We start from the raw sequence: 57671 nt of genomic DNA on the forward strand, positions 1-57671 counted from the left end.
GCCGGGGGTGCCCGGGGCGGCCTCGGCGGGACGGTTGCGCTCCTCCTCTGCGCGGCGCTCGGCCTCCTCGGCCTGCCGCTCGGCCTCCTCCTCGGCGCGCTTGCGGTCCTCCTCCGCGCGCCTGGCGGCCTCCTCGGCCTGGCGCTCGGCCTCTTCCTCGGCGCGTTTGGCGGCCTCGGCCTCGGCCTCGCGGCGCTGCTCCCTGCGCTCCTCGGAGAGGTCGCTCCAGCCCTCCTTGAGGCTGCCCAGCAGCTTGTTGAACCGCCCGCCCTTCCTGCCGCCCTCGTCCTCGTCCTCGTTGGAGGCGCCGCCGGAGAACATCGGGTCGTCGGGGTCGAAGACGGCCGTGCCGCCCACTTCGCCGCCGCCGGGGGTGAACACCTTGGTGCCGGGGGTCCCGCCGACGTCGCTCGGGTCGAAGACCCGGGTGCCCGGGGTGTCGCCGATCTCTCCGGGGTCGAAGACGCGGGTGCCGCCCGGGGCGCCGGCGACCGCGTCGGAACCGGTGAGGTCGGAGGTGGGCAGGTCGTCGCTGAGGTCGGCGGTGGGGGCCTCGCCGCCGTGGTCGGGCAGTTCACCGGGGGACACGCGGATGGTGGCGCCGTCGTTGACGTCGCCCTGGGGGCGGGGTGCGGGGGAGGTGGTGCCGGGGGTGACGCGCATGGTCGCCCCGTCGCCGAGGTCCGCGGTGGGCTCCTCGTCGGGGGCGGGGATCCGGCCGGGGTTGATGCGGACGGTGCCGGGTTCGTCGTCCACGGGGGTGTTCGGCGGGGGGCCGACGGGGGTGGAGGGGCCCAGGCGCACGGTGCCGGGCTCGTCGTCGACCGGGGGGTGTCCCGCGCCCTGTCCCCAGGAGGAGGGGTCGATGCGCATGGTGCCGAGGTCGTCGTCGGCGGCTCCGGGTGAGGGGCCCAGGCGCACGGTGCCGGGCTCGTCGTCGGACGGGGGGCCGCCGGGCCCGCCGAGGTAGGTGGTGGCGGCCTCTTCGTCGTCGCCGGCCCCGCCACCTTGGAGTTCGTCCAGGGAGCGGGTGTGCCGCGTCCACTCGTCGCCGTTCCACCATCTGAGCGTTCGCGCGTCGCCCTGCGGGTCCGCGTACCAACCCGGCTCGATAGATCCACCCATGGGGGCCAGACTAAGGGGTTTCGGAACTCTGCTCGACCAGTGGATCCCGGTTCCTCGGTTTCCCGGGGGCATCCCGCCGCGCACTACTTCCCTGGGTGTTCAACTGATCACCGCATGTGTCGTCTCCGGTCGTGACGAGGCCTCCCGCCCGTCCCCGGCGAGCAGGCGCGCGGTGTCCAGGCGGCCCGGTCCCGGGTCGGTCGAACCCGGCACCTGGTCGTGGCCGAAGTGTCCGCCCCGGGCCCAGGCCCGCTCCCGGTCCTGCTGCGGGGCGGCCTCGGTGCCGGGCGTCCCCGCGGGCCAGGTGCGCGGCACCCCCCAGGAGTCGAGCCAGGCCAGCAGCGCGGACCGGCCGTGCATCGGGCCGTGGGTGAAGGGCTCGGAGTCGTGGGCGACGACGGCGATGATCAGGCACACCCGTCCCTCGTCGCCGTGGTCCACGTGCTGCCCGTAGTGGTGGGTGGACCCGGGGGAGGGGGTGCCCCGCCGGGTCGCCGGCAGGATCTGCACGGTCTCGCCCGACAGCGGGTTCCACACCAGGTGCACGGTCCGCCTCGCGGAGATCAGCCGTTCGGCCTCCTCCCGTGCCGACCACACGGTCGGGTCCGCCCCGGTCACGGTCCACACGGCGCGCGGGGCACCGATCCCGGGGCGGGAGTGCGCCTCGCCGCCGTCGATCCGCTCGACCTCGGGCATCCACGCCTTCGGCATCGCACGCTCCCAGGGGTCCGTCGTTCCCGGCCCTCTCTGTGTACGCCGACCGGTCGGAGAAGTCCATGGGGTCCCGGAAGGGGGCGGCGGCCGCAACGGCCGCCGCCCCCTTCCGGTGCGTCCCCGGTCCCCGTCAGTTCCCGGGCTCGGAGATGCGCAGCGAGAACGCCCTGATGAAGATGTCGCCGATCTCCGTCGGGTCCTCGGTCATGTACGCGGCACCGCCGGTCGCCGCGGCGATCTCCTGGAGCGGCTCCAGGTTCTGCACGTCGGGGCCGAACGCGATGGTGATGATCGGGATCGGCCGCGACGGGCTGGCGATCGACTCGATCTGCGACATCAACTCGTCCAGCTCCATGCCGCCGGGGTTGTCGTTGTCCCCGTCGGTGAGCATCAGGATGACGTTGTTGCGGTCGGGCCGGTAGGTCCGCGACATCTCCTGGTACGCGGCCAGGTAGGTCTCGTACAGCGCCGTGTCGCCCCGGGGCAGCGGCTCCATCGAGCCCAGCGCCTGGGACAGGACGGCGCGGTGCTCGTTGCCGTCGTCCCCGGTCGCCTGGAGTTCGCGCACCGGCGCGACCTCCTGGTAGTGCAGGTTGTTGTTGACGTTGGTGGAGAACCGCCACAGGCCCAGTTCGGAGCTGGGGGTGAACATCTCCAGACCCTGGGTGGCGGCGGCGCCGGTCACCTGCATGCGGGTCATCCCGGTGCCGGGTACCTCGGCCAGCATCGAACCGGAGATGTCGACGATCGCGAGCACGCGCGAGTCCATCTTCATCTGGTTCCAGGTGCGGGTCAGGTCGGTGATCGAACCCTCGGAGGGGGTCGGCAGCTCCTCGGGGGCGATCTCCAGGAAGCCGTGGTCGCCGCTGAGGACGGAGGTGTCCACCTCGCCCTCGGGGCCGCGGAAGCCCTCGGCGAGGATGTGCTCGCGCGCCGAGTCCGAGCGGATCGCGGTGCGGAACTCCTCGGCCGCGCGGGTGAGGTCGCCGTCCTCGGTGCGGACGAGGTAGGGGTAGTCGAGGTAGTAGGTGCCGCCTTCGAGGTAGTCGACCTGGACGGTGCTCTCGTCGTAGGCGGAGTTGTAGCGCCAGGCGGCCTGCTCCGACATCACCATGAGGGGCGGGGCCTCCTCGCCGCCGCCGCTGAGCGCCAGGAAGGCGGCCTCCTCGTCGGCGGAGGCGCCGCGGTGCAGCGCTTGGAGGGCCGCCGTCATGGTCGCGTTGAAGGTGTCGGTGTCGGGGCTGGCCTCCTCCAGGGCGCCGTGCAGCAGGTAGAGGGTGCCCAGGCCGGTGGAGTTGCGGGCCGGGTCGACGACCCGGACGGTGCGCTCGGCCGGCTCGCCGGGCGCGGTGGTCGGCACGACGTCCATCCACGTGGTGGGTTCGTCGGTCTCCTCGGCGTACGCGGCGAGCCGGGTCACGACCAGCGGGCTGCGGGCCACGGAGGTCCCGGTGTCGGTGAGGACGGCGTCGCCGGACTGGCTCTGGACCATGCGCGGCCACACCGAGGAGTCCGGGATCCACACGTCGGAGTCGGTGTCGCCCATGGTGGCGCCGGAGCCGGTGATGCCGAAGGCGACGTTGGCCGAGTCGACCTGGCGGACCTCGACGTGCACGCACCGGCCGTCGACGGCGGTGTCGGTGAGGTTGAAGTCGCGGGCGACCGCGTCGACGGCGGGCGCCAGCTCGGGGCTGACGGCGACGTCGAGCCGGATGTCGGAGCCGCCGCACCCGCCGGAGTTGCCGAACATGTACACGCCCACCCCCGCCAGTCCGACGACGATCACGAGGGCCGCGGCCAGGGCGGCGAAGGCCCCGCCGCGTCCGCGGCGGCGCCTGGACCGGCCGGGGGGTTCTTCTGCGTATCTTCCGCGGTGACGTCCCACAGCTTTCCTCACGGGGTGGTGTGTTCGGACGAGGAGTCGTCCAGGGGGATGGTGCCGTTACTGGAGCGGTCCGCCGGTACCGGTACGGGTGCCGGTGCGGGGCGGATCGGTGGGCCGGGACCGGGAGGGCGTCGGCCCGACCGCAAGGGTGTTACTGGTGGGAAAGGTACTCAACCTTCTGGAGCAGGTGGAGACGGGGCGTACCGGTCCATTCCGGTCGGGTGGGGGAGTGATCCGCGCCGCGCCCCCGTGCAGCCCCCGTCACCTTGGGAGATCCGTTCGCGGCCGCGGTGGCCTTCCCCTGGGATGCGGTCCGACCGAAAACCGATTCCGATACAGAATCGAGACCGTTTTCGGTCGGACCGCATCCTCGGGGAGACATCGGGGTGCGCCCGGTCCAGACCCGAGAAAAAAGCGTCAGTTGTCGCAATTGGGTACACAGAGCCGCCGCGAGATCGAGCTGAGGAAGATGTCGCCGATCTCGTCGGGATCGTCGGTGACGAACAGCGATCCGCTGGTCGCCGTCGCGACGGCACGCAGCTCCTCGCGGTCGGCCTGGTCGCCGAAGGCGATGATGAACAGGCTCACCGGACGCCGCGGGTCGAACCGGTCCTGGAGGGCGGCCACCAGCTCGTCGTGCGACAGGTCGCTGGACCCCTCGTCCTGGCCCGCGGTCAGCAGGATGACGCTGTTGATCTTGTCCTCGTCGTAGACGGACTGGACCTCGTCGTAGGCGGCCAGGATGTTGTCGTAGAGCCGTGAGCCGCCGCCCCGCACGTCGATGGTCTGCGCGACCTCGATCAGCTCCTGGCGCCGGGTGACCTCCCGGCCCTCCTCTGCGTCGCCCAGGCCGTGCATCTCGGCGGACTCCTCGCGGCCGGACTCCCCGTACTCCTCCGACATCAGCCACAGGCCCATGTCGGTGGCGTCGGGGAACAGGCCCAGGCCCATCAGCGCGGCCTGCCGGGCGGCCTCCATCCGGGTCCCCCCGTCGGCGCCGTCGAGGTCCTCGGCCATGTTGCCCGAGACGTCGGCGAGCACCAGGGTGCGGGTGGGCATGGACAGCCGGTTCCAGTCGGTGACCGAGGCCAGCAGGGCGTCGCCGGTGAGGTCGCCGTGGACCGGGGGGGCCGTCGCGGTGATCCCGGGGCGGGCCGCCAGGGCGCTGGAGGCCTCCCCGTTCGGGTCGCGGAACCCCAGCTCGCGCAGGCGGTCGCGGTAGGCGTCACCGCGCAGCACCTCGTACAGGTCGGCGGCGGCCGAGCGCAGGGCGGGGGTGTCGGTGGTGGTGACGTAGGGGTAGTCCAGGGAGACCGTTCCCTCCTGCGGGTAGTGCGCCTGCAACTGCGGCGCCTCCCCGGTGCGGTTCGCGTTGTAGGACACCACGGCCTGCTCGGGGACCACGATCACCGGGGCGGGGCGCGTCCCGTCGCGGGCGGCCCCGGTGAAGAAGGTGGCCAGGTCGATCTCGCCGAACGCGCTGTCGGTCTGCACGTCGCGCACGAAGTCGGTCATCGCGGTGTCGGCGTCGTCCCCGCCGCCCAGGTGGCGCCGGACCGCGTGCATCACCGTCATGCCGTCGGCGCCGCGGTTGGGGTCCACCATGACCAGCGGCCGGTAGGGGTCGCGCTCACCGGGCAGTACGACGGTCCAGTCGGTCTCGTCGGGGGCGGGCATGCCCTCGGTCCCCTCCGGTGCGGCCAGCACCACGGGGGAGGAGGCCAGCGAGGGCGGGTCGGTCTCGATGCCGTGGGTGCCCCCCGCGGACATGCGGGTCAGCTCCACCCAGGCGGAGGACTCGGGCACCCACACGTGCGGGGTGATGGTGGAGCCCGCGCCGGGGCCGCCGGCCAGGGCGGTCATGATCCGGTGCGGGGCGATCTCGTCCACCTGGGCGTACACGCAGTCCCCGCCGTAGGAGGGGCGCTCGGCGTTGAACTCGGTGGCCGCCTCGCGCAGCATCGGGGCCAGGCTCTGGGTGGCCGACACCCGCAGGTAGCGGGTCTCCCCGCAGCCGAGCGCGCCGATCCCGAGGGGGACGGCGATCGCGGCCGCCGCGATGAGCGCGACGACGACGGCACTGATCCCCAGCGGCGACCGCACCAGGCGGCGGGTCGTCGCGAAGGTCGGTGAGGTGAGGCGGTGACGTCCACTGGACACGGGCACTCCGGGGCGTTGCCGCGGCCGGTCCCCGCGGGGCGCGGCGGGGTGTGGGGGAGTCGGCGCGGACGGGGACAGGGGCACGGGGACGGAGGGACTTCAGGGCACGGGGTGCGGCGCCGGGCACCTCGAACGCCGGGAGAGCGAACCGCCGGGAGAGCGAACCACCGCGCGCCCGACGGCGTCATACGGGACGAAAAGGGTTCACAACACCCTACGGCTTCTATGACCTGAGCCACTCTCCGCCATCGTCATCAGGACCTTACTCGTTGGTAACGCGGGAACGGAAGAGGCGGTGGGACCGGCCGGGAGGGCACCCGGACCGGCTCCGCCCCGAGGCCGGCGAGGTCCTCCCCCGACCAGAGTGGGGTGATCTCTTTGTTACCGTGCTCACCACGGAGCACACCGGTGTTCCCGTTAGGCTTAGGCCCCGCTCCAGGAGTCCGCCCCGGCACATACTCCCCATGGCCGCCGGCGCACACCGCGGAACCTCCCGTGACCGACGACCCCCGAGGGTTTTCGCATGTCCCTTGATCGTGATCACCGGAGCCGAGGAACACTCGGCACCGCTCTGCTCGCCGGCGCCTGCTGCGCCGGCGCGGTCGCCTACGGGGTGATCGTCGGCCCGTCGATGCTGCCGCCGCAGCAGGACGTGCAGGCCGCCACCGCCCTCAGCCCCGACCTGACCGGACTCGACACCGAGCCGGACGGCGACGAGGCGAGCGCGCCGCGCGGGCCGATCGGCACGCTGGAGATCCACGTCAGCGACCGCGACCGCGCCTGGGTGCAGACCCTGGAGTGCACCGGGAACGCCGAGGAGGACGCGCAGGCCTGCGCCGACCTGGCCGCCGTCGCCGCCGAGTTCCACGGCGAACCCGCGGGCAGCGCCGAACACCCCAGCTCCGGCGAGGAGGCCGAGCCGACCGAGGAGGAGGCCGACTCCGAGGCGGTCGACGGGGTCTCGACCGAGCCCACCACCGCCGCGCTGCCCGGCAGCGAGTCGCTGTTCACCGAGGTCAGCGAAGGCACCGTGTGCACCGACAAGCTGTACGGCCCGCAGGAGGCCACCGTCGTGGGCGTCTGGGAGGGCCACGAGGTCGAGACCACGCTCACCCGCAAGGGCTCCTGCGAGGAGGCCCGCTGGCAGCGGCTGCGCCCCCTCACCGACCAGATCATGTAGCGCGGCGCCGAGCCGTGTGACACCCCACCGGGCCGTGCGGCACCGCGCCGCGCCCGCCCCCGGGGACCGGGGATAATCGTCGTCCATGCACGTCATCGAGATCGACGACCCCGCCGACCCCCGGCTCGCCGACTACACCCGGCTGCGGGACGTGAACCTGCGCCGCCACCTGGAGGCCGAACACGGCCTGTTCATGGCCGAGGGGGAGAAGGTCATCCGCCGGGCCGCGGCCGCCGGGTACGCCCCGCGCAGCTTCCTGCTCACCCGGCGCCGCGCCGAGGCCCTGGCCGGCCTGGTCGCCGACGCCCCGCTGTACCTGGTGCCGGAGGAGACCGCCGAGCGGCTGGTCGGGTTCGACCTGCACCGCGGCGCCCTGGCCGCCTTCCACCGCAGGCCGCTGCCGTCCCTGGCGGAGGTCCTGGCCGGTGCGCGCGGCATCGTCGTGCTGGAGGACCTGGTGGACCACACCAACGTCGGCGCGATCTTCCGCAGCGCCGCGGGCCTGGGAGTGGACGCCGTCGTGCTGGCCCCGCGCTGCGCCGACCCGCTCTACCGGCGGGCGGTCAAGGTGTCGATGGGCGCCGTGTTCACCCTGCCCTACACCCGGCTCGACGACTGGTACGGCGGCCTGGACGAGCTGCGCGCCGCCGGGTTCCACCTCATGGCCCTCACCCCCGGTGAGGGCTCCCGGCCGCTGCGCGAGGCGCTGGCCGGGGCCGGGCCCGAACACGGAGTGGGCCTGCTGCTGGGCACCGAGGGCGACGGGCTGTCCGCGCGCTGGCTGGAGCGCGCCGACGCACGCGTCCACATCCCCATGTCCGGCCGCGACGTCGACTCCCTCAACGTCACCGCCGCGGCCGCGATCGCCTGCTACGAGCTGGCCCACCGCGACGGCGGCACCGCGCACCGCGGTGGGGGAGGGGCCTGACGGGCCCGGATAGGGTGGCGGCGGACACACGAGGACCAGCAGGGGGACCGATTCATGGCAGGCCGGGCACTGGTGCAGTGGGAGGAGAACCGCCGCAACGCGCCGGAGGCGCTCACGGTGGACGTCTACGCCGGGGGGCCCGCGCCGGACGGGCTCGACGACGTCGCCTTCTACCAGGTGCCCTACGCCCCCTCCACCCAGGGCGTCGACGAACGCTACGACGTCATCGGCCGGATGCCGAAGCTGGAGGTCCTCCAGCTGACCTCGGCCGGGTACGAGCACGTGCTGGACCTGATCCCCGACCACGTCACCCTGTGCAACGGGCGCGGCCTGCACGACGCCAGCACCGCCGAGCACACGCTGGCGCTCATCCTCGCCGCCCAGCGCGACCTGCCGCGGTGGGCGGTCGACCAGCGCGAGCACCGGTGGGGTGCGGTGCCGCTGCGCTCCCTGGCCGACCAACGGGTCGTGATCATCGGGTACGGCAGCATCGGGCAGGCCGTCGAACGCCGCCTGCTGCCCTTCGAGACCGAGGTCGTGCGGGTGGCGAGCCGGGCCCGGCCGGAGGAGGACGTGCACGGTGTCGACGAACTCCACGCCCTGCTGCCCGGCGCGAACGTCGTCGTGCTGATCACCCCGCTGAACGAACGCACCCGGGGGCTGTTCGGCGCCGCGGAGTTCGCGCTGCTGCGCGACGACGCCCTGGTGGTCAACGTCGGCCGCGGCCCGGTCCTGGACACCGGTGCGCTGCTGGCGCAGAACGGGCGGGTGCGCGCGGCGCTCGACGTGACCGACCCCGAGCCGCTGCCGGTCGACCACCCGCTGTGGGACGCGCCCGGCGTGTTCGTCACCCCGCACGTGGCGGGCGGGTCCGCGGCGTTCTACCCGCGCGCCCGCGCGTTCCTGGACGCCCAGCTCGCCCGCTGGGCGGCGGGCGAACCCCTGGAGAACGTGGTCCGGCCCGGCCGCCGGTAGAGACCCCGGGAGGGGCCGGTGCGGCCCCGGTTCCCGGGCGGCCGCCGATCGTCGGTACCGGGGACCACAATGGACGCATGAGGATCGCGGTGGTCGCCGACGGCGAGGGCGGCGGACGGTTGCGGCCGCTGGACGGGGACGGCCCGGAGCGGCGGGTCGACGACCTCGCCGCGGCCGTCCGCGCCGCCGAGGCCGACCGGCCCCGCTGGGTGTGGGCCGACACCCGCGACGTCTACCCCGACCTGGTGCGCGCCGGGGTGCGGGTGGAGCGCTGCCACGACGCGGCGCTCGTCGAGGCGCTGCTGCTCGGGTACGAGGGCCGCCACGGCGAACCCCGCTCCCTGGGCGCCGCCTGGTCCCGGCTGCACGGGCGACCGGTGCCCGCCGACCCCCACGAGCCCGCCGGGGAGGGCACGGCCGCCCAGCCCGCGCTCTTCGAGGCCGACCGCTCCACCCTGCCGCCGGACGCGGACCGGCTCGGCGCCCTGGCCGAGGTCCACGCCGACCAGCGGCGCCGCCTGTCCGCGCTGCCGCCCGGCATGGACCTGTTGGCCGCGCTGGAGTCGGCCGGGGCACTGGCCGCCGCCGAGATGTCCCACGAGGGCCTGCCCTGGCGGCCCGACCTGCACGACCGCATCCTCGCCGACCTGCTGGGCCCGCGGCCCCCGGCGGGGCGCCGCCCCCCGGTGCTGGCCGACCTGGCCGCCCGCATCGGCGAGGCGGTCGGCCGCGAGGTCAACCCCGACTCCCCGGCGCAGGTGCTCAGGGCCATGGCGTGGATCGGCCACCCCGTCGCCTCCACCCGGGCCCGGGAACTGGAGCGGATCGAGCACCCGGTGGTCCCGCTGCTGCTGCGCTACAAGGAGCTGTCGCGGCTGCACTCGGCCAACGGCTGGGCCTGGCGGGACGCCTGGGTGGACGAGCGGGAGGACCCCGCGGGGGTGCGCCTGGGCCGGTTCCGCCCCGACTACGTCGTGGGCGGGGTCGTCTCCGGGCGGTGGGCCACCCGGGGCGGCGGCGCCCTACAGATCCCCAAGGCGCTGCGCGGCGCCGTGCGGGCCGACCCCGGGTGGGTGCTGCTGCGCGCCGACGCCGGGCAGCTGGAGCCGCGCGTCCTGGCCGCGGTCTCGGGGGACACCGCCCTGGCCGAGGCGGCCGCCGAGGACGACCTGTACGCCCGCCTGGCCGTGCACACCGGCGACGACCGGGCCCGTGCCAAACTCGGCCTGATCTCCGCCATGTACGGCCAGACCGGCGGCGACGCCGCCCCGCTGCTGGCGCTGCTGCGCCGCCACTACCCACGGGCCCTGGAGTACGTGGACACCGCCGCCCGCACCGGGGAGCGGGGCGGGGTGGTGCGGTCCTGGCTGGGCCGGACCTCGCCCCGGCCCACCGGGTGGGAGCGGCGCACGGCCGGCCCCGACGGGGAGCGCCACCGGCGGGCGCACGGCCGGTTCACCCGCAACTTCGTGGTGCAGGCCGGGGCCGCCGAGTGGGCGCTGGTGCTGCTGGCGTCGCTGCGGCTGTCGATGCCCGGGGCGGTGGTCTTCTTCGTGCACGACGAGGTGCTGCTGCACGTGCCCCGGGAGCGGGCGCAGGAGGCCGTTCACGCGATCGACGCCGCTCGGGAGCGGGCGCGCACTGTCCTGTTCGGGGACACTCCGGTACGATTCCCCCTGGCCGTGACCGTCACAGAGGACTACGAAGCCACCCCCCGCCCCCGATGACCCTCTGACCAGGCCGTACCGAGTCGCCAGAAATCGGACGGCGTGGGCTTCTTGCAAAGGCGTCCGGGTGCACCCATTCTTGGACTCGGAACGTCATCGGAAAGGCGCGCGCCGTAGGGGTCCCCCACACCCCGGGTCGTTCAGAGAAAGGGCGAGACATCCCCGTGCGGAGCCGTAGATCTGCTTGCACCACTGCGGTCCTGGTGGCCGCCTTCACCGCGTTCGGGGCGGCCCCGGCCTGGGCCGACCCGGTCGTGGAGGACCGACCCCCCATCAGCGAACAGGTCGACCCCGACGCCCCCAGCGGGTCCGACCCCCGCCGGGAGCCGCAGGCCTCCGCCTCCCCGGAGGTCGCCGACCCCGACGACCTGCGCCACAACGCCTACGTGGCCCCCTTCCGCGAGGCGCGCAGCATCGAATACTTCGTGGTCGCCCAGGAGACCCTGCCCGCCCGGGCCGTGGACGCGGTCCGCGGGATCGACGGCGTCGAGCACGTGCTCACCGTGGACGCCGCCCGGGTCCTGATCGACGAGGAGGCCACGTCCGTGCTGGGCGTGAACCCCTCCACCTTCCGCAACCACGCCCCCGAGCCCTCCGCCGAGTCCGACGACATCTGGCAGGGCGTCGCCGAGGGGCGCATCGCGCTGTCCAAGACCGCCGGGACCGAGCGCGAGCTGGAGGTCGGCGGTGACGTCACCGTGACCGGCGGCCGTGGCGACGTGCCGCTCCAGGTGTGGACGCACGCCACCTCCGGCATCGCCGGGATCGACGCCCTGGTCTCCCGGGAGACCGCCGCCGAGCTGGGCATGCCCGAGGGCAACGCGCTGGTGGTCTCGGCCCCCGAGGCCGACCTGTGGGAGCTGTACGAGGACCTCGGCGAAGCGCTGGGCGAGGACGTGTCCGTCCAGCTGGTGGGCGACGCCCCCGAGCCGGCGGAGGACGGCGAGGCCGTGCCGTCGACGGTCATCGAGCGGGTCATCGCCAACGCCGAGTCCCAGCTGGGCGTCCCCTACGTCTGGGGCGGCACCACCCCGGGCGTCGGGTTCGACTGCTCGGGCCTGCTCCAGTGGGCCTTCCGCGAGGCGGGCGTGGACATCCCGCGCGTCACCCACGACCAGTGGAACGCGGGCGAGCGCATCGCCTTCGAGGACATGGAGCGCGGCGACCTCATCTTCTGGCGGTCGGACCCCACCGCGCCCGACTACATCTCGCACGTGGCGATCTACCTGGGCGACGGGATGATGCTGGAGGCGCCGCGGACCGGGCTGGACGTGCGCGTCACCCCGGTGCGCACTGCGAACTACGCCGGCTCCGTCCGCATCCGCACCTGACGTCCGGCGGGGCGCCGCCGGGGTTCCGCGGGCCCGGAACGGGCGCCTCCGAGGAGGGGTCCGCGGCCGTCGGCCGTCCGTGGGGGCAGGTGCCGCCGCCCGCCGGCCGTCTCTCGGCGGCGGTGGCGGGCGGCCCTGGAGACGCCACCGGTCGGTCGTGTCCCGTCGAGTGGTGTGAGAACACCGGCTGTTCGCACAAGGACGAGTCGCCGACCGGAGTGTCGTCGCCTCTGGTGCCCGGGGGCCGAACGAAGTCACACCGCTCGGCGGGACACCACCCACCGGTCTGGTCCGTCGGTCGCGGGAACCCGGTTCTGAGCGCTTCGCGGTCCTGTGCGAACGACACGGTGGTCGCGTCCCCCTGAAAGCCGGGGTGTCGCGACCACCGTCGGAACCCGGGTCCGCGGCCGGGTCATGTCCCGTGGAGTGGTGTGAGAACACCGGCTGTTCGCACAGGGACGAGTCGCCGACCGGAGTGTCGTCGCCTCTGGTGCCCGGGGGTCGAACGAAGTCACACCGCTCGGCGGGACACCATCCGCGGCCGGGGCCCGCGTGCGTTCGGCGGGCCGGAAAGGGACGGGTGCCCGGGAAAGGCGGTGGGCCGTGGTGCCGCCTCGTCGGCGGTACCACGGCCCACTGTCTCCTTGTCCGAAGGACCCGGCCGGGAGGGGAAGGCAGGCCTCGGTTCAGGAGGGGGTTGACAGGGGGCCGCTGAGGGAGGGGGAGACAGCGTGCCGACCCTGTCGGGATGGTCCTGGGGTGTGACGACGGCGTTCCGTCGCACAAGGACTACATAAGCAGCGAGCGGGCGATTTGGCAAGAGGCACGATCAAGGCAGGCAAGTGGTCCCAAACCCGGCTTAACGTGCAAAACGGCGAATCGGGTGTCCGTTTCGTTTCCGTTCGTCTCATCGCCCGGCCGCGTACCCCTGGGCCCCCCGCGCGTCGGCGGCCGCACGCAGCTCCCCGGTCTCCGGATCGCGGGCCACGGCCGCCAGCCGCCCCAGTGACCACGGCTCGGACACCCGCACCCGGTGCCCGCGCCGGCGCAGCTCGGCGATGACGTCCTCGCCCAGGCCCGGCTCCACGACCAGGTCGCCCGGGACGGTCTCCCGGGGGTGGAACGAGCTGGGGAAGGCGTTGGTGTGGAACATCGGGGCGTCCAGCGCCTCCTGGAGGTCCGTCACCCCGTTGAGGATGCGCAGCAGCGCCGTGAAGGCCCACTGGTCCTGCTGGTCGCCGCCCGGGGTGCCGATCGCCAGCACCGCCTGCCCGTCCTCCCGGGTGACCAGGGTCGGGGACAGCGTGGTGCGCGGCCGCCGGCCCGGGGCCAGGGCGTTGGGGGACTCCGGGTCGAGCCAGAACATCTGGGTCCGGGTGCCCAACGGGAAGCCGAGGGCCGGGATCACCGGGGAGCCGGTGAGCCAGCCGCCGCTGGGGGTCGCCGACACCATGTTGCCGCGGGAGTCCACCACGTCCACGTGGCAGGTGTCGCCGCGCTGCACGGTGGGCTCACCGAGGGTGCGGTCCGTCGGGGCCTCCTGCGCCAGGTGCACCGGCGGGGTGAAGGGCGTGCGCCCGGCCACGCTCCCGGGGCGCTGCTCCAGGGACGCGCGGCCGTCGTCCACCAGCGCCGCGCGCGCCGCGGCGTACTCGGCGGACAGCAGCTCCTGGAGCGGGACGTCGGTGAAGTCGGGGTCGCCGTACCACGCCTCGCGGTCGGCGAAGGCGAGCTTGGCCGCCTCGGTCACCCGGTGCACGAAGTCGGCGCCCTCTCCGCGGGTGCCCAGCGCCTCGGCCAGCCGCAGCTGCTGGAGCATGACGGGGCCCTGGCCCCAGGGGCCGGTCTTGTGGACGGTGTGGGCACCGTAGGAGACGCTCGCCGGGTCCTCGTAGGTGGCGCTCCAGTCGGCCATGTCCTGGGAGGTGAGCAGCCCCCGCTGCGGCTCACCGGTGGAGGAGGGCACCGGGACGGCCAGGAACGCGGCCACCGCCTCGGCCACGAACCCCTGCGACCAGCTGCGGCGGGCCGCCTCGATCTGCGCCTCGCGGTCGCCCCCGGCGGCCTCGGCCTCGGCGATGATCCGCCGGTAGGCGGCGGCCAGGGCCGGGTTGCGCAGCCGGGTCCCGGCGGCGGGCACCCGGCCGTGCGGCAGGTAGACCTGGGCGGAGCCGGTCCAGTGCCGGGTGAAGACGGGTTCCAGGGCGGCGATCGCCGCGGAGATCCGGTCCAGTACGGGGTAGCCGCGCTCGGCCAGGCCGACGGCGTGGTCCAGGACGTCGCGCACGGTCAGGGTGCCGTGGTCGCGCAGCAGCAGCATCCACGCGTCGAAGGCGCCCGGAACGGCGGCGGCCGACACCCCGCTGCCGGGGATGCGGTCCATCCCGGCGAACGCCTCGATCGTGGCGGCGGCGGGTGCCACCCCCTGGCCGCACAGGACCCGGACCGGCCCGCCCGCGGCCTGGAAGACCGCCGGGACCTCGCCGCCGGGGCCGTTGAGGTGCGGCTCGACGACCTGGAGGGTGAAGCCCGCGGCGACCACGGCGTCGAAGGCGTTGCCCCCGCGTTCGAGGATCGACATGCCGGTGGCGCTGGCCAGCCAGTGGGTGGACGCGACCATGCCGAAGTCGCCTCTGAGCTGGGGACGGGTGGTGAAACGGGCCATCGGAGGGGCCTCCAGGGGTAGCAGAGGTGGGGGAGCACGCCGTTCGCGGAACGGGATACCGGTCCGCGCAGGGTGACGTTACAGCACGTCCTGCGGGTGGGGGAGGGGTCGTGGGATGGGCGGAGGGGCGAACGCGCGAACGCCGGGGGCCCGCGGCCCCCGGCGTCGGTCATCGGTGTTTACCGCTGGCTCGGGACGCTCCAGGGCAGGGAGTCCCACAGCTCGCGCCATTCCTCGTCATCGACGGTGTCGAGCTCGGACACGGCGGCATCGGCGTCGTCGTCGGCCTTCTCGGCCTCGGTCACGGCGGCCTCGGCCTCGGCGGCCAGCTCGGCGATCAGGTCGGCGAGCTCGGCGACGACCTGCTCGACCTGGGCGCGCTCCAGCTCGTTCTCCTGGGCGCAGGTGTCGATGGCGGCGTTCTTGTCGCCCTCGTCGCCGTAGTACCAGACGGTGGCGAGCAGGCGGTCGCGCTCGGCGTCGTCCAGGTCCTCCTTGCCCAGGGCCTGCTCGACGAACTCGCCGCTGTCCTGGGCCAGCTGGGACCCGTCCAGGCCGGTCTCACCGGACTCGAAGTCCACGAACCGGTCCAGCAGGCAGTTCTTGACCTCGCGGGAGCCCTGTCCGGGCAGGGTGACGGCGTCGTCGACCGGGGTCTCGACGGGTGCCTCCGGGGTCTCCACCGGGACCTCGGGGGTCTCGACGGGCGCCTCGGGCGCCTCGGGAGTCTCGGGAGCCTCGTCGACCACATCGTCCACCGGGGTCCCGGGGATCTCCGGGGTGTCCGGGTCCTCCGGCACCGAGGGCAGTTCGTCGACCGGGGCCTCCGGCGTCTCGACGGGTGCCTCCGGGGTCTCGGGGGTCTCGACGGGCGCCTCGGGCGTCTCGGCCGGCAGCTCGGGGGTCTCGACGGGCGCCTCGGGCACCTCGGGAGTCTCCGGGGCCTCGGGGGTGTCGACGGGCGTCTCGGGGGTCTCGGGGCCCTCGTCCACGACCTCGTCGACCACCTCCTCCGGCTCCGGGGTCGCCTCGACGGGCTCCTCGGGCTCCTCGGCGGCCTCCTCCGCGGCCTCTTCCGCGGGCTGCTCGACAGGTTCCTGGGCGGGCTCCTGGGCGGCCCCGGGCTCCTCGACGACCTCCTCGGCCATCCGGCGCAGCTCCTTGACCTCCCACCGGTCCGGCTGTAGGTGGGCGGCCACGGCGACGCCGGGTCTGGCCATCCAGAAGAGGTCGCCGGTCTCCTCGGACAGGTAGGCCCCGTCCTCGAAGGCGGCGTCGCCCTCCACGAGTTCCAGCTCCCGGTCGGGGATGTGGCTGTACCGGCTCTCGCGCAGGTCGTCGAGGTCCTGGACGGCCTCGGAGCGGATCACGGAGACGCGGCCGTAGAGCTGGTCGGGTCCCTGTACCCAGGAGAGCTGAGACTGGCGCCCGCCCTGGCGGTCGGTGATGGAGGTGGCGTTGATGCCGTACCTCTCCAGACCGGGGGGCAGGTAACCGATCTCGTACCCGTCGAGGCTGTACGAGGACTGGCCCTGGCGGACGACCGGCCAGCTCAGCTCCCGCGCGTCCTCCTCGTCGGCGAGGGCGGACCCGGCGAGTCCGACCGGCCCCGCGGCGGCCAGGGCGACGACGCCGAGAGTCGCGACCCACCTGGTGCGGTGCTTGCGCATAGTGTTCCTTCCCATCGACTACTAATAGTGATAATTGCAGGGCTCTGCGTAATTATCGAGGGTCTCGAAGGCCAAGAATGTAACATGAAGTCATCAAGTGAATGCATACTGTGATAATCGGTGGGAGGCGGACAACATGACCGCGGACTGTTCCCGTGCGCTCCGCACCCCGTCACCGGGTGGTCACCGAAAGCATTCAGGCTTCGGTGTCGAGGAGCCCATCGATACGTCCGTCCACGCGTACCTGGGAGGTCCGGTGCACCGCATCGGCATCGTCGTCGGAGTCGTCTCACTCGCCCTCGCCGTCAGCGCCCCCATCGCCGCGTCCGCGGCGCACGCCCCCGGGCTCGACCCGCTGGGCACCACCACGGAGAAGCCCGTCATCGTCCAGCACGCAGACCCCCAGCGCCCGATCATCGCCGTCTCCCACCGGGGAGCCGCCGGACACGCCCCCGAGAACACGCTCGCCGGACTCGACGCCGCACGGCGCTTCGGCGCGCAGACCGTCGAGATCGACGTCCGGCAGACCCGGGACGGCGAGCTCGTCCTCCTGCACGACGTCACCCTCACCCGCACCACCGACGTCGAAGAGGTCTTCCCGGACCGCGAATCCCACCAGGTCGCCGACTACACCCTGGCGGAGGTGCGCCGGCTCGACGCCGGATCCTGGTTCTCCCCCGAGTTCGCAGGCGAGCCCGTGCCCACCCTGGGCGAGGCCCTGGACCGGATGGAGGAGCTGGACCTCAACCTCTTCCTGGAGATCAAGGAGCCCGACCGCTATCCCGGCATCGAGAAGGAGATCACGGCCGAGCTGTTCACCCGCCCGATCTGGCTGGAGCACAACCCCCCGTGGGAGCCGCGCCGCCTGGTCGTGCAGAGCTTCGACTGGGAGGCCACGCGTTCCTCCAAGCGGATGCTGCCCTCGGTCCCGCACGCCCTGCTCGGGCGGGTCCCCGAGAACCGGCTGGCGGATTTCACCTGGGCGCACATGGTCAACCCCAACCACACCACCGTCAACGCCGACTATGTGGAGCTGCTCCACGAGCACGGGTTCGAGACCATGCCCTACACGGTCAACAGCCGGGCCGGCATGGACGCCGTCCTGCGCATGGGGGCGGACGGGTTCATCACCGACTACCCCGACGCCGGACAGCGCGCGATCCGCGACTTCCTCGGCGACGAGGGCCGCGACGGCGCCCCGGACCAGGCCGCGACCCCGCTGCTCCCCGTCCCCCTGGTACCGGTTCTGCACTAGCCACTAGATTGCGGGGAGACCCACGACAGGAGGCGGGACCACGTGAGCGACCGTTCGGACACCGGAGAACTCGTCGACTGGCGGACGAAGGGGGTGTGGTGGCCGGGCGAACCGGTCGCCGCCGCGGACTTCGCCGCCCGCCGGGACCGGTTGTTCGACGGACCGTTCACGTGGCCGCTGCTGGTGCTGCGCGAGTCGGCGCTCGCCCGTAACACCGCGGCCCTGGCCGACTTCACCCGCCGCCACGGGCTGCTGTTCGCCCCGCACGGCAAGACCTCGATGGCGCCCGCCCTGCTGGACCGCCAGTTGGCGGCGGGCGCCTGGGGCATCACCGTCGCCACCGCCAACCAGGCGCTGGTGGTGCACCGGTTCGGGGTGCGGCGGATCCTGCTCGCCAACGAGCTGCTCGAACCCGGGGTGATCCGCTGGGCCGCGGACGAGGGCGCCGCCGACCCCGACTTCGAGTTCCTGTTCTACGTCGATTCCCCCGAGGGGGTCGCGGCCCTGGCCGAGGGGCTCGGGGGCGCCGGGGGTGACCGCCCGCCCGGCGTACTGATCGAGCGCGGCGTCCCGGGCGGCCGCACCGGCGCGCGCACCCGCGAGGAGGTCCTGGAGCTGGCCCGCGCCGTCGAGGCGGTCACCGGGCGCCCGATCGCCGGGGTGGCCGGGTACGAGGGGCCGCTGTCCGGCGCCGACGGGGTCCGCGCCTTCCTGCGCGACCTGCACGCCGACGCCGCGGCGCTGGCCGCCGCCTCCCCGCGCGGGGAGGCCGGGCCGCCGGTCGTCACGGTGGGCGGCAGCGCCTGGTTCGACCTGGTGGCCGAGGAGTTCGGCGGCGCACGGGACGTGGTGCCGATCCTGCGCAGCGGTGCCTACATCGGCCACGACGACGGGCTGTACCGCCGCGTCACCCCCTACAACCGGCTGCCCGAGGGCGGCGAGGCGCTCACCGGCGCCCTGGAGGTGTGGGCCCGGATCGTGTCCGCGCCCGAGGAGGGGTTGGCGATCGCCGGGATGGGCCGCCGCGACGCCGGGTACGACCAGGACCTGCCGGTCGCGCGCGTGCTGCGCCGTCCCGGCGGCGCCACCGTCCCGGCGGAGGGTGTGACGGTGCGCAGGTTCGACGACCAGCACGCCTACCTCGACGTCCCGCCGGAGCTGGGGGTGCGCCCCGGAGACCTGATGTCGTTCGGGATCTCCCACCCCTGCACGACCTTCGACCGGTGGCGGAGCATCCCGGTGGTCGACGACGCCGACACGGTCGTCGACGTCGTCGCCACCTACTTCTGAGCGGCCGGGCGCCCCGCCCCCGGGGCATGTCCGGTCGAGTGGTGCGAGGACGACGGCTGTTCAGGCGGGAACGGACCGTCGGCCGGTGCGTCGGGGCGTGTCCCGTCGAGTGGTGCGAGAACACCGGCTGTTCGCACAAGGACGCGTCGCCGACCGGGGCGTTGTCGCCTTCGGCACCCGGGGGCCGGACGAAGTCGCACCACTCGGCGGGACACCACCGTGCGTCGCTTCCTCTGGGGCTCTGAGGCTCTGGGGCTCTGGGGCCGAACGAAGTCGCACCACTCGGTGGGACACCGTCCGCCCCCGGCGCCGGGCCGGGCGCCGGGGGCGGGGGCGCGGGATCAGCCCCAGCCGTGGACGCCGGGGCGGGTGTGCCAGGGGCGCGGGCCGTCGAGCGGGCGGTATTCCACACCCGCCGCGTCCAGGCGGGTCAGGTGGTGCACCAGCCGCGGCTCGAACTCGGCGTAGTCGCGCTCGCCCGCCGACCACACCTTCTCGGCGAACGCCGACAGCCTCGGGAACACCATGTAGTCCAGCCGCCGCGGCGTGTCGATGTGCTCGGTCCACACGTTGACCTGGGCGCCCAGGACGTGCCGCGCCTCCTCCTCGGTCAGCTCGGCCGGGACCGGCTCGGCCAGGTACACGTCCTGGGTGCGCAGCAGGGTGCCCACCCGGATCGGCTCGTCGTCGGACTCCGACTGCTTGTAGTCCAGGTACGAGGTGGCGGTGGGGGACATCACCACGTCGTGCCCCGCCCTGGCGGCCGCGACGCCGCCCTCCTCGCCGCGCCAGGACATCACCGTCGCACCCGGGGCCAGCCCGCCCTCCAGGATCTCGTCCCAGCCCACCAGGCGGCGGCCGCGCGCGGTGAGGTGGTCGTCGAGCTGCCGGATGAACCAGCTCTGTAGCTCGTCCTCGTCGGCCAGGCCCTCCTCGCGGATGCGCCGCTGCGCGCTCTCGCTGTCCTTCCACTGGGTCTTGGGGCACTCGTCACCGCCCACGTGGAAGTACGTGCTCGGGAACAGCTCCAGCAACTCGTCGATGACGTTCTTGTAGAACCCGATGACATCGTCGGTGACCGCGAGCACCTCCTCGAAGACGCCCCAGCGCTGCCCCACCGGGATCTCGCCGACCTCGCCCAGTTCGGGGTAGGCGTGGATGGCGGCCTGGGAGTGACCGGGCACGTCGATCTCCGGGACGACGCTGATGTGCCGGGCGTCGGCGTAGGCGACGATCTCGCGGATGTCGTCCTTGGTGTAGAAACCGCCGTGCGGGCGCTCCTCGAACTCCGGCTCCTGCCCCGGGCGGGGGGTCCCCAGCTGGCTGCGGGTGCGCCAGGACCCCTTCTCGGTGAGCTTCGGGTAGCGGTCGATCTCCACCCGCCAGCCCTGGTCGTCGCTGAGGTGCAGGTGCAGGACGTTGAGCTTGTGCAGGGCCAGGAGGTCGATGTAGCGCAGCACCTCCCGCTTGGGGATGAAGTGCCGGGCGGTGTCCAGCATCAGGCCGCGCCAGGCGAACCGGGGGGCGTCGGTGATCCGCACGGCGGGCAGCGTCCACTCGGTTCCGCCCAGGGGGGCGTCCCGGTGGGCGTCGGCGGGCAGCAGCTGGCGCAGTGTCTGGGCTCCGTAGAAGACCCCGGCGGGGTCGTTGCCGACGATGATCGCGCCCTCACCGTCGACGATCAGCCGGTAGCCCTCGCGGCCCAGGCCCGCGGCCGGGTCCACGCTGAGGCGGATCTGGCTGTCCTCGGAGCCAGTGGCGAGCGGCAACCCCGTGGCCGCGCCGAGTTCACGCTGGAGCCACACGAGGGTGTCCCGGGCTTCGGGGTCGGCGGACACCCTGGTCGCAGCGGTCAGCGTCAGCCCGACCTCCTCGCCGGGGACCATCTGGGCGGGGCGCGGGATCACGGGTCGGGAGGCGAGGAGGGAAGGGGAGGTATCAGGCACGGGTGGGCGCTCCTATCCGGTCTAGACCAATAGGGGACATGGTGCCACGGCGGTCGCCTTCGGCGCAGCAGTGCCCTCCCGGCGGTCGGATCCCACCCGCGTATTCCGGCCGCCCCTTACCCGGTTTTGACTGCTCCCGGCCCATAACGCGCCGCCTTTCGCGGAAGGGCTCGGGACAACGGCCCGGCGTGTCCGATCCGCCGAAAAGCGCCTGCGGGCCGCCTCCGGTGGATGCTGGGGGAGGAGAACCCCCGAAGGGGGCGGGGTGCGGGCCATACCCCAAGAGGGGCGCTGGCGCCATCGCCGGAGCGGGAGCCCCGTCCGTAGCGTTGTTGGACGCGCCCGGAGCCGCCCGGGCGCCGGGAGGAGACGACGAGAGTGGCGCAGGCGACGATGGGACCGGAGCGGTCCGCCCCCGGGCGGTGGTGACGGTGGTCTGGTCCGTCCTCATCGCCGTCGCGGGGGCCTTCGCGCTCGCCCTGGGCTCGGCCCTTCAGGAACGCGACGCCGTGCGCGCCCCCGGGGAACAGGTGGCCCGCACCGGGTTCCTGCTGCACCTGCTGCGCCAGCCGCGCTGGCTGCTGGGCACCCTGGCCGCGGGCGCGGGCGCGTGCCTGCACCTGCTGGCCCTGAGCAGCGCACCGCTCACCATCATCCAGCCGATCGGCGTCACCGGGCTGCTGTTCGCCATCGTCCTGTCGGCGCTGTTCAACCACCAGCGGGTACGGACCTCGCAGGTCATCGCCGGGGTCGCCGTCATGGTCGGCCTCATCGGCGTGCTCTGGACGTTCCCGCACGGCGCCGACCTGCCGGTCATGTCCACCCGGGCCGCCCTGATCCTCACCGGCGCCACCCTCTTCTTCGGCCTGGCCGTGTTCTTCACCGCGCACTGGATGCGCAGCGGCGCCCGGGGGATCATGCTCGCGCTGGCGGGGGGCACGGCGCTGGGCGCGACCTCGGGCCTGGCCCGGGTGATCACCGCCAACGCGGTCGTCGACTGGACGACCGTCTTCGGCCTGTTGAGCGTGCTCGCCCTCGTACTGGCGGTCTTCGGCGGGCTGCTCATGCAGAACGCCTACCGCACCGGCCACTTCGCGGCGGCCTACGCGACCCTCCTCATCACCGACCCCGTGGTCAGCGTGGCGATCGGCGCGCTCCTCCTGGGCGAGGGCGCCCCCGAGACGCTCACGGCCCAGGTGGGGGCGCTCGCCTTCACGGCCCTGGCGATGGCCGGGACCATCGCCCTGGCCCGGACCCGGCACCGCAACCCCGAAGCGAAGGGGGCCCGCACGCACACGAGCACGGCCCGCACCCGCAACCGCTGAACGAAGGAGTTCCACACATGGCCCAGTCCAGAGCGCTGCGCGTCCTCATCGCCACCGACACCTACCCGCCCGACGTCAACGGGGCCGGATACTTCACCCACCGGTTGGCCGAGGGGCTCGCGGACCGCGGACACCGGGTGCACGTGGTGTGCCCCTCCGCCGAGGGCGACCCGTACGTGCGCCGCAACGGCCGGGTGCTGGAGCACCGGCTCCGGTCGGCGCCGATCCCCCTACAGCAGACCGACATGCGCGCCGCCGTGCCGCTGGGCATGGGCGGCCACATCGCCCGCCTGGTGCAGCGCCTGGACCCGGACGTCGTCCACGCGCAGAGCCACTTCACGCTGAGCCGCACGGCGATGCGCAGGGGCCGCGCGGCGGGCATCCCGGTGGTGCTGACCAACCACTTCATGCCGGACAACCTGTACGCCCACGCGCGGATCCCCGGGGTGATGCGGACGGCGGTGGGCGACCTGGCCTGGCGGGACATGGTGCGGGTGGCGGGGGAGGCCGACCACGTGACCACGCCGACCCCGCGGGCCGCCGCGCTGCTGCGGGAGAAGGGGTTCGCCGGGGAGGTCGAGCCGATCTCGTGCGGGATCGACCTGGAGCGCTTCCACCCGCGTCCGGCGGAGCGGCCCGCGCTGCGGGAGAAGTTCGGCCTGCCGGACCGGGAGACCGTCGTGTTCGTGGGTCGGCTGGACGAGGAGAAGCGGATCGACGACACGATCCGGGCGCTGGCCCTGGTGTCCCGGGAACGGGACGTCCAGCTGGCCCTGGCCGGTCTGGGCCGCTGCGAGGCGCGCCTGCGGGCGCTGGCGGTCGCGGAGGGCGTCGCCGACCGGGTGTTCTTCCTGGGGTTCGTGCCGGACGACGACCTGCCGCTGGTGTACGCGGCGGCGGACGTGTTCGCGATCGCGAGCGTGGCGGAGCTCCAGAGCATCGCGACCCTGGAGGCGATGTCCACGGGGCTGCCGGTGGTGGTCGCCGACGCCATGGCGCTGCCGCACCTGGTGGAGGAGGGGCGCAACGGGTTCCTGTTCCCGCCCGGCGAACCGCGGCCGCTGGCCGACCGGCTGCTCACCGTGCTGGGCTCGGGGCGGGCGCGGGCGGCGATGGGGGAGGCCAGCCGGGAGCTGGCGGCGCGGCACGACCACCACCGCTCGCTGGAGCGGTTCGAGGAGGTCTACCGGGGGCTGCTGCCTGCGGCGCCCCGGCCCGCGCACCTGGAGCGGCTGGCCGCCTGAGGGCGGTCAAGGCGCAGTCGGCGAACCGCAGGAATATTTGTCGGCTTTGTCTGTATTGCGAACAATCAGCGCTTTGCCACTTTCCGCATTCTTTGCGTGGCTGACGGTGATATCCGTGTGGCTCGGGAAACACATGGGGTGTGTGGTTCGAAGGGATCAATGGACGGAGCGGCCTCGGCAGGATCACCCGCGGCGGTGACGGGAACCAGGCCCTCAACGACCGACTGCTCGACGCCGAACGCGAAGCCGGGTTCCACGAGCGCGACATGTCGGCGTTCGAACGAGAACGCATCGACCTGGAGCACCGGGTGACCCGCATGGAGGCCGAATTGGAGGCGCTGCGACAACGCCGGCTGGAGGCCTACGCCCGGTGGTGGAACGCCCGGGACGACCGGGACCGCGCACTGCACGTCTGCCGCAGACTCCGCCGCCGCGTCGAACGGATGCGGCGCCGGAACTGCGACGAGGACGATTGAGGGACACCGGAGCGGGGAGCGCCACGGTGGCCCGGCCGAACGGCCGGGCCACCGTCATGTCCGGGTCGCGGATGTGCCCGCCGGTCGGTGGTCGGTGAGCTTGTTCGTCCACCGGTCGGTCCTGTGGATGTGGCCGGGTCGGTGGGGTCCTGGCGGTCTCCCTGCCCGGCCGGGCGTCGTCTTCGCGGTTTCGTCGTCGGGCCGGATCGGTTCGTGTCCGGGTCGCGGATGTGCCCGCCGGTCGGTGGTCGGTGAGCTTGTTCGTCCACCGGTCGGTCCTGTGGATGTGGCCGGGTCGGTGGGGTCCCGCCGGGCGCGGTCGGTGCCGACGACACGCCGGCGGCCGTGCGGGCGGGGAGACGGGGGCCTTCAGGAGGGGCGGTCGGTGAGCTCCTTCAGCTCCCCGGCCACGGTCCCGGCCGCGGCCCGCAGTGCCTGGAGGGTGACCTGGACCGCCGGGCGGCGCAGCGAGGCCGGGCGCACCACCGCGTACACGTGCCGGGCCGGGACCCGCCCGGGCAGCGTGCGGTGGACCAGCCCCGCCGGGGCGCCCACCATGGCCAGCGACGGCACCGCCGCGATCCCGATGCCGCGCGAGACCAGGCTGAGCACCGTGCCCAGCCCCTCGAACTCCCAGGCGGCCGCGGGCAGCCCGCCCACCTCCGCCAGCAGCAGGTCGGTCCCGTAGCGCGAGCGCTCACCCTCGGGTGCCACGATCCACGACTCGCCCAACAGCCGCTCCAGCACCACCGGCTCACCCGGGTCGGCCAGCCGGTGCCCCTGCGGGACGGCCAGCACCATCGGGTCGCGCAGCAGGTGCACGTGCCGCAGCCCGCTGTCCGCGCCCCGCCCCGGGTGCTGGCCGCTCCAGTCGTCGACCAGGGCGATGTCCACCTCGCGTGAGCGCACCTTCTCCGTCCCCGTCGACAGCAGCGTCTGGCGCAGCACCAGCTGCATCTCCTCGTGCCGGCGCAGCGGCGGCGCCAGCAGCGGGGCGAACGCCACGGCGGCGGTCGGGAACGCCGTCACCGTCACCACCCCCAGGGCCACGTCGGCCTGCTCGGCCAGGATCGACTCGGTGGCCTCCACCAGGGCCAGGATGTCCTCGGCCTGGACGACCAGGAGCCGGCCGGCATCGGTCAGCTCCGCCCCGCGCGGGGTGCGGTCCAGCAGCGCCACCCCCGTCTCCTTCTCCAGGGCGGACAACTGCTGGGAGATGGCCGAGGGCGTGTACCCCAGGGCCGCTGCGGTGGCCGCGATCGTGCCCCGGACGGAGAACTCGCGCAGGACCTGGAGGCGGCGGAGATCGAGCATAAGAACAGCTTACGCTCAGCATCGAAAAGACGCGCTTGTACTGAAGGCTGCGGCTGGGCAGGCTGAGGAACGAGAGGCCGCCACCGCGAACGGCGGCCGCACGCCCGACCCTGAGCCGGAGATGAGTCGTCACATGACCGTCACTGTTTCCGCGACCCTCGCCGTCAACGAAGCCCTCGCCGAGAAGCGCCGCCAGGGGGTGCGCGTACTGCCCCTGGGGTTCGGCGAAGCCGGTCTGCCGGTCCACCCGGTCATGCGCGACCGACTCACCGCCGGGAACGGCGCCAACGCCTACGGCCCCGTCGCCGGGGTCGCCGTCCTGCGCGAGGCCGCCGCGGGCTACTGGGAGCGCCGCGGACTGCCCACCGACCCCGGCATGGTGATCGCCGGGCCCGGCAGCAAGCCGCTGCTGTACAGCCTCCTGCTGGAACTGGGCGGCGACACCGCCATCGCCGCGCCCAGCTGGGTCAGCTACGCCGCGCAGAGCCGCCTGGTGGGCGCCCGCCCGCTGCTCGTCCCGACCGCGGGCGGCGGCGAGGGCGGCGTCCCCCAGCCCGACCTGCTGCACGCGGCCGTCACCGCGGCCCGCGAGGAGGGGCGCACCGTCAACGCGGTCATCGCGACCCTGCCCGACAACCCGACCGGTACGGTGGCGAGTCGCGACACCGTGCGCCGCCTGGCCGAGGTCGCCCGCGAACTGGACCTGGTGATCATCTCCGACGAGATCTACCGGGACCTCGTCCACCCGGTCGGCCCCGGCGCGGAGCCCGTCCGGGTGCACAGCCCCGCCGAGTTCGCCCCCGAGCGCACCGTCATCTCCACCGGGCTGAGCAAGAACCTCGCCCTGGGCGGCTGGCGGATCGGGGTCCTGCGCCTGCCCGACTCCGCGATCGGGCACCGGCTGCGCGGCGGCCTGCTCGGTGTGGCCAGCGAGATCTGGTCCAGCCCGGCCGCCCCGGTCCAGGAGGCCGCCGCACACGCCTTCACGGAACCCGCGGAGCTGGTGGACCACATCGACCGCAGCCGCCGCCTGCACGGGATCGTCGCCCGTGCCGTGACGGACGTGTTCACCGGAGCGGGGGCGACCGTCGCCCCGCCGCGGGCCGCGTTCTACCTCTACCCGGACTTCGATCCGATGCGCGAGCGGCTGGCCCGGCTGCACGGCGTCACCACCGGGCCGGCCCTCACCGGGCTGCTGCTGGAGCGCTTCGGCATGGGCGTGCTGCCCGCCGTCGAGTTCGGGGAGGGGCCGCGGGCCCTGCGCATGCGGGTCGCCACCAGCCTGCTGTACGGGGACACCGAGGAGCGCCGCTACACGGCGCTGGCCGCCACCGACCCGCTGGCGCTGCCCTGGATCCGCGCCCACCTGGACCGGCTCGCCGAGGTGCTGGACGCGCTGTCGGCGGCCCCGGCGTCCGCGGTGGTGCCGCAGCCGCTCCCGCGGGCGGTCGCCGAACCCGTGCACTAGACGTGTTCGGCGGATCATTCCGGGGAACGGTCGCGGGGCGGCCTCTCGCCACGCCGTCTGCGCTAGGACGGCCGACCCCGGGCCGGACCTCGCCGGTCGTCTCGTCGGAGATCGCCTGAGGGCCGCTTCCCGCACCCGGCGCAAGCGCCGAGCCGCACGAAGGCATCCGCCGACCCCGTGCACTGGGAGGTCTGGACGGGGCCCTTCCCCGGGGGTCGGGTCGGGGGAAGGGCCCCGTCGTCCGTGATGGTCTCGCCGGACGGGGACTTCAGCGGGCGGGCAGGGCCGGGGGCTCCTCGGCGGCCAGCTCGCGGCTGGAGGCCAGCACCGACCGGTAGTGGGCCAGCAGCTCGTCGCCCACCGCATCCCAGGTGCGGTGCTCCACCGACGCCCGGGCCCGGCCCGCCAGGTCGGCGCGCAGGGCGCGGTTGTGGGCCAGCCGCCCCACCGCCACCCGCAGCTCGCGCACCGAATCCGGTGCGTACAGCAGCCCGTTGACGCCGTCCTCCACCAGGTCCAGCGGGCCGCCCGCGGCCGGGGCGACCACCGGGACCCCCGAGGCCAGTGCCTCCTGCACCGCCTGGCAGAACGTCTCGTCGGCCCCGGTGTGCACGAACAGGTCCAGGGAGGCGTACAGCCGGGACAGGTCGTTGCCGGTGCGCTGGCCGGTGAAGACCGCGCCGCGCAGCCGCCGCCGCAGCCGGGGCAGCTCCGGGCCGTCACCGACCACGACCACCTTCACGCCGCGCAGCTTCAGCACGTGCTCCAGCAGGTCGACGCGCTTGTCCTTGGCCAGCCGCCCGACGTAGCCGATGATCGCCTCCCCGTTGGGGGCGAGCGCCCGGCGCAGCTCCTCGTCGCGGTGCTCCGGCCGGAAGCGCTCCGCGTCCACCCCGCGCCGCCACAGGGCGAGCCGGGGGAACCCGCGGGCGGACAGGGCCTCCATCGTCGCGGAGGAGGGCACCAGCGTGCGGTCCGCGGCCGCGTGGACGCGGCGCAGCCCCGACCACAGGTGCTCGTGCCCGGGCAGCCCGTACCGCCGGGCGAAACCCGCCAGATCGGTCTGGAACACCGCCACCGTCGGCAGCGCCCAGCGGCGGGCCGCCTCCACCGTGGCCAGGCCCATCAGGGCGGGCGAGGCCAGGTGGACCAGGTCGGGGGAGAACGACCGGATGGCGGTGGTCAGGGTGCGCCGGGCGGGCAGGCCCAGGGCGAAGTCGCGGTACACGGGCAGCGGCACCGAGGGCGTGCGCACCACCGGGAAGCCCGCGTAGCGGGTGGGGCCGTGGTGCCCCGGGGCCAGGATCAGCGCCTGGTGGCCCCGGGCGGCCAACAGGTCGGCGACCCGGCACACGGAGTTGGTCACCCCGTTCACCTGGGGCAGGAAGGACTCGGTCACGATCGCGACGCGCAGCGGACGCTGCCCGTCGGCGGGGGCGGGGATCGGATCGCGGAAGGTGTCGAGGGGGGACATGCGGGCGGCTCCCAACGCCGGGGGGACGTGTCTTCGACGCTAGAAGGCGCAGGTGAACCCGGATGGGGCGCGGAGGGAACCGGACGCGTCGTGCGAGCGTGGGCTCACCGAGCGAGCGGTGACGGGCCACGGACGGTGTCCCCGCCCGCGGGTTGCCCGCAGATGACCCGTCGGTGGCTAAGATCGCATCACGTGATCGAATCATTGCTCTGAGGAGTGGAACGGTGACTCTCGTGGAATGGGCCGATGAGGTCCGCGTCGCACTCGGGCTTCCGGACACCGAGTCCATGGACCGCAAGGACGTGGACCGCATCCTCGACCTCGCCAAGGACGCCGCGCACTCCGTCGCCCGCCCGGCGGCGCCGCTCACGGCCTACCTGCTGGGCATCGCCGTGGGGCGCGGGGCCGACCCGGAGGAGACGGCGCGGCTGCTGAGCGGACTAGCCCTGAGCCGGGCCGGGAACGATGACGGAAGTGACGCATGACACTCCCGGGGGGCGGAGAACGCGGCGATGACCGCTCCGGTTCCCGACGAGACCCGCATGTGGAAAGTGTGTGATGCGTTCGTTACGCACCACTGCAATTCTTTGCCGATAACGCAGGGCCACCACCAGTGGCGACGCACCTCCGAGGACATCCGCCCCCCGCGCCGACACCGGTGGCGTCCTCGGCACCATCCACCGATCGACAGGGAGATCCCCCGTGGACCAGCTCCTTGAAATGGCCGGCCTCATCAGCGGCATCATCTGGGGACCCTTCGTCCTCATCCCGCTGCTGTTCGCCGTCGGCCTTTTCCTCACCGTCCGCCTGAACCTTCTCCAGCTCCTCAAGCTGCCGCACGCCCTGTGGCTGGCACTCGTCCGGCGCAAGGAGGACGAGTCCGTAGAGGGGGACATCTCCCACTACCAGGCGCTCAGCACGGCCCTCGCGGCCACCGTCGGCGTCGGCAACATCGCCGGTGCCGCGCTCGCCATCGGCATCGGCGGCCCCGGCGCCCTCTTCTGGATGTGGGTCGTCGGCTTCCTGGGCATGGCGACCAAGTACAGCGAGGCCCTGCTGGGCGTGAAGTTCCGCCGCACCGACGCCAAGGGCGAGCAGAGCGGCGGCCCGATGTACTACCTCAAGCTCGGTATCGGTGGGAAGTTCGGCGCCACCCTGGGCGTGCTCTTCGCCGTCTTCGGTGCGATCGCCGCCTTCGGCATCGGCAACGGCAGCCAGGCCAACACCGTCGCCCAGCAGGTCAACAGCGTGACCGGGGTCGACACCTGGATCATCGGCCTCATCCTCATGCTGCTGGCCGGCGCGGTCATCCTCGGCGGCATCAAGAGCATCGGCCGGGTCGCCTCCGCGCTCGTGCCGATCATGATCATCTGCTACGTGGCCATCTGCCTGGTCATCCTGGCGGTCAACTGGGCGCAGATCGCGCCCGCGATCCTGCTCGTGGTCACCGACGCCTTCACCGGCACGGCGGCCGCCGGCGGCTTCGCCGGCTCCACCGTGCTGATCGCCATCCAGATGGGCTTCGCCCGCGGTATCTTCTCCAACGAGTCGGGCCTGGGCACCGGCGCTATCGCGGCCGCCGCGGCCAAGACCCGCCAGCCGGTCCGCCAGGCCATGGTCTCGATGACCCAGACCTTCATCGACACCATCATCGTGGTCACCATGACCTGCCTGGTCATCATCACCACCGGTGTCTGGCAGGGCGAGAACGCCGAGGACGGCTCCCTGCTCACCAGTGATGCGATGACCGAGGGCCTGGGGGCCATCAGCCCGGCCCTGGCCCCGGCGGGCGCGTTGGTCGTCGCGATCGCCGTCGCGGTGTTCGCCTTCACCACCCTGCTCGGCTGGTCCTACTACGGTGACCGGTGCATCGAGTTCCTGGCGGGCCGCAGCCTCGTGCTGCCCTACCGGATCGTGTTCATCATCGTCATCTTCATCGGGGCGGTCGCCGACCTCGACTCCGTGTGGCTGTTCAGCGACATCGCCAACGGCCTGATGGCGCTGCCCAACCTGGTGGGCCTGCTGGTGCTGTCGCCGATCGTGGTGGCGGAGACCAGGAAGTTCTTCGCCCACCCGGACTGGAAGAACCCCGACGCGCTGATGGACGACGTCAAGGGCTGATCGTCGCCGCCCGGGACGGGTACACGAGGGGGACCGGCCGACGGCCGGTCCCCCTCCTGCGTGTCCGTGTCCCCCGGGGGCTACCACCAGGCGTGGAAGTGGTGGACGGGGCCCTGGCCGCCACCGGCGTCGATCTCGTCGGCGCGGCGCAGGGCCTGCGTGAGGTAGGCCTTGGCGTCGGCCACGGCGGTGGCCGGATCCGGACGCTGCGGCAGCAGCGCCGCGATGGACGACGACAGGGTGCAGCCGGTGCCGTGGGTGTTGCGGGTGGCCACCCGGGGCGCGGAGAACTCCCGGTCCTCGCCGTCCCGTGACACCAGCACGTCGACGCTCTCCCCGCCCGCCAGGTGCCCGCCCTTGAGCAGCACCCGGCGCGGACCCAGCTCCAGCAGGCGTCGGGCCTGGTCGCGCATCCCCGCCAGGTCCGTCGCCTCGGCCTCCTCCAGCAGGTCGGCGGCCTCGGGCAGGTTGGGAGTGAGCAGGTCGGCGCGGGGCAGCAGCTCGGTGCGCAGCGCCTTGATGGCCGAGGCCTCCAGCAGCCGGTCGCCGCTCTTGGCCACCATCACCGGGTCCACCACGACGTTCGGCAGCCCGTGCCGCCCGATCGCCGCGGCGACGGCCTCGGTGACCTCGGCGGTGCCGAGCATCCCGACCTTGACCGCGTGCACGGTCGCGTCGGAGAAGAGGGTGTCCATCTGGCGGACCACGAAGTCGGCGGGGACGGGGTGGACCCCGGTGACCCCCCGGGTGGACTGGGCGGTGAGCGCGGTGATCACGCTCATCCCGAACGTCCCGTGGGCGGAGAAGGCCTTGAGGTCGGCCTGGATACCGGCGCCCCCGCTGGGGTCGCTGCCGGCGATGGACACGATGTTGTACGCGCTCATGGGCGTTCCTTCGCTAGTGCTAACTAGGGCAGGTTCGACGGGTGTGCTCTCAGCCGGGGCGCGACCGGTCGGTCGCGCCCCGGCACCCCGCGCCGTGCGGGCCCCCACGGGGCCTGCGGTTCAGGAGACCGCCGGTGCGGCGGTCAGGCGGTGGGCGTGCTCTGGGTGCGCCGCACCCTGAGGATCGTGAGGACCCTTGGCAGAGGGGCCGACGGGCCCGGGATCAGGCGGATACGGGCGCGGACTCGCCGCGGGCCGCTTCGCGGTCCAGCTTGCGCCGCTCCCAGACGATGGCGGCCACCACGACGGCGAAGCCGAGCACCATGAGGGCCACGGTGACGGGGACGTCGGTCGGTGCCACGAAGGCCCGGTCCTCGTCCTGCCAGGGCCACAGGGCGCGCAGGGATCCGGCCATGAGCCCGGTGAGGACGACCAGGGTCATGTGGTGGAAGTTCTCCAGCAGGAACTGGAGGAGCTTGACGAACAGGGACAGGCCGGTGAGGGCGCCCAGGGCGAAGACGCCCAGGTAGACGAAGTCCATGTCGCCCACCGCGTTGATCGTCGGCTCGTACAGCCCCATGGTGAGCAGGATGAAGGAGCCCGACAGGCCGGGGAGCACCAGGGCGCAGATCGCGACGGCCGCCGCGAAGAAGACGATCACGGGGTGGGTCGGCAGGTTCGCCCCGGGCAGTCCGGTCACCCCGAAGGCCGCCGCGGCGAAGACCAGCGCGACGAGGTAGTGCCACGGGCGCCAGGGCTTGCCCGAACCGGTGTAGGGGACCCACAGGCAGGCCAGGACCAGGCCGAAGAAGATCGCGTAGGCGTACTGCGGGTACGCCTCGACCAGGGGGGCGAGGACGACCGCGGCGCCGACGAGGAACAGCGCCATGCCGATCAGGGCGGGGACGAGCACGCTCCAGTCGACCATCCGGAACTGCTCCCGGGCCCGCTCGGGTCCGCGGCCGCGCGGCACGTCGGTGACGTAGCGCTTGATGCCGCTCACCATGTGGCCGGCACCGCCGATCAGCTTGTCGTACAGCCCGACGATCAGCGCGACGGTGCCGCCGCTGATGCCCGGGAGGGCCTCGGAGGCGCCGACCGCGCCTCCTCGCACCGCGTTGAAGAGGTAGGAGCCTACTGATTTGGCCATCTGGTCGTTGGGCGCGGCCCCGAGCCGAGGGGGTGAGGAGCGCCTTCCTCCGTTCTGACAAGGGTGCCGTCGGGCTGCGCGGGGGCGGAGCCCGACGGGGGAGTGAAGAAAACGGTGTCGCCGTACACGGTGGTGTGATCCGCCGGCGAGCGCCGGAGTCGCGGTGCGCCCGCGTCCGGCGGGGAGCGCCTGTGGGGCGGAATGCCAGTCTAATGGCCTGCGGGGGCGCGGAAACGGCCGCAGCGGGCGGCCGCGGGGACGGGGCGCGGGTCGCTCCGCCCCGTGCCGTCGGGGCGCACGGGGCGAGGAGCCGGGGCCGACAGGCGTTCCGCCGGAAATGTTCGTGTTTCGGTCGCACAGAGATACAACCGAACAGGAACCGAAAAAGGAGGAGCCCCGCGGTACGGCACCGCGGGACTCCACAGGATCGCTTCCGGACCCCTCAGATGACGCCCTGCACCACCGACGACGCCCACCGGTAGTCCTGCTTGCCGACCGCGGTGCGGTGTACCCGGTCCACGAAGTGCACGGTCCGGGGCACCTTGAACCCGGCCAGCCGCACCCGGCAGAACGCCAGCAGGCCCGCCTCGTCCGGCGCCGCGCCCGCGGCCAGCGACACCAGCGCGGTGACCCGCTGCCCCAGCAGCTCGTCCGGGGCGGGCACCACGATGGCGTCCTCCACCGAGGGATGGGCCTTGAGCGCCGCCTCGACCTCCTCGGGGTACACCTTCTCGCCCGCCGTGTTGATGACGACGCTGCCGCGCCCCAGCAGCACGATCGACCCGTCCCCGGCCCGGGTGCCGAAGTCGCCCGACAGCGCCCAGCGGCGCCCCTGGCCGTCGGTGGGGAACGTGCGCGCCGTGGCGATCGGGTCGTTGTAGTAGCCCAGCGGGATCCGCCCGGTCCGCGCGATGCGGCCGACCACCGCCGACCCCGGCGGCAGCGGGCGCAACCGCTCGTCCAGCACCGCGATGCTGCCGCCCATGGTGAAGCTGCGGCCGTCCTGGGAACCGGTCAGCGGCTCCGAACCGCCCCCGGCGTCCGGGCCGATCGCCGAACCGCACACCCCGGTCTCCGAGCCCCCGTAGGAGTCGGCCAGGGCGATGTCCTCGCGCCAGGCCCGCCACAGGCCGCGCACCGGCGGGGTCAGCGGCGTTCCGCCCGAGCGCACCGCGGACAGCTCGGGGCACAGCCCGGGCTCGGTGAGCAGGTGCCGGGCCAGCGGGCGGGCCATCGCGTCGCCCACCACCTGGAGCGTGTGCACGCCCTCGCGGTGGGCCAGCGCCACCACCCGCTCGGCGCGGAAGCTGCGGTCGGTGGACAGCACCACGCGCTTGCCGCACAGCAGCATGCTCAGCGCGTTCCACTGCCCGGCGGCGTGCATCAGCGGCCCCAGCACCAGCATGCGCTGGGGGAAGCAGGCGCGGGCCCGCTCGGCCACGTCGCGGGGGGAGCGGGCGCGCGGGGCACCGGGCGAGCGGCGCTCGACCGCCGCCCGGAAGATGTCGGCCTGCCGCCACAGGACACCCTTGGGGTAGCCGGTGGTGCCGCCGGTGTACAGCAGGTAGTGGTCCGAGCCCGAGGTCGGCGGCAGCGGCTGCTCCCGCGGGGCCGCGGCCAGCGCGTCCTCGTAGCCCACGGCCTCGGGGAAGGCGGCGCGCACGGCCTCGCGCGCCGCGGGCTCCGCACCGTCCTCCAGCAGCACCGCGTGGCGCAGCCGGGGCAGGTCGGGGCGGACCCGGGCCACCGTCGCGGCCAGGGACTCCTCGGCGATCAGCGCCACCGTGTGGGAGTCGGCCAGGACGTGGCGCAGCTCGCCCGCCACGTAGCGGTAGTTCACGTTCACCGGCACCGCGCCCGCGCGCAGCACCCCCAGGAACGACTCCACCCACTCGGCCCGGTTGAAGGACAGGATCGCCACGTGCTCGCCGCGGCGCACGCCCGCGGCCGCCAGGTGCCGGGCCAGCCGGTCCGCGCGTCCGCGCAGCCCGGCGTAGGAGACGACGCGCCCCCCGGCGACCAGGGCGGTCCGCTCGGGCACCGCGTCGGCGACGGCGTCGAACAGCCGGGTCAGCGAGAACGCGGCGTCGGGATCGGCCGTCGCGGGCGGCGCGGCGGTCTGCGGCGCGGCGGGTCCGGGCGATGAACGCACGGGCGGCCTCCCTCTACGGCGGATGCGGCGCCACCGTCCACGGCACGGGGCTCGCGGCGGAACGCCGGCGCCGACCGGTTCCGGCCGACGCGTCGATGACTTGTGTGCCGACCGTACCCGTCGGGAAGGGACCCGATCGCCACCGGGGGTGTGGACCGCATCACCCCACCTCACGGGCCCGGTCACAGGGGGCGGACGGCCCTGCTCCACGGGCTGTCCGGGGTTGGTGTGACACCCGGATTTCGGGCCCGACGGTGCGCCTGTGACACACCTCACCCCTTGTGGGGTCACCGGGTCATCTGCTCAACTCTTGGGGACTCTCCGGCGGGGGCTCTACCGGGCCCCTCGGTGGGTATCTAGTGTCTGACATCGGTCAATGGTGATCGGAGCGGTTGGATGAGCAACACCCAGAACCTGGGGCAGGCAGGCGACGCCGGGAACCCCGGCGCGACACTTCCCGAACACGACACACCCGCACTCTCCAGCGCGGACCACATCGCGCTCGCACAGGAGCACTCCGCGCACAACTACGCCCCCCTGCCCGTCGTCATCGCCGAGGGCCGCGGGGCCTGGGTGACGGACGTGGAGGGCGAGCGCTACCTGGACTGCCTGGCCGGATACTCGGCCATGAACTTCGGACACCACAACCCCGACCTGCTGGCCGCGGCCCACCGCCAGCTGGACCGGGTGACCCTCACCAGCCGCGCCTTCTACAACGATCGGTTCGGCCCCTGGGTGGACGCCCTGTCCCGGATGGTCGGCAAGGAGAAGGTCCTGCCGATGAACACCGGCGCCGAGGCGGTGGAGACCGGTATCAAGGTCGCCCGCAAGTGGGGCTACGAGGTCAAGGGGGTGCCCGAGAACCAGGCCACCATCGTCGTGGCCGGGGCCAACTTCCACGGACGCACCACCACGATCATCTCCTTCTCCTCCGACCCCGAGGCCCGCACCGGTTTCGGCCCGTACACGCCGGGCTTCCGCTCGGTGCCCTACGGCGACGCCGCGGCCATCGAGGCGGCCATCGACGACACCACGGTCGCCGTCCTCATCGAGCCGGTCCAGGGCGAGGCCGGGGTCATCGTCCCGCCGCTGGACTACCTGCCGCGGGTGCGGGAGATCTGCGACGACAACCGGGTCCTGTTCATCGCCGACGAGGTCCAGTCGGGCCTGGGCCGCACCGGCACGATCCGGGCCTGCGAGCACAGCGGGGTCGTCCCCGACGCCTACCTCTTCGGCAAGGCGCTGGGCGGCGGCATCCTGCCGGTGTCGGCGATGGTCGCGAACGAGGACGTGCTCGGCGTCATCCAGCCGGGCCAGCACGGCAGCACCTTCGGCGGGAACCCGCTCGCCGGGGCGGTGGGGCACACGGTCGTCCGGATGCTGACCGAGGGCCCCTACCTGGAGAACGCGCGCAAGCTGGGCGAGGTGTTCAGCCGCCGCCTGGAGGAGTTCGTCGGCAAGGGCGTGGTCTCGGTGCGCAGCATCGGCCTGTGGGCGGGCGTGGACGTGGACCCGGCGCTCGCCTCGGGCAAGGAGATGTGCGAGCGGCTGGCGAGGAACGGTGTCCTGGTCAAGGACACCCACGGCTCCACCGTGCGCATGTCACCGCCGCTGGTGATCAGCGAGGAGGACCTCAACTGGGGTCTGGACCGGTTCGCCGAGGTGCTGGAGGACCTGCGGGCCGGGCGCTGACCGCCCCGCGGAGCCACGCGCGGAGCCCGCCCCCGGCCCGGGGGCGGGCTCCGCCGCGTTCGGCCGGGGTACGGTCAGCCGCCCGCCTCGTTGACGGGGGCGTCCGCGTCGGGGGACTCCGACGGCGACGCGGAGGGCTCCTCGGAGGAGGACGCGGCGGCGGAGGGCTCGCCCGAGGGCTCGTGCACCGGGTCCAGCGGTCCGCCCAACTCGGTGTACAGCAGCGACTCGTCCACCCGCTCCAGGGTCTCCCGCGACACGTACAGCACACGTTCGGGACCCTCGACGATCTGTAGGCGCACCCGCTCGGCGATCGACATCTGCCCCTGGGCGGTGGGGTGGAACGTCGCCCGGTCCACCCTCAGGCCCTCGCCGAACCGGCCCAGCACGATCCCGTTCAGCCAGGCCTCCTCGGCGTTGACCTCGTGGCCGGTGAACGCGGAGAAGGTGTTGACGTACTCCACGCTGCCGGTGCCCCGGGACCCGTAGACGTCGCCGTCGGCCCGGTACACCGCGTCCCGGATGCGCTCGTTGAACCGCTCGGCGACCCCGTTGAGCCACAGCTGGTCGTCGACGGTCAGCGTGTAGTACATCGCCGACGGCTCCTCCGGGAACAGCCGCGGGTAGCCCAGCACCAGCAGGCGCGCGTCGGGGGCGCGTTCGCGGATCTCCGCGATGACCGTGCCCAGGGTCTCCTCGAACTGCCGCATCCGCTTGTCGATGTCCTCCTCCTGCTCGGTGCAGACGCCGTTCTCCAGCAGCGGCATCCGCACCATGCAGGTGCGCAGCACCGGGATGAACCCCAGGTCGTTGCCGCCGATCCCGAGCGTCACCAGGGAGGTGTGCGCGGTGACCCGCTCGATCTGGGACTCGGGGGTGCCCAGTTCGTCGAGCATCTGCCAGCCCCTGTGGCTGCTGCACGCGTAGAAGGCCAGGGAACCGGCGAAGTCGAACTCGTCCTCGATGAGGTAGGCGTAGGCGTTGGACGAGCGCCAGCAGCCGCCGGGCACCGCGGTCTCGGGCGCGTAGTCGCCCGCGCCGTCGCCGGAGGAGTAGGAGTCGCCCAGGGCCACGTAGTTGCCCCACAGGGCACCGTCCAGGGGGGTCACCCGCTCCCGCCAGTCGGTCTGCTCCTCCTCGGTGATCGGGGGCAGCTCCTGGGCCGGGCACACGCCACCGGTGATCTCGCACCACAGGGAGCGCAGGGAGTCGCGGCCGCCGGGAACGGTGAGCGTGACGATGAGGCACAGGACCAGCACCAGGGACACGCCGACGGCGATCCGGGTGCGCAGCCGGGTCCGGCGGCGCGGGGCCGGCGCGGTGTCCCCGCCGTTCCCGGTGCCTGCGGCGGTCTCCTCGGGCCCACTCCCGGTGTTCTCGGGAGGGGCCGGGTCCGGGGTCTCCCCGGGGGTTCCGGGCACCTCGTCACCGGTGGGCACCGCCGCCACCGCCTCCCCTGTTCTCCGATGGTCTGTCTCGGCCTTGAGACTACCCGGGGCGGCCCGCGGCGATGACGCCCACGGCCCTGCGGATCTCGGCTCCGGTGAGGTCGGCCCGGGCGGTCAGCCGCAGGCGCGAGCGGCCGTCGGGCACCGACGGCGGACGGAAGCAGCCCACCCGCACCCCGGCGGCCAGGCAGTGGGCCCGCCAGCGCACCGCCGCGTCCGGGGACGGCGCGGTCACCGACACCACCGCGGCGTCGGGGGAGGTCGCCTCCAGGCCGTGCTCGCGCAGGCCGGCGCAGAGCAGCCGGGCGTTCTCGCGCACCGCCTCCGCACGCTCGGGTTCGGAGCGCAGCAGGCGCAGCGCGGCCAGCGCCGCGGCCGCCGAGGCCGGCGCGAGCCCGGTGTCGAAGATGAACGTGCGGGCGGTCTCCACCAGGTGCCGGACCACCCGGTCCGGGCCCAGCACGGCACCGCCCTGGGCGGCCAGCGCCTTGGAGAGGGTGACCGAGACCACCACGTCGTCGGGGGTCGGGGACAGCCCGGCCGCGGCCGGCGCGCCCCGGCCGCCCGGGCCGACCACGCCGAACCCGTGCGCGTCGTCCAACAGCAGGGCGCCGCCCGCCGCCCGGGCCGCCCGGTGCAGGGCGGCCGTGTCGACGAGGTCGCCGTCCACGGAGAAGACGGTGTCGCTGACGACCAGGGACCGGGACCCGGGGCCGCCCCCGTGGGACTCCAGGACGCGCGCCGCCGCGGCCGGGTCGCCGTGGTCGAACAGCTCCACCCGCGCACCGCCCGCCCGGGCCAGCCGGGCGGCGTCGATCAGGGAGGCGTGGTTGTGGCGGTCGCACACCAGCAGCGGGGCCGGGGCGTCGGCGCCTGACCCGGGCACCCGGGCGGTCAGCGCGGTGAGCATCGCCAGGTTGGCGGTGTAGCCGGAGGAGAACACCAGGGCCGACTCGGTCCCGGCGAAGTCGGCCAGCTCACGCTCCAGCTCGTGGTGGAGCTCGGTGTCGCCGGTGACCAGGCGCGAACCGCCCGCACCGGTGCCCCAGCGCCGCAGCGCCGCCTCGGCGGCGGCGGTCACCCGCGGGTGGCGCAGCAGCCCCAGGTAGTCGTTGCCGGCCAGGTCCAGCACGTCCTCGGCGGCCGGGCGCGGCACGACCCGGCGCGACAGGCCCGACCGGGCCCGCGCCCGGGCGGCCTGCGACAGCCAGGAGAAGGGGTGCGGTGCCGACGGACCCGTCGGCCCGGAGGCCGGTCCCGCGCTCCGGGAGCGGAGCGTCCACGGGCGGCGGGGCGGGAACAGGGCGGTGCCGTCCATGGCGGGTGCTCCTTCGGTGCGGGGAACGGGGCGTCGCGTGACTCCGAGGGGGTGGGACGACGGGGAGGGCCGGTGCACGAAGGGACCGACCCAGCGGCGGCCAATCCCGCTGGGGCGGTCCGGTCCTCGTGCCAGGGAGGCGCTACCGACTCTGCCCGGTGCCCGCCCCCCGCGTCACCGGTGGAAGCCCACAAAGTTCGGACACCGAACCTGGTAGGTCTGCACGGATCCGGTCCGCGCCCCGTGCCGGAAAAATGGGACCACATGACGCCTGAGTGGATACGTTCCGTCGACCGAGCCCACCTGTGGCACCCCTACGCGACCCTGCCCGCCGCCGAACCGCCCCTGGTGGTGACCGGGGCGCAGGGGGCGCGGCTGCGCCTGTGGGACGGGGAGCGCGAACACGAGGTCGTCGACGGCATGTCCTCCTGGTGGTCGGCGATCCACGGCTACCGCCACCCGGTCCTGGACGCCGCGCTGCGCGCACAGGCCGACGACTTCAGCCACGTGATGTTCGGCGGGCTCACCCACGGCCCGGCGGCCGAACTGGCCGACCTGCTGGTGGAGATCACCCCCGAACCGCTGCGCCACGTGTTCCTCGCCGACTCCGGTTCGGTCGCCGTCGAGGTGGCCATGAAGATGTGTTTGCAGTACCACCGCTCCCGCGGGGAGGCGGGCCGCAGCCGGTTCCTCACCTGGCGGGGCGGCTACCACGGGGACACCTTCCACGCCATGAGCGTGTGCGACCCCGAGGGCGGCATGCACGCCCTGTGGGGGGACGTGCTGCCCGGGCAGGTGTTCGCGCCCGCGCCGCCGGCCGAGTACGACCCCGGGCACACCGACGAGGTGGCCGCCCTGGCCGCGCGGCACTCCCGCGAGCTCGCCGGGATCATCGTGGAGCCCCTGGTGCAGGGCGCCGGGGGCATGCGCTTCCATGATCCGCGGCACCTGAAGGACCTGCGGGCCCTGGCCGACGAGCACGGCGTGCCGCTGGTCTTCGACGAGATCGCCACCGGGTTCGGGCGCACCGGGGACCTGTTCGCCGCCGACACCGCCGGGGTCGCGCCCGACATCATGTGCCTGGGCAAGGCGCTGACCGGCGGCTACCTCACCCTGGCCGCGGTGCTGTGCACGGAACGGGTGTCGGGCACGATCGCCCGGGGCGAGGTGCCGGTGCTGGCGCACGGACCCACGTTCATGGCCAACCCGCTGGCCTGCGCCGTCGCGGTCGCCTCGGTCCGGCTGCTGCTGGAGTCGGGCTGGCGGGAGGCCGTCGCCCGCGTCGAACGCGGATTGCGGGCCGGGCTGGCCGGGATCCCCGGCGCCCGGGTGCGCGGCGCGATCGGGGTGATCGAACTCCGGGAGCCGGTGAGGATGCGCGAGGCGTCCCGCGCGGCCCTGGAGGCGGGTGTGTGGCTGCGACCGTTCCGGAACCTGGTCTACGCCATGCCCCCGTACGTGTGCACCGACGCGGAGGTCGCCGCGGTGACGGCGGGCATGGTGGCGGCCGCGGAGGCGTCCCGATGATCCTCGTGGTGACCGGCACCGGGACCGGTGTGGGCAAGACCGTGGCGACCGCGGCGCTGGCCGCCGTGGCCGGCGGCCGGGTCGCGGTGCTCAAGCCCGCCCAGACCGGGGTGGGGCGGGGCGAGCCCGGCGACGTGCACACCGTCGCCGCCCTGGTCCCCTCGGTGACCCCGGTCGAACTGGCCCGCTACCCCGAGCCGCTGGCCCCCGCCACCGCGGCCGCCCGTGCGGGGCTGCCCCCGGTGCGCGCCGAGGGCGTCGCCGACGCCGCCCGCGCCCTGGAGGGCGACCACGGCCTGGTCCTCATCGAGGGCGCCGGCGGCCTGCTGGTGCGGCTGAACGCCGAGGGCCAGACCCTGGCCGACGTCGCCGTGCTGCTGGACGCCCCCGTCCTCGTCGTGGCGCGGGCCGGGCTGGGCACGCTCAACGAGGTGGCGCTCACCGCCGAGGCGCTGCGCGCGCGGGGGCTGCGCCCGGCCGGGGTGGTCATCGGTTCGTGGCCGACAGAGCCCGATCTGGCGATGCGGTGCAATCTGGGCGACCTGCCGACGATGGGCGCGGGGCCGGTCGTCGGGGCGCTGCCGCAGGGGTGCGCCGACCAGGACCCCCACTCCTTCGCGGAGACGGCGCGGCGAGCCCTGCCCCACTGGCGGCCGGGACCGGCGACGCGAGGGTGAACGCCCGCGGGCCGGGTCCGTGGGCGCGCAGGTGCTCCTCGCGCCCGCGGACCTCCTCCGGCCCGGGCCCGCCCGCCGACCACCACAGGGTGCGCTCCACCACGGGGAAGGCGCCGTGCCGCCCGCGGTGCTCCACGAGCAGGCGGTGCGTCCGCTCCACGAAGGCCCGCAGGGCCACCGGGTCCCGCCACAGGGACACGATGCGGACCTCGTTCTCCGTGCCGGAGGAGTCCACTTCGGTGATGTGGCCCTCGGTGGACCGCGCCTGCACCCGAAGCGCCTCCACCAACGGGCCGAGGTGATCGCCCCGGAGCACCCTGGATTCGGCCAGGGCCAAAGATTGGTCTGTCATCACGACTCCTCTTCGAGGTCCATTTCTGTCAGTATGGATATGGAGAGAAGCGACGCACAGGGCCAATGGAGGCGGTAATGGACTCTTCCCGGACGGTGGACGACCTCGTCGGGCTCCTCGGCGCGTGGTCCGCCGGGGACGGCGCGCTCTACCGCAGGCTCGCCGACTCCCTCCGGACGCTCATCGACGAGGGCAGCCTCGCCCCCGGTGAGCGGCTGCCGTCCGAGCGCGTCCTGGCGGCGGCGCTGCGGGTCAGCCGGACCACCGTGGTCTCCGCCTACGACCTGCTGCGCTCCGAGGGCGTCTTCGACAGCCGGCAGGGCAGCGGCACCCGGGTCAGCGACAGGGTCGCGCCGGTGCGCTCCGACGGCTGGGCGGCCAACGGCGTCGGCCAGTTCATGTACCGCAACCTCATCCAGAAGGACACCGGGCTCATCTCGGCCACCTGTATGAACACCCCCGCGATACCGGGGTTCGTCGACGTGGTCCGGGAGAGCCTGGACGACCTGGGGGCGCTGCTGGACGAGGGCACCTACTACCCGCAGGGGCTGCCCGTGCTGCGCCGGGCCATCGCCGACTACTACACCGACCGGGGCCTGCCCACCGACGCCGACCAGATCGTCGTCACCACCGGCGCCCACCAGGGCATCGCCCTGGTGTCCCAGCTCTACCTGCGCAAGGGCTCGCCGGTGGTGGTGGAGGACCCCGGGTTCGCGGGCTGCCTGGACCTGATGAGCGACCGGGGCGCCCGGTTCGTGCCCGTGCCGCTGGACGACCAGGGCATCGACATCAACGGGGTGCGCCGCGCCGTGGACGAGCACGCCCCCCACCTGCTCTACACGATGCCCTCGTACCACAACCCGACCGGCACGATGATGTCCGTGGCCCGCCGCCGCGAACTGGGCGAACTGTCGGCCCGGACCGGGACGCCGATCCTGGAGGACGCCGCCTACACCGGGATCCGCCACCCGCAGGAGCCGCCGCCGCTGGCCGCCTACGCGCCCCGCGGCGCGGAGGTCATCAGTGTCGACTCGCTGTCCAAGGTGGCCTGGTCGGGGCTGCGCGTGGGCTGGCTGCGCGCCCCGGTGGAGATGGCGGTGCGGCTCAGCCGCCGCAAGCTGCTGGCCGACCTGGCCGGACCGCAGCTGGACCAGGTCGTCGCCGTGCGCCTGCTGGCCGACTACGACCGGATCGCCCGCGAGCGCTCGGAGCGGCTGAGCACCGCCATGGACCACATGGAGGAGATGCTCCGCCGCGACCTGCCCGACTGGCGGTGGAACCGCCCCGACGGCGGCGCCGCCCTGTGGGTCGAGCTGCCCGGGATCGACTCGCGGGCCTTCACCCAGGTCGCGCTCTGCCACGGGCTCGAACTGGTGCCCGGCAGCCTGATGTCCGCGTCGCCCATCGGCCCGTTCGACCGGCACTTCCGGCTGCCCGTGGCCTTCGACGCCGCCGAGCGCGAGGAGGTCGTCTGGCGGCTGGCCCGCGCCTGGCGCGAGCTGGACCGGCACGGCCCGGTCTCCGCCCCCATCCCGCTGGTGGTCTGAACGCGGCGAAGCCGCCCGCGGGGCTCCGGCGGCCGGAGCGGACGTCCACGCGGGGCACCGTGCCGACCGGGGCCCGATCCCCGTTCTCCGGGCGGCCGGGTACGGGCCGCAGTGGAACGGGGTCCGAAGGGGGGACGAAGCCGCCCGCAGGACGGGGTCCCGTGGGCGGCTTCGCCGTGTTCTCTCGGGCCTGTGCTTCGCTTCGGCCCGTGCTCGGCCGCCCGGGGAACGGGAACCTTCGTCCCTGCGTGGACGTCCTCGTTCCTCGGACGTCCGCTCCGGGACTCCAGAACCCCGTGGGCGGCCTCGCCGTCACCGGCCGGTCGGCTAGCCGATCCGGACCTTGCGGGCGGCCTCGAAGCGCTCCTGGACGTCGGCCCAGTTGACCACGTTCCAGAACGCCTTGATGTAGTCGGCCTTCACGTTCTTGTACTGCAGGTAGAACGCGTGCTCCCACATGTCCAGCATGAGCAGCGGCACGGAGCTCAGCGCGGCGTTGCCCTGCTGGTCGTAGAGCTGCTCGATGATGAGGCGCTGACCCAGCGCGTCCCAGGCCAGGAACGCCCAGCCGGAGCCCTGGAGGCTCGCCGCGGCCGCGTTGAAGTGGGCGCGGAAGGCGTCGAAGGAGCCGAACTGGTCGTCGATGGCGGCACCGAGCTCGCCCTCGGGCTTGTCCCCGCCCTCAGCGGACAGGTTCTTCCAGAACACGCTGTGGTTGACGTGGCCGCCGAGGTGGAACGCGAGGTTCTTCTCCAGCATGGTCACGGCACCGAAGTCGCCCTTGTCGCGGGCCTCGGCCAGCTGCTCCAGCGCCCCGTTGGCACCGGCGACGTAGGCGGCGTGGTGCTTGTCGTGGTGCAGCTCCATGATCTGACCGGAGATCCACGGCTCCAGGGCCGCATAGTCGTAGGGCAGCTCGGGGAGCGTGTATGGCGCAGACATCTCAGGCGCACCTTTCCGATGAAGCGTTTCGTCGTCACTTACCAGCGAAGGATCGCTAGGCAGCAAGCTATCAGCCGTGCGGCGGGGCCCCCGGTGTCAGGACGGCGACACCCGGGGGTGGGAATAAACCGCGGTACACCCTCCGTAGCGGTGTACTTTCTGTCGGGAACCGTGTTCGTACGGTGGGGATCTCCGAGAGTGAGGGACGCCGGGGCTTTTCGGAGGTTCGGTCGAGGTCGCCCGGTGTACGTCTTCGGGCGTTGGAGGGGCGTTCACCGGCCGTTCCGTCCCGTGGGCGATGATCCGACGCCACTTCCCGGTCATCTCGCACACCTTGAGGCACGTCCATGTCCACTTCCGAACGCGGTGCCGCCGACCACCGCGTTTCCCAGCGCAGCGGCTTCCGCCCGGAGATCGAGGGGCTGCGCGCCGTCGCCGTCCTGCTGGTCGCCGTCTACCACATCTGGTTCGGCCGGGTCTCCGGCGGCGTGGACGTCTTCCTGTTCCTCACCGGGTTCCTCATCACCGGGTCCCTGGTCCGCTCGGCCGAGCGCGACGGGCGCATCGCCCCGTTCGCGTTCTGGGCCCGGCTGCTGCGGCGGCTGACCCCCGCCGTCGGCGTCGTGCTGGTGGCGGTACTGGCCATGGCGTACCTGTGGCTGCCGCGGTCGCGCTGGCCGGACGTCATCGCCCAGGTGTACGCGTCCGCGCTCTACCACGAGAACTGGGCGCTGGCCGCCGCGGCCGTCGACTACCTGGCCAGGGAGGGCGCGCCCAGCCCGGTGCAGCACTTCTGGTCGCTGTCCGTCCAGGGCCAGTTCTACCTGCTGTGGCCGCTGCTGCTGGGGGCGGTGCTGCTGGCCGCGGGCCGGGACCGGATGCGCCGCGCCTCGCTGGCCGCGGTCGGCACGGTGCTGGCGGCCTCCCTGGCCTACTCGGTGTGGATCACCGCCGTCGACCAGCCCTGGGCCTACTTCGACACCGGCGCCCGGCTGTGGGAGCTGGCCCTGGGCGGGGTGCTGGCCCTGGTCGTCCACCGGATCGCCCCGCCCGCGCCGGTGCGGTGGGCGCTGGGCTGGGGCGGCCTGGCCGCCCTGGTCCTGTGCGGGGTGCTGCTGCCGGTGTCCTCCCTGTTCCCCGGGTACGCGGCCCTGCTGCCGACCCTCGCCGCGGCCGCCGTCATCGTCGCCGGCGGCGGGGGCGGTCGGACCGGCGTGCACCGAATGCTCACCTGGCGCCCCCTGATGGCGCTGGGCGGCCTGTCGTACGCCCTCTACCTGTGGCACTGGCCGATCCTGGTGGTGTACCTCCAGCTCACCGGCCGTTCCCTGGCCACCCCGCTGGGCGGTGCGGCCGTGCTGGCCCTGTCCCTGGGCCTGGCCTGGATCACCTCCACGGCCGTCGAGGGCGGGGTCGCACGCCTGTCCGGCAAGGTGCCCCGGCCGTGGCTGCCTGCCTGGTCGGCGGCGATGGCGGCCCTGGTCATCGTCCCCGTCCTGGTCGTCGGCTCCCAGTGGTCGGACCGGCTGGCCGAACAGCGGCGGGAGCGCGCCGAACGCGTCATCGAGCCCGTCGACTACCCCGGGGCGGCCCTGGTCACCCACCCCGAGCTGGCCACCGTGCTGCCCGACCTGCCGGTGGTCCCCGACCCCCTCGACGCCCAGGACGACCTGTCCGAGCACCACCTCCAGGGCTGCCACGTGGACCTGAGGGCCACCGAACCGAAGGTGTGCTGGGCCGGGCCCGAGGACGCCGAGTACACGATCGCCATGGTCGGCGCCTCGCGCACCGCCCACTGGTACCCGGCGCTGGAGGAGGTCGCCCTGAAGCACGGGTGGCGCCTGGTGTCGTTCACCAAGAGCGGATGCCAGTTCAGCGCCGAGGTCCCCTACACCCAGGGCCGCGTGTTCACCGAATGCCAGGAGTGGGACGCCCGGGCCATGGAGGTGCTGGAGGAGCTGCGCCCCGACGCCGTGTTCACCTCCTCCACCCGGGCCGGCGCCGGCGGGGAGGTGGTCCTGCCCGGGTTCCCGGTGCGCTGGCGGGAGCTGGACGCCCTGGGCATCGACGTCATCGGGATCCGCGACCTGCCCCGGCACTCCTACGCCGGGGCCGAGTGCGTGGCCGACGGCACGGCCGAGGAGTGCACCGACCCGGTCGGCTACTCGCACGCCGAACACGACCCGGCCGCAGTGCGAGCGGAGCGGGGGCGCCTGCCGGACAACGTCTCCCTGGTGGACCTCACCGAGCACGTGTGCCCCAGCGGGCGCTGCGACGCGGTCGTCGGCAACATCCTCGTGTACTGGGACCACTCCCACATGACCGCCACCTACGCCCGCACCCTCGTCCCGGTCCTGGACGAGGCGCTGGTGGAGGCCACCGGACAGGGCAACGCAACAGAGAACTCTTGAAGGCGCCGTGGTCGGTCGAGGGTGATCTTCCGGTGAACAACAGGGGAATTGCCCCGCACGCGGGTTTCCCCTCCTCTCGCGAGGTGGTGTCTTAGTCGGGTGGGCCCTTCGTGTCACCGAGCCGTGGCGCCGGGCCCGCCCCTTATCGTCCGGCCCCGTGCGCCCGGGACCCCTCCCCGCGCCCGCCGGTCCCACCATCCCCCCTGGAGATGCCCGTGCGTTCGCTGCGCCGCCTGCTGCGCCCCCTCCTGGCCGTCGCCGCCGTCGTCGGCATCCTCGGTTCGGCCGCCCTGGTCACCACGGCGGCCCTGGGCCTGATCACCTGGGTGGAGGCGGGCACCCTCATCGCCCTGGCCCTGCTCGGCGCGCTGGCCTGCGGACTGGGCCTGGGCCTGCTCCTGGTGCGCCGCTCGGTGCGCGCCCTGGAGGAGTCGGTGCGCGAGCACGCCCGCAAGGTCACCCAGGCCCTGGGCGAGGACCGGCTGGAGACGCGGCGCTCCCTGAAGGAACTGCGCGAGCGCGTCACCCGCGTCACCGACCACGCGCTGCCCAAGGCCTCCCGCGAACTGCGCCGCGCCGTCGAACTCCAGGGCCGCGCCGACTACGAGCAGCAGGTCGCCTGGACCGAGCTGCGCGAGCACCTGGACACCGCCCCGTTCATGCCGCCGCTGCGCGGCTGGGCCGCCTCGCCCGACGTGCTGCGCGTCCTGGTCCGCCACATCGAGCGGCTGCGCCCCACCACCGTCGTGGAGTGCGGCAGCGGCGCCTCCAGCGTCTGGCTCGGCTACGCGCTGCGCCGGGCGGGCGGCGGCCGCCTCGTCGCCCTGGAGCACGACGCCCGCTACGCCGAACTGAGCCGCGCCCTGGTCGCCTCCCACGGACTCGACGACATCGTCGAGGTCCGCCACGCCCCCCTCACCCCGATCGACACGGACACCGTCACCGTCGACGGCGAGGAGCGCACCACCGCCGACCGCTGGTACGACGTCACCGCCCTGACCGACCTGGCCGACGTGGGTCTGGTGTTCGTCGACGGCCCGCCCCAGGCCACCGGCCTCCAGGCCCGCTTCCCCGCGCTACCGCGGCTGCTGGCGCACTGCACCGAGGACGTCGTGTTCGTCCTGGACGACGCCGACCGCGCGGAGGAGCGCGCGGTCGGCGAGCGCTGGCTGGCCGCCCACCCGGAGTTCCAGCGCACCGAGGAGCAGGCGGAGAAGGGGGCGCACGTGTTCGGCCGCAAGGGGATCTGACCCGCCCCGCACCACCCGGCACCACCGCACCGACACCCACGAGGTCTGGATGATCACCACCGCCCTGAGGGACGCCCTGCGCGCCCGCGGCACCGAGACCGCCCTGCTCTGCCACACCGGCGCGGGCACCCGCGCCCACCTGGACGGACTGCCGCTCGCCCCGGCGGACGCGGTCGTGGACCTGGACGCCCGCGTCCTGGGCGAACCCCTGGAGCTGCGCAACCTCTGGGAGCGCGACAGCGGGCCCGAGGCGGGCCTGGTGGCGGTCGTCGCCGCGACCCCCGCCGACCTGCACCGCTCCCTGGCCGCCGCGGCCGACCTGCCGCGCGCCGTCCAGGTGGTCGTCGCGATCGTGGACACCCCCGGGCACCAGGAGCCGCCGCTGCCCGCGTCCCCGGGCATGGGCCAGTGGCGCGAACTCCAGGAGGTGCGGGTGCGCCGGGCGGGACGGAGCGGGTGGCTGTGCGAGCTGTTCTTCCCCAACGGGGTGGAGACCCCGCAGGTGCTGGACGCGGTCTGGTCCGGCACCCGGGGGCGGCGCCGCGGCCCGGCACTGGCGCCGCTGGCCGCGCTGTCGGGTCCCGAGGCCGCGCTGTGGCGGCCCGGCGACACCGGGGCCCGCGGCGTGCAGGCGGCCGGCCCGGTGCCGTTGCGCCGGGTCACCCCGGTCGGCGACCTGGCCCTGCGCGTGGGCGAGGGGGCGCCGCCGGAGTGGACCGACGAGGCGGTGCCGGTCCTGGACCGGCGCACCACCCGCACCGACTCCTGGGAGCGGATCGCGGCGCCGGGCGGCGCCCGGGTGCGCGAGAACACCGGGCCGTCGGACATCGCCCCCATCGACGAGCTCTCCGTCAACCCGGTCGGGTTCTCCAAGGACGCGAACGGGCCGATGGGCGACCTCACCGTCCACGGCGACCGCGCCGTCGTCCGCCAGGGCGAGAAGGATCTGGCCGTGGTCGCCCCGGACGGCACCGTCACCGACGTGGACCTGTCCCGGATCCGCCACCTGCGCGGCGTCCGCGTGGACTGGTCCGGGCACACCGGCCCCACCGCGGCCGTCCGCGCCGTCGCCTCCCTGGCGGCCGGCGGGGTCCCGCTCGTCTCCGGACCCCCGCCCGCCTGGGCGGCCGGACTCGGCGACCCCCTGGCCGAGCTGATCACCGCCGCCGACGCCGAGGAGCTGGCCGACCCGCTGCGGCGGGAGGAGTACAGCGTCCGCCTGCGCCGCACCGCCCTGCGCCTGCACGGGGCGCGCTCCCGGTGGCGGGACCTGGGCGCCCAGGCCGGGGTCCCGGTCCCGCCCGCGCCCGCGGTGTCCGTGATCCTGTGCACCCGCCGCCCGGAGATGGTCGGGTTCGCCCTCGCCCAGATCGCCCGCCAGCGCGGGGTGGACGTCGAACTCGTCCTCACCCTGCACGGCTTCCCCGCCTCCCTGCCCGAGGTGGCCGCAGCCATCGCCGAGTACGAGGCCACCGGGCTGCCCCTGGTCGTGTGCGAGGCGCCCGCCGACAAGATCTTCGGCTCGGTGCTCAACGACGCGGTCGCCCGCACCTCCGGGACCCTCGTGTCCAAGTGGGACGACGACGACTGGTACGGCCCCGACCACCTCGCCGACCTCGTCCTGGCCCGCACCTACTCCGGCGCCGAGCTCCTCGGCGTCGGCCAGGACTTCGTCTACCTCCAGGAGGTCGACCTGACCCTCTGGCGGGAGGGCCGGTCCGAATCCTCCAGCCGGTTCATCGCCGGGGGCACCATCCTCACGGACCGGGCGGTCCTGGAGGAGACCGGGGGCTTCCGCCCGGTGCCCCGCTCCATCGACACCCAACTCCTCATCGCCGTCATGCGCGGCGGCGGCCGCATCTACCGCGGCCACGGACTGGGGTACGTGCTCCGCCGCACCGGCGGCGGCCACACCTGGTCCGAGGACATGGCCTTCTTCCTGCGCAACCGCATCCAACAGTGGTTCGGCTGGCGTCCGAGCGCCCTCCTGGAGGGGGAGCCCGAGCCCTTCGGCCGACCCGTCACCGAGTACACGGGGGGACTCCGTTGACCACTCTGGAAACCGGCCGGGAGCCGGCCGCCGCACCCGCACCGGAAACCCTGCCTCGCGGGGAGGCGGACTTCTCCGGCCAGCCGCGCCTGGTGCGCAACGACTACGCGCCGCTCACCCCGGCCCCGCTGGGGGCGTGGACGCCGACCCTGTCGGTCAGCGTCGTGATCCCCTCCCACGGGCACCCCGAGAAGCTGGCGTTCGTGCTGGCGGCCCTGGCGGGACAGAGCTACCCGGCGCACCTGATGGAGGTGATCGTGGTGGACGACGGCTCCCCGGAGCCGCTCACCCTGCCGCCGGTGCGCCCGGAGAATACCCGGCTGATCACCTCCGCCCCCGGCGGCTGGGGGTCCTCCCACGCCTTCCACACCGGGGTGGTGGCCTCCTCCGGGCAGGTGATCCTGCGCCTGGACGCCGACATGCTGGTGTACCGGGAGCACGTGGAGTCGCAGATGCGCTGGCACCACCTCGTGGACTACGGGGTGGCCCTGGGGCACAAGCTGTTCGTTGACTTCGACCCCGACGCGATGACCCCCGAGCACGTCCGCGACGAGGTCGCCGCGGGACGGGCGGAGCAGCTGTTCGACCGCCAGAGCGCGGACACGCACTGGGTCGAGAAGATCATCGACGGCAGCAATGTGCTGCGCACCGCCGCCCACCAGGCCTACCGGGTGTTCACGGGGGCGACCGGCTCGCTGCACCGGACCCTGTTCGACGCCGCGGGCGGCATGGACGCGGCCATGGTGCTGGGCGGTGACACCGAGTTCGCCTACCGTGTGTCCCAACAGGGCGCGGTGTTCATCCCCGACCTGGAGACCAGCAGCTGGCACCTGGGGCGCTCCCAGATGCAGACCCGCCGCGACGCGGGGATGCGCTACCGCACCCCGTACGTGTCCAACCGGGTCCCCGACTTCCGGCTGCGCCGCAAGAACCCGGACCGGTCCTGGGAGGTGCCCTACGTCGACGCGGTCATCGACGCCCGGGGTCGCACCCTGGAGGACGTGGAGGTCACCGCCGCCGCCCTGCTCAACGGCACCACCCCCGACCTGCGCCTGTCGCTGGTGGGGCCGTGGGGGGAGCTGTCCGACGGGCGTCGCTCCCCGCTGGACGAGGAGCTGTTGGACCTGAGGCTGATCGGCGAGTCGTTCCGCGGCGATCCCCGGGTGCGGCTGGTCGAGACGGCCCCGGAGCCCGACCCGCGGGTCACCTTCGTGCTGCACGCCCCGGCGGGGACGAAGCTGACGGACACGGCCGTGGCCGACATGGCGGAACTGGCCAACAAGGAGCGCGCGGGCCTGCTCTGCGCCCCGCCGCCCGGCGCCTCCCGCGCCGAGGACGGCGTGCTGCGGCTGGAGCGCCGGGCGGCCTTCGCCCGGGTCCGCCACCTGTCCCCGGACGCGGCCGACGCGGCGGTGGACCGGGCGGTGGAGGAGCTGTACGGGGCCCACTGGCTGTCAGGGGAGGCCTTCACGGTCCCCGAGCCCGAGCCGGGCGCCCCGGTGCGCAGGAACGAGAGCCCGGAGGCGCTGCGCCGCAAGCTCGACCAGGCGCTCGCCGAGGTCGAGAAGCAGCGCGCCCGCGCCCGCCGAGCCGAGCGCAAGCTCCGCTGGTTCACCCCGGGCCTGGGCCGCCGGGTGCTCCGCAAGATCGTTCGCTGAGCGACTGAGAACTGGGAGGGGCCGTCCCTCGGGGCGGCCCTTTTCCCTGCCCTCCTGGTTTCCTTAAGGAATGATCGTATTGGATCCCTGTCCGGAAACCTCGGGGCACCTCGGGCCCTCACCCTCGAACCCACCCCGGGCGATGGCACGGAGGTGGTCGCGCGGCCTGCGCCGCAGGGGGTTTCCCGCCCGACCGGGGGCCTCGGCCACCGCCGGAGGGCGTCGCGCTGCCTCCGCGGTGGTGTCCCACCGAGTGGTGTGACTTTTCCGGCCCTGTTCCCACGGATGCGCGTCAGCGGTGCCGGGCGGATCGGTGCACCGCCGCCTCCGGCGGCTTCTTCATCCCGGCCGGCGGGCCGCCGGTACGCGGTGGCCCGCCCGGCTTCGACCGACCATCACGATGACCCGCAAGGACGCACCCGCGCGAAAATCACACCACTCCCGGGGACGTGACCGCCTCCGCCCCAGGGGGTTTCTCACCTGGCCGGGGTCCTTAGCCACAGCCCGGTCACGTTCCTGGCCGCCCACGCCGCAGGGAGTGAGGGCCGCAGGAGGCCTCCGGCCTCGGCCGAAGGGGGTTTGGGCAGGGCGGGGCTGGACCCGGGCCCCTGGGGGTGAGACAGCAAGAGCAGGTTCCCACGTGGCCCGCCATCTGGGGAGGGCGGTGTGCGGGAGTTTGGGGTGGGAGCCGTTGGTCTCCTCGGGCCACCCCGTGGGAGCGTACAGACCCGGGCTGGGCGTCGACCCGTCCCCGCGTACGAGGTTCGGCAGAGCACGGGGCGGTTGCGTTGGGTGCACGCCCGGGGTGGCGGGGGTTTGTTCCGGGGACGGGTCGGGGTCCGGCGGGCACGCTCAGCCACACAGGTCCACGGAAAGACGCTCCGACTGGAAACAGGCCGTTGCTCGGACCTCGCTTGAAAGCCCGACCACAACCGGGGTAACCCCCGCCGGCAGTGCCCTCCCCGACCCTCGGGGGTGTCGGGGAGGGAGAACCGCCACCCCGGCCACAAGGCGACAAGGAGGTGAACCCGAGCGCTCCCGCGATCCGCGCCCCGGACCGGGGAAACCGCCTCCCACGCCCTCGATCGGTGTTCCGGGGATGTCGTCTCCTCTTCCCCTTCCTCTCCTCCTTCCTCCCCTCCGGGTGAGGTGCGGCGACGCAGGCAAGGGCCGCCTTCCGGGGCGGCCCTTTCCCGTATTTCAGGCAGCACCTGACCAGTGGTTATGACAACACGCGCACGGTAGGGAACTAAAAGTGACATCCGTGTCTAGTATGGGGCCTCGTGGTCGGTTAGTGCCGACTCTGTGTCGCCGAGACGATCGAGGTCGCCCGATGATCACCTCCGCCGTCCGCCAGGCCCTGCGCACGCGCGGGGACGAGCCCGCGGTCCTCTGCCTCATCGGAGACCTGGGCCCCGACCGGGCCGAACTCTCCTCGCTGCGCCTGCGGGGGAGTGATCTGCGGATCGACCTCGACGCGCACGGCATGGGACGTCCGGTGGAGGTGCCCGGCGTGGGCGGGGAGGGCGAACCCGCCTCGACCGGGCTCACCGTCGTGGTGGCCGGCGGCCTCACCGACCTGCGGCGGGCCGTCACCGTCGCCACCCAGCTCCCGCCCACCGCGCACCTTCTCGTCGTGGTCCGCCACATCCCCTCCCACCTGGGCCCTCTGGCACCCGCCCCGCCCACCATCGACGAGTGGAACGACCTGCACGAGCTGAGGGTCCGCCGCTTCGACCACCGCGGCTGGGCCTGCGAGCTGTGCTTCCCCAGCGGCGTCTCCGTCGCCGGGGCACTGGCCGCCGTGGTGCACGGCGCCCGCGGCCGCCGACGCGGCCCCGGTGTCGGGATCCTGGGCGGCCTGCACGGGACCGACGCCGCCCTGTGGCGCCCCGGCGACGTGGCCGCCCGGGGTGTGGGAGTCACCGGTCCCGTGGAGATCGACCGCGTCACCCCGGTCTCCGATGTGGTGCTGCGGCTGGACGACGGAGAGGGCCTGCCGTTCTGGGAGGACGTGGAGGTCCCCGTCGTGGACCGCCCCGCCCCGGTGGCGGCCGTCCCCGGGGCCCGGGTGTACGCGGGCGACCCCGTCACCAGGGTCGCCCCCATCGATGACCGTTTCGTCAATCCGATGGGTTTCACCAAGAAGACCAAGGGCCCGCTCGGCGAGTTCGCCGAGGCCGACGGCCGCCTGGCGGTCCGTGACGAGACCGGCGTCCTGGTCCGTCCCGCCCTGGACGGCACCGTCACCGAGAACGATCTGGAGCGCGTCCGCCACCTGCGCGGCGTGCGGATCACCTGGCCCGCCCGTGGTGATGCCTCCGCGATTCGCGCCATCGCCTCTTTGGCGGCCGGGGGTGTTCCGATCGTCGGTGATCCTGCTCCCGCATGGGCGGCGGGTCTGGGCGCCGACCTGATCGACCTGATCCCCTCGGTGGGCGAGGACGTGTTCACCGACGCCATGCGCCGGGAGGAGCACAGCATCCGCCTGCGCCGTGCTGCTCTGCGCACCCACGGCGTCCGTACCCGCTGGCGCTCGCTGGCAGCCGAGGCCGGGCTGCCCCTGCCGCCCGAGACCCGGGTGTCCGTGGTGCTGTGCACCCGCCGCCCCGAACTCGTGGGCTTCGCCCTGGCCCAGATCGCCCGCCAGCGCCACGTCCGCTTCGAGACGGTCCTCGCCCTGCACGGCTTCCCCGCCGTGCTGGTGACCGCCGAGATCGCACAGTTCCGGGCCACCGGGATCCCGCTGGTCGTCCACGAGGCCGACGGGGGCACGGTGTTCGGCGCCGTCATGAACGAGGCCGTCGACCGCGCCTCCGGGACGGTCATCGCCAAGTGGGACGACGACGACTGGTACGGCCCCGAGCACCTGTCCGACCTCATGCTGGCCCGCGCCTACTCCGGTGCCGACGTGGTCGGCATCAGCCAGAACTTCACCTACCTGGAGGAACTGGACCTGACCGTGTGGCGCGGGTACCGGTCGGAGGTGCCCAGTTCCGCGATCGTCGGCAGCACCATCCTGGCCGACCGGGTCGTCATCGAGGACGTGGGCGGGTTCCGGCCGCGGCCGCGCGCCATCGACAGCCAGTTCCTGCTCGCCGTCACCCGGTCCGGGGGCCGGGTCTACCGCACGCACGGGTTCGGCTACCTGCTGCGCCGGGCGGGCGGCGGCCACACCTGGAACGTGGACCTGGGCTACTTCCTGCGCAACCACACCGAGCAGTGGATCGGCCGGCGCCCCAGCGCCCTGCTGGAGGGGGAACCCGTCTCCTTCGGCGCCCACACCGAGCAGCACACGGGGGGACACGTTGAGCACTTCTGAGAGCATTCCGCGGCAGCACGGTCCGCGGCCCGTAGTGGACTTCGCCTACCAGCCGCGCGTGCGCAGAAACGAGTACGGGCCCCTCGCCCCGCCCGCGTTGGGGGAGTGGACGCCGAGCCTGTCGGTGTCGGTGGTGGTCCCCGCGCACGGCCAGCCGGAGAAGCTGGCCCTGGTGCTGGCCTCGCTGGCCGGGCAGAGCTACCCGGCGCACCTGATGGAGGTGATCGTGGTGGACGACGGCTCCCCGGAGCCGCTGGTGCTGCCGCCGGTGCGGCCGGAGAACACCCGGCTGATCACCTCCGCCGCCGGGGCCTGGGGCTCCGGACACGCGGTGAACACCGGCGTCGCGGCCTCCTCGGGTCAGGTGGTGCTGCGCCTGGACGCCGACATGCTGGTGTACCGGGAGCACGTCGAGGCCCAGCTGCGCTGGCACCACCTGGTCGACTACGGGGTGGTCCTGGGCCACAAGCTGTTCGTGGACTTCGAACCGTCGATGCTCGTGGGCGACCTGGACCCGGAGCGGGTGCGCGCGGAGGTCGCCGCCGGCCGGGCCGGGGCGCTGTTCGACCGGGAGTCCGCGGACCCGCACTGGGTCGCGGAGTTCGTCGAGCACACCGAGGGGCTGCGCACCGCCGGGTTCGGCGCCTTCAAGGTGTACGTCGGTGCCACCGGCTCGCTGCACCGCGGCCTGTTCGACGAGGCCGGGGGCATGGACCCGGACCTGATCCTGGGCGGCGACAGCGAGTTCGGCCACCGGCTGGCCGAGCGGGGTGCCCTGTTCGTCCCCGACGACGAGGCGGACTCCTGGCACCTGGGCCGCTCCCAGATGCAGGATCAGCGGGAGGCGGGCATGCGGTTCCGCGCCCCCTACGTCGCCAACCGGGTGCCCGACTTCCACCTGCGCACCAAGGGCCCCGCGCGGGTGTGGGAGGTGCCGCGGGCCGAGGTGGTCGTGGACGCGGCGGGTCGCACCCTGGAGGAGGTGGACGCCACCGTCGCCCCGCTGCTGGCCGGGACCGCGCCCGACGTGCGGGTGTGGCTGACCGGCCCCTGGGAGGAACTCACGGACGGCCGCCGGGCGCCGCTGGCCGAGGAACTGCTGGACCTGCGGCTGATCCGCGAGACCTACCGGGCCGACCTGCGCGTGCGGTGCGTGGAGGAGGTGCCCGACCCCGACGGCCGGGTGCCGTTCCGGCTCCACGTGCCCGCCGGGGTGCGCCCGCTGCCGGGCATGGTCGCCGACCTGGTCCGGCTGGCCGACCGCAAGTCGGCCGGGCTGGTGTGCGCCCCGGTGCCCGGGGCGCTGCGGGCCGGTGACGGGGTGCTGCGCCTGGAGCGCGCCGCCGCCTTCGCCCGGGCCCGCCACCTGTCGCCGAAGGCGGAGGGGGTGGGCCTGGACCGGGTGGTGGAGGAGACGGGCGGCCTCCAGTGGACGTCCGCGAACCGGTTCGTGGAGGTCCCCGAGGGCGCCGAGGCCACCTGGGGCACCGTGCGCACGGAGCCGGGCGCGGAGCCCGAGCCGACCCCGGTCGAGCTGCGGGCGGAGCTGCGCCGGGCCCGGCGGGAGATCGACGTGTTGCGCCGCCGGGCCGAGCGGACCGAGCGCAAGCTGCGCTGGTTCACCCCGGGGCTGGGCCGCCGCCTGCTGCGCCGCATCGCCCGCTGAACCGGGCGACCGGGTAGGGGCGCCGGGTGGTCCCGGCGTCCCCCGTGTTCGCGGGGACGGGGTTCCGCCGGGGCCCGGAGGGCCCGGGCGGGACGCCTGCCGGGAGGGGGTCCCCGGTGGCCGACCGCCCGCACGGGGGACGGGGCGTCGGCCCGGGGCGGGGGAGGGGCGGGCCCGGGGGAGCGGTCAGGGCACCCAGAGGCCGAGGGACTCGGCGACCAGCGCCGGGCGCTCCTGGCCCTCGATCTCCACCGTGTGCTTCGTGGTGACCAGGTACCCCTTGGGGCCCTCCTGCACCGAGACGATCTCCACCCCGTCGCGCAGCCGCGAGCCGACGGTGACGGGCTGGAGGAAGCGCACCTTGTTGAGCCCGTAGTTGATGGACATCGACGGCTTCTTCTCGATCCTGATGATCGACTGCGAGAAGTGCGCGAGCAGGGACAGGCTGAGGAACCCGTGCGCGATCGTGCTCCCGAAGGGGCCCGCGGCGGCCTTCTCCTCGTCGATGTGGATCCACTGGTGGTCCTCGGTCGCGTCCGCGAACCGGGTGATCCGTTCCTGGTCGACGGTGATCCAGTCGGTGTATCCCAGGTGCTCGCCCTGGGCGGCGATCACCTCGTCGATATCGGCGAAAACGCGCACCACGCCTCCACAGTCCTCGGTCGGGTCGGATGGTGCGGCAACTCTACCTAACAGTGTTCGGTTATGGGAGGGGTCAACGGCCACGGACCGCCGTCCGGGTCCCGGACGCGTCCACCAGCAGCGCCTCGGCGGTCCGCTCGGCCACCGCCGCCCGGTCCACGCCGTGCCCCAGCCCGCTCTCGGCCAGCGGGATCGCCACGACGCCCTCGTGCGCGCGCACCGGCGGGACCACCAGGCCGTCGCGCCCCCGGTGCCCCGCCCCGGGCATCTCCACCGGCAGCGAGGCGCCCGTCAGCGAGCCCAGCGCCACCGTCGCGGCCCGGCCCACCCCGGTCGCCGCCGACGACCCGCACCAGACCTGCCACCCGGCGTCGACGGCCAGGTCCACCGCCCGCCGGGCCGGGGTCAGCCCGCCCAGCCGGGACACGTCCACGTTCACGGCGCTCCCCGCCTCGGCGCGCACCGCCCGGTCCAGGTCCTCCAGGGAGCGCAGCGGCCGGCCCAGCGCCACCGGGGTGCGCAGCAGTGCCGCCGCCCGGGCGTACGCGCCCAGGTCGTCGGCGGGGAAGGGGTCCTCGATCGCCAGCAGCTCCAGCGAGTCCAGCGCCATCAGCGCCTCCAGGTGCCCCTCCGACTCGGAGTAGCGGCCGCCCGCGTCGGCCTGGAGCACGAGGAACGGGAACCGGGACCGCACCGCGTGCACCACCTCG

At 73.8% G+C, this 57671-nt stretch carries 40 protein-coding genes, 1 pseudogene and 1 riboswitch (1 of these 42 running past the window's edge); of the genes and pseudogenes, 23 read left to right on the top strand and 18 right to left on the bottom strand.

The features are described 5' to 3' along the window. From QJS33_RS14670 to QJS33_RS14685, 4 genes are all read right to left on the bottom strand, one after another. The coding region (locus tag QJS33_RS14670) for a DUF2510 domain-containing protein (RefSeq protein ID WP_306368523.1) at positions 1–1125 on the bottom strand (1125 nt) is incomplete at its 3' end. A gap of 99 nt (positions 1126–1224) precedes the next feature. After that, positions 1225–1836, bottom strand: coding sequence for a hypothetical protein (locus QJS33_RS14675; protein ID WP_306368524.1), 612 nt, complete (start codon positions 1834–1836; stop codon positions 1225–1227). 133 nt (positions 1837–1969) lie between these two features. Next, positions 1970–3724 (bottom strand): substrate-binding and VWA domain-containing protein, encoded by a 1755-nt coding sequence (locus tag QJS33_RS14680; RefSeq protein ID WP_306368525.1) that lies wholly within the window; start codon positions 3722–3724, stop codon positions 1970–1972. Positions 3725–4141: 417 nt separating this feature from the next. Beyond that, positions 4142–5884 (bottom strand): substrate-binding domain-containing protein, encoded by a 1743-nt coding sequence (locus tag QJS33_RS14685; RefSeq protein ID WP_306368526.1) that lies wholly within the window; start codon positions 5882–5884, stop codon positions 4142–4144. A gap of 523 nt (positions 5885–6407) precedes the next feature. On the opposite strand from QJS33_RS14685, the gene QJS33_RS14690 reads away from it, so the two are divergent. The 5 genes from QJS33_RS14690 to QJS33_RS14710 all read left to right on the top strand — a co-directional run bounded on the left by QJS33_RS14690 (position 6408) and on the right by QJS33_RS14710 (position 12025). Continuing rightward, the gene (locus QJS33_RS14690; protein ID WP_306368527.1) at positions 6408–7064 is read left to right on the top strand and encodes a hypothetical protein; all 657 of its coding nucleotides are present in this window, start codon (positions 6408–6410) and stop codon (positions 7062–7064) included. An 85-nt stretch (positions 7065–7149) separates the two neighbouring features. Then, entirely contained in the window at positions 7150–7992 is an 843-nt protein-coding gene (locus QJS33_RS14695; protein WP_306368528.1) for an RNA methyltransferase, read from the top strand. Positions 7993–8046: 54 nt separating this feature from the next. Next, the gene (locus QJS33_RS14700) at positions 8047–8967 is read left to right on the top strand and encodes a 2-hydroxyacid dehydrogenase (RefSeq protein ID WP_306368529.1); all 921 of its coding nucleotides are present in this window, start codon (positions 8047–8049) and stop codon (positions 8965–8967) included. A gap of 77 nt (positions 8968–9044) precedes the next feature. Then, complete coding sequence (locus tag QJS33_RS14705) at positions 9045–10694, top strand: bifunctional 3'-5' exonuclease/DNA polymerase (protein WP_306368530.1); 1650 nt, start codon at positions 9045–9047, stop codon at positions 10692–10694. 164 nt (positions 10695–10858) lie between these two features. Next, positions 10859–12025 (top strand): C40 family peptidase, encoded by a 1167-nt coding sequence (locus QJS33_RS14710; protein WP_372339660.1) that lies wholly within the window; start codon positions 10859–10861, stop codon positions 12023–12025. A gap of 907 nt (positions 12026–12932) precedes the next feature. On the opposite strand, the gene QJS33_RS14715 is transcribed toward QJS33_RS14710, so the two are convergent. Then, positions 12933–14690 (bottom strand): gamma-glutamyltransferase family protein, encoded by a 1758-nt coding sequence (locus tag QJS33_RS14715; protein ID WP_306368531.1) that lies wholly within the window; start codon positions 14688–14690, stop codon positions 12933–12935. A gap of 179 nt (positions 14691–14869) precedes the next feature. Then, complete coding sequence (locus QJS33_RS14720; protein ID WP_306368532.1) at positions 14870–16360, bottom strand: hypothetical protein; 1491 nt, start codon at positions 16358–16360, stop codon at positions 14870–14872. 256 nt (positions 16361–16616) lie between these two features. Here QJS33_RS14720 and QJS33_RS14725 point away from each other — a divergent pair, with 256 nt between their 5' ends. Next, complete coding sequence (locus QJS33_RS14725) at positions 16617–17615, top strand: glycerophosphodiester phosphodiesterase family protein (protein WP_306368533.1); 999 nt, start codon at positions 16617–16619, stop codon at positions 17613–17615. Positions 17616–17657: 42 nt separating this feature from the next. Further along, a complete protein-coding gene (locus QJS33_RS14730; protein ID WP_306368534.1) occupies positions 17658–18905 on the top strand; it encodes an alanine racemase in 1248 nt (415 codons plus the stop codon). Between the two features lie 341 nt (positions 18906–19246). Here QJS33_RS14730 and QJS33_RS14735 read toward each other — a convergent pair whose 3' ends face one another. After that, positions 19247–20851, bottom strand: a complete 1605-nt coding sequence (locus tag QJS33_RS14735; protein WP_306368535.1) for a beta-N-acetylhexosaminidase — start codon at positions 20849–20851, stop codon at positions 19247–19249. Between the two features lie 422 nt (positions 20852–21273). On the opposite strand from QJS33_RS14735, the gene QJS33_RS14740 reads away from it, so the two are divergent. From QJS33_RS14740 to QJS33_RS14750, 3 genes are all read left to right on the top strand, one after another. Beyond that, a complete protein-coding gene (locus QJS33_RS14740) occupies positions 21274–22176 on the top strand; it encodes a DMT family transporter (protein WP_372339663.1) in 903 nt (300 codons plus the stop codon). 17 nt (positions 22177–22193) lie between these two features. Continuing rightward, entirely contained in the window at positions 22194–23420 is a 1227-nt protein-coding gene (locus QJS33_RS14745; RefSeq protein ID WP_306368537.1) for a glycosyltransferase, read from the top strand. Between the two features lie 140 nt (positions 23421–23560). Next, on the top strand, positions 23561–23896 hold the full coding sequence (locus tag QJS33_RS14750) for a hypothetical protein (protein ID WP_306368538.1): 336 nt from the start codon (positions 23561–23563) through the stop codon (positions 23894–23896). Positions 23897–24265: 369 nt separating this feature from the next. On the opposite strand, the gene QJS33_RS14755 is transcribed toward QJS33_RS14750, so the two are convergent. Further along, positions 24266–25210 (bottom strand): LysR family transcriptional regulator, encoded by a 945-nt coding sequence (locus QJS33_RS14755; RefSeq protein ID WP_306368539.1) that lies wholly within the window; start codon positions 25208–25210, stop codon positions 24266–24268. A gap of 133 nt (positions 25211–25343) precedes the next feature. Here QJS33_RS14755 and QJS33_RS14760 point away from each other — a divergent pair, with 133 nt between their 5' ends. Continuing rightward, complete coding sequence (locus QJS33_RS14760) at positions 25344–26678, top strand: pyridoxal phosphate-dependent aminotransferase (protein ID WP_306368540.1); 1335 nt, start codon at positions 25344–25346, stop codon at positions 26676–26678. Between the two features lie 268 nt (positions 26679–26946). Here QJS33_RS14760 and QJS33_RS14765 read toward each other — a convergent pair whose 3' ends face one another. Then, positions 26947–28152 carry a glycosyltransferase family 1 protein gene (locus QJS33_RS14765; RefSeq protein ID WP_306368541.1) on the bottom strand — a complete coding sequence of 402 codons (1206 nt, stop codon included), beginning with the start codon at positions 28150–28152 and terminating at the stop codon, positions 26947–26949. A gap of 224 nt (positions 28153–28376) precedes the next feature. Here QJS33_RS14765 and QJS33_RS14770 point away from each other — a divergent pair, with 224 nt between their 5' ends. Then, on the top strand, positions 28377–28637 hold the full coding sequence (locus QJS33_RS14770) for a DUF6457 domain-containing protein (protein ID WP_306368542.1): 261 nt from the start codon (positions 28377–28379) through the stop codon (positions 28635–28637). 217 nt (positions 28638–28854) lie between these two features. Continuing rightward, positions 28855–30273, top strand: a complete 1419-nt coding sequence (locus QJS33_RS14775) for a sodium:alanine symporter family protein (protein ID WP_306368543.1) — start codon at positions 28855–28857, stop codon at positions 30271–30273. 80 nt (positions 30274–30353) lie between these two features. On the opposite strand, the gene thiD is transcribed toward QJS33_RS14775, so the two are convergent. The 3 genes from thiD to QJS33_RS14790 all read right to left on the bottom strand — a co-directional run bounded on the left by thiD (position 30354) and on the right by QJS33_RS14790 (position 34459). Beyond that, positions 30354–31157, bottom strand: coding sequence for a bifunctional hydroxymethylpyrimidine kinase/phosphomethylpyrimidine kinase (gene thiD, locus QJS33_RS14780; protein ID WP_306368544.1), 804 nt, complete (start codon positions 31155–31157; stop codon positions 30354–30356). After that, a riboswitch (TPP riboswitch) is annotated at positions 31146–31257 on the bottom strand. It overlaps the preceding gene by 12 nt. Positions 31258–31380: 123 nt before the next feature. Further along, complete coding sequence (locus tag QJS33_RS14785; RefSeq protein ID WP_306368545.1) at positions 31381–32307, bottom strand: DUF368 domain-containing protein; 927 nt, start codon at positions 32305–32307, stop codon at positions 31381–31383. Between the two features lie 442 nt (positions 32308–32749). Beyond that, positions 32750–34459 (bottom strand): acyl-CoA synthetase, encoded by a 1710-nt coding sequence (locus QJS33_RS14790; protein WP_306368546.1) that lies wholly within the window; start codon positions 34457–34459, stop codon positions 32750–32752. Between the two features lie 396 nt (positions 34460–34855). Here QJS33_RS14790 and rocD point away from each other — a divergent pair, with 396 nt between their 5' ends. Next, a complete protein-coding gene (rocD, locus tag QJS33_RS14795) occupies positions 34856–36151 on the top strand; it encodes an ornithine--oxo-acid transaminase (protein ID WP_306368547.1) in 1296 nt (431 codons plus the stop codon). A gap of 74 nt (positions 36152–36225) precedes the next feature. On the opposite strand, the gene QJS33_RS14800 is transcribed toward rocD, so the two are convergent. Both QJS33_RS14800 and QJS33_RS14805 read right to left on the bottom strand, forming a co-directional pair. Further along, on the bottom strand, positions 36226–37590 hold the full coding sequence (locus QJS33_RS14800) for an SGNH/GDSL hydrolase family protein (protein WP_306368548.1): 1365 nt from the start codon (positions 37588–37590) through the stop codon (positions 36226–36228). A 49-nt stretch (positions 37591–37639) separates the two neighbouring features. After that, the gene (locus QJS33_RS14805) at positions 37640–38917 is read right to left on the bottom strand and encodes an aminotransferase class I/II-fold pyridoxal phosphate-dependent enzyme (RefSeq protein WP_306368549.1); all 1278 of its coding nucleotides are present in this window, start codon (positions 38915–38917) and stop codon (positions 37640–37642) included. A 264-nt stretch (positions 38918–39181) separates the two neighbouring features. On the opposite strand from QJS33_RS14805, the gene QJS33_RS14810 reads away from it, so the two are divergent. Both QJS33_RS14810 and bioD read left to right on the top strand, forming a co-directional pair. Next, the gene (locus QJS33_RS14810) at positions 39182–40444 is read left to right on the top strand and encodes an adenosylmethionine--8-amino-7-oxononanoate transaminase (RefSeq protein WP_306368550.1); all 1263 of its coding nucleotides are present in this window, start codon (positions 39182–39184) and stop codon (positions 40442–40444) included. Continuing rightward, positions 40441–41121, top strand: coding sequence for a dethiobiotin synthase (gene bioD, locus QJS33_RS14815; protein ID WP_306368551.1), 681 nt, complete (start codon positions 40441–40443; stop codon positions 41119–41121). Before QJS33_RS14810 ends, bioD begins: the two co-directional genes overlap by 4 nt. Positions 41122–41167: 46 nt before the next feature. Here the strand turns inward: bioD and QJS33_RS14820 are convergent. Beyond that, positions 41168–41473: pseudogene (locus tag QJS33_RS14820) on the bottom strand (hypothetical protein); the annotation flags it as partial. Between the two features lie 77 nt (positions 41474–41550). On the opposite strand from QJS33_RS14820, the gene QJS33_RS14825 reads away from it, so the two are divergent. Then, a complete protein-coding gene (locus QJS33_RS14825) occupies positions 41551–43020 on the top strand; it encodes a PLP-dependent aminotransferase family protein (RefSeq protein WP_306368552.1) in 1470 nt (489 codons plus the stop codon). 327 nt (positions 43021–43347) lie between these two features. On the opposite strand, the gene QJS33_RS14830 is transcribed toward QJS33_RS14825, so the two are convergent. After that, a complete protein-coding gene (locus QJS33_RS14830; protein WP_306368553.1) occupies positions 43348–43962 on the bottom strand; it encodes a superoxide dismutase in 615 nt (204 codons plus the stop codon). A 347-nt stretch (positions 43963–44309) separates the two neighbouring features. Here QJS33_RS14830 and QJS33_RS14835 point away from each other — a divergent pair, with 347 nt between their 5' ends. The 6 genes from QJS33_RS14835 to QJS33_RS14860 all read left to right on the top strand — a co-directional run bounded on the left by QJS33_RS14835 (position 44310) and on the right by QJS33_RS14860 (position 56319). Continuing rightward, complete coding sequence (locus QJS33_RS14835; RefSeq protein WP_306368554.1) at positions 44310–46373, top strand: acyltransferase family protein; 2064 nt, start codon at positions 44310–44312, stop codon at positions 46371–46373. Positions 46374–46588: 215 nt separating this feature from the next. After that, a complete protein-coding gene (locus QJS33_RS14840; RefSeq protein WP_306368565.1) occupies positions 46589–47623 on the top strand; it encodes a class I SAM-dependent methyltransferase in 1035 nt (344 codons plus the stop codon). 49 nt (positions 47624–47672) lie between these two features. After that, complete coding sequence (locus QJS33_RS14845) at positions 47673–49673, top strand: glycosyltransferase family 2 protein (protein WP_306368555.1); 2001 nt, start codon at positions 47673–47675, stop codon at positions 49671–49673. Next, positions 49670–51331, top strand: a complete 1662-nt coding sequence (locus QJS33_RS14850) for a glycosyltransferase family 2 protein (RefSeq protein WP_306368556.1) — start codon at positions 49670–49672, stop codon at positions 51329–51331. The genes QJS33_RS14845 and QJS33_RS14850 overlap by 4 nt, the downstream gene beginning before the upstream one ends. A 1333-nt stretch (positions 51332–52664) precedes the next feature. Beyond that, positions 52665–54653 carry a glycosyltransferase family A protein gene (locus tag QJS33_RS14855; RefSeq protein ID WP_306368557.1) on the top strand — a complete coding sequence of 663 codons (1989 nt, stop codon included), beginning with the start codon at positions 52665–52667 and terminating at the stop codon, positions 54651–54653. After that, on the top strand, positions 54640–56319 hold the full coding sequence (locus QJS33_RS14860) for a glycosyltransferase family 2 protein (protein ID WP_372339661.1): 1680 nt from the start codon (positions 54640–54642) through the stop codon (positions 56317–56319). Before QJS33_RS14855 ends, QJS33_RS14860 begins: the two co-directional genes overlap by 14 nt. A gap of 186 nt (positions 56320–56505) precedes the next feature. Here QJS33_RS14860 and QJS33_RS14865 read toward each other — a convergent pair whose 3' ends face one another. Both QJS33_RS14865 and QJS33_RS14870 read right to left on the bottom strand, forming a co-directional pair. Continuing rightward, the gene (locus QJS33_RS14865; RefSeq protein ID WP_306368566.1) at positions 56506–56961 is read right to left on the bottom strand and encodes a MaoC family dehydratase; all 456 of its coding nucleotides are present in this window, start codon (positions 56959–56961) and stop codon (positions 56506–56508) included. A 73-nt stretch (positions 56962–57034) separates the two neighbouring features. Further along, positions 57035–57671 carry the 3' portion of an enolase C-terminal domain-like protein gene (locus QJS33_RS14870; RefSeq protein ID WP_306368559.1) on the bottom strand. The gene runs 494 nt beyond the window's last position, so 637 of the gene's 1131 nt are visible here — the last part of the coding sequence; its start codon lies beyond the right edge, outside the window — the gene reads right to left on this strand; the stop codon is at positions 57035–57037.

It is taken from the genome of Nocardiopsis sp. CC223A (genome assembly GCF_030766825.1).
In the GTDB taxonomy this organism is placed as follows: Bacteria; Actinomycetota; Actinomycetes; order Streptosporangiales; family Streptosporangiaceae; genus Nocardiopsis.

What these genes read in the sequence shown, in the direction of transcription:
- QJS33_RS14695 (WP_306368528.1), top strand. Translation starts at nt 7,150, where the DNA reads ATGCACGTCATCGAGATCGACGACCCCGCCGACCCCCGGCTCGCCGAC.
- QJS33_RS14675 (WP_306368524.1), bottom strand. Translation starts at nt 1,836, where the DNA reads ATGCCGAAGGCGTGGATGCCCGAGGTCGAGCGGATCGACGGCGGCGAG.
- QJS33_RS14805 (WP_306368549.1), bottom strand. Translation starts at nt 38,917, where the DNA reads ATGGACGGCACCGCCCTGTTCCCGCCCCGCCGCCCGTGGACGCTCCGC.
- QJS33_RS14785 (WP_306368545.1), bottom strand. Translation starts at nt 32,307, where the DNA reads ATGGCCAAATCAGTAGGCTCCTACCTCTTCAACGCGGTGCGAGGAGGC.
- QJS33_RS14845 (WP_306368555.1), top strand. Translation starts at nt 47,673, where the DNA reads ATGATCACCACCGCCCTGAGGGACGCCCTGCGCGCCCGCGGCACCGAG.
- thiD (WP_306368544.1), bottom strand. Translation starts at nt 31,157, where the DNA reads ATGAGCGCGTACAACATCGTGTCCATCGCCGGCAGCGACCCCAGCGGG.
- QJS33_RS14765 (WP_306368541.1), bottom strand. Translation starts at nt 28,152, where the DNA reads ATGTCCCCCCTCGACACCTTCCGCGATCCGATCCCCGCCCCCGCCGAC.
- QJS33_RS14745 (WP_306368537.1), top strand. Translation starts at nt 22,194, where the DNA reads ATGGCCCAGTCCAGAGCGCTGCGCGTCCTCATCGCCACCGACACCTAC.
- rocD (WP_306368547.1), top strand. Translation starts at nt 34,856, where the DNA reads ATGAGCAACACCCAGAACCTGGGGCAGGCAGGCGACGCCGGGAACCCC.
- bioD (WP_306368551.1), top strand. Translation starts at nt 40,441, where the DNA reads ATGATCCTCGTGGTGACCGGCACCGGGACCGGTGTGGGCAAGACCGTG.
- QJS33_RS14825 (WP_306368552.1), top strand. Translation starts at nt 41,551, where the DNA reads ATGGACTCTTCCCGGACGGTGGACGACCTCGTCGGGCTCCTCGGCGCG.
- QJS33_RS14700 (WP_306368529.1), top strand. Translation starts at nt 8,047, where the DNA reads ATGGCAGGCCGGGCACTGGTGCAGTGGGAGGAGAACCGCCGCAACGCG.
- QJS33_RS14810 (WP_306368550.1), top strand. Translation starts at nt 39,182, where the DNA reads ATGACGCCTGAGTGGATACGTTCCGTCGACCGAGCCCACCTGTGGCAC.
- QJS33_RS14705 (WP_306368530.1), top strand. Translation starts at nt 9,045, where the DNA reads ATGAGGATCGCGGTGGTCGCCGACGGCGAGGGCGGCGGACGGTTGCGG.
- QJS33_RS14760 (WP_306368540.1), top strand. Translation starts at nt 25,344, where the DNA reads ATGACCGTCACTGTTTCCGCGACCCTCGCCGTCAACGAAGCCCTCGCC.
- QJS33_RS14690 (WP_306368527.1), top strand. Translation starts at nt 6,408, where the DNA reads ATGTCCCTTGATCGTGATCACCGGAGCCGAGGAACACTCGGCACCGCT.
- QJS33_RS14855 (WP_306368557.1), top strand. Translation starts at nt 52,665, where the DNA reads ATGATCACCTCCGCCGTCCGCCAGGCCCTGCGCACGCGCGGGGACGAG.
- QJS33_RS14835 (WP_306368554.1), top strand. Translation starts at nt 44,310, where the DNA reads ATGTCCACTTCCGAACGCGGTGCCGCCGACCACCGCGTTTCCCAGCGC.
- QJS33_RS14720 (WP_306368532.1), bottom strand. Translation starts at nt 16,360, where the DNA reads ATGCGCAAGCACCGCACCAGGTGGGTCGCGACTCTCGGCGTCGTCGCC.
- QJS33_RS14715 (WP_306368531.1), bottom strand. Translation starts at nt 14,690, where the DNA reads ATGGCCCGTTTCACCACCCGTCCCCAGCTCAGAGGCGACTTCGGCATG.
- QJS33_RS14830 (WP_306368553.1), bottom strand. Translation starts at nt 43,962, where the DNA reads ATGTCTGCGCCATACACGCTCCCCGAGCTGCCCTACGACTATGCGGCC.
- QJS33_RS14755 (WP_306368539.1), bottom strand. Translation starts at nt 25,210, where the DNA reads ATGCTCGATCTCCGCCGCCTCCAGGTCCTGCGCGAGTTCTCCGTCCGG.